The 50,159-nt window shown below is 73.5% G+C and carries 49 protein-coding genes, 4 tRNA genes and 1 pseudogene (1 of these 54 only partly in view); 28 read left to right on the forward strand and 26 right to left on the reverse strand.

What is annotated here, in order from left to right; translation table 11 throughout:
• From Voc01_RS30555 to Voc01_RS30565, 3 genes are all read right to left on the reverse strand, one after another.
• On the reverse strand, positions 1–317 hold the 5' end (the start) of the coding sequence (locus tag Voc01_RS30555) for a hypothetical protein (protein ID WP_203931065.1). 1,285 nt of this gene lie to the left of the window's left edge; 317 of the gene's 1,602 nt are visible here — the first part of the coding sequence; it begins with the start codon at positions 315–317; its stop codon lies off the left edge, out of view.
• Entirely contained in the window at positions 318–1,478 is a 1,161-nt protein-coding gene (locus Voc01_RS30560; protein ID WP_203931066.1) for an MFS transporter, read from the reverse strand. It lies immediately after the preceding gene.
• Between the two features lie 72 nt (positions 1,479–1,550).
• Complete coding sequence (locus tag Voc01_RS30565) at positions 1,551–3,125, reverse strand: pectate lyase family protein (RefSeq protein ID WP_203931067.1); 1,575 nt, start codon at positions 3,123–3,125, stop codon at positions 1,551–1,553.
• Between the two features lie 173 nt (positions 3,126–3,298).
• On the opposite strand from Voc01_RS30565, the gene Voc01_RS30570 reads away from it, so the two are divergent.
• Positions 3,299–4,303 (forward strand): DUF1295 domain-containing protein, encoded by a 1,005-nt coding sequence (locus tag Voc01_RS30570; RefSeq protein ID WP_203931068.1) that lies wholly within the window; start codon positions 3,299–3,301, stop codon positions 4,301–4,303.
• Here the strand turns inward: Voc01_RS30570 and Voc01_RS30575 are convergent.
• From Voc01_RS30575 to Voc01_RS30590, 4 genes are all read right to left on the reverse strand, one after another.
• Positions 4,229–4,843: a DUF6518 family protein gene (locus tag Voc01_RS30575; protein WP_203931069.1), complete on the reverse strand. Its 615-nt coding sequence runs from the start codon at positions 4,841–4,843 to the stop codon at positions 4,229–4,231. The two genes, Voc01_RS30570 and Voc01_RS30575, sit on opposite strands and share 75 nt — an antisense overlap.
• A gap of 26 nt (positions 4,844–4,869) precedes the next feature.
• A complete protein-coding gene (locus Voc01_RS30580) occupies positions 4,870–5,751 on the reverse strand; it encodes a hypothetical protein (protein ID WP_203931070.1) in 882 nt (293 codons plus the stop codon).
• A 63-nt stretch (positions 5,752–5,814) separates the two neighbouring features.
• The gene (locus Voc01_RS30585; RefSeq protein WP_203931071.1) at positions 5,815–6,639 is read right to left on the reverse strand and encodes an SAM-dependent methyltransferase; all 825 of its coding nucleotides are present in this window, start codon (positions 6,637–6,639) and stop codon (positions 5,815–5,817) included.
• 51 nt (positions 6,640–6,690) lie between these two features.
• Positions 6,691–7,320, reverse strand: coding sequence for a class I SAM-dependent methyltransferase (locus Voc01_RS30590; protein ID WP_203931072.1), 630 nt, complete (start codon positions 7,318–7,320; stop codon positions 6,691–6,693).
• A 121-nt stretch (positions 7,321–7,441) separates the two neighbouring features.
• Between Voc01_RS30590 and Voc01_RS30595 the strand changes: the two genes are divergently transcribed.
• The 5 genes and pseudogenes from Voc01_RS30595 to Voc01_RS53330 all read left to right on the forward strand — a co-directional run.
• Positions 7,442–8,938, forward strand: a complete 1,497-nt coding sequence (locus tag Voc01_RS30595; protein WP_203931073.1) for an alpha/beta fold hydrolase — start codon at positions 7,442–7,444, stop codon at positions 8,936–8,938.
• Positions 8,939–8,998: 60 nt separating this feature from the next.
• Positions 8,999–10,132, forward strand: coding sequence for a monooxygenase (locus Voc01_RS30600; RefSeq protein WP_203931074.1), 1,134 nt, complete (start codon positions 8,999–9,001; stop codon positions 10,130–10,132).
• Between the two features lie 49 nt (positions 10,133–10,181).
• Entirely contained in the window at positions 10,182–10,877 is a 696-nt protein-coding gene (locus Voc01_RS30605) for a response regulator transcription factor (RefSeq protein WP_203931075.1), read from the forward strand.
• Positions 10,874–12,235, forward strand: coding sequence for a sensor histidine kinase (locus tag Voc01_RS30610; RefSeq protein WP_203931076.1), 1,362 nt, complete (start codon positions 10,874–10,876; stop codon positions 12,233–12,235). Before Voc01_RS30605 ends, Voc01_RS30610 begins: the two co-directional genes overlap by 4 nt.
• A 38-nt stretch (positions 12,236–12,273) precedes the next feature.
• Positions 12,274–12,618, forward strand: a pseudogene (locus tag Voc01_RS53330) (histidine phosphatase family protein); the annotation flags it as partial.
• Here Voc01_RS53330 and Voc01_RS30615 read toward each other — a convergent pair.
• Positions 12,586–13,971, reverse strand: a complete 1,386-nt coding sequence (locus Voc01_RS30615) for an MFS transporter (RefSeq protein WP_203931077.1) — start codon at positions 13,969–13,971, stop codon at positions 12,586–12,588. The pseudogene Voc01_RS53330 and the gene Voc01_RS30615 sit on opposite strands and share 33 nt — an antisense overlap.
• A gap of 72 nt (positions 13,972–14,043) precedes the next feature.
• Here Voc01_RS30615 and Voc01_RS30620 point away from each other — a divergent pair, with 72 nt between their 5' ends.
• The 4 genes from Voc01_RS30620 to Voc01_RS30635 all read left to right on the forward strand — a co-directional run bounded on the left by Voc01_RS30620 (position 14,044) and on the right by Voc01_RS30635 (position 16,612).
• Positions 14,044–14,880 (forward strand): LysR family transcriptional regulator, encoded by an 837-nt coding sequence (locus tag Voc01_RS30620; protein WP_203931078.1) that lies wholly within the window; start codon positions 14,044–14,046, stop codon positions 14,878–14,880.
• 13 nt (positions 14,881–14,893) lie between these two features.
• Positions 14,894–15,850, forward strand: a complete 957-nt coding sequence (locus Voc01_RS30625) for an ArsR/SmtB family transcription factor (protein ID WP_203931079.1) — start codon at positions 14,894–14,896, stop codon at positions 15,848–15,850.
• A gap of 92 nt (positions 15,851–15,942) precedes the next feature.
• Positions 15,943–16,320: a DUF1761 domain-containing protein gene (locus Voc01_RS30630; protein ID WP_203931080.1), complete on the forward strand. Its 378-nt coding sequence runs from the start codon at positions 15,943–15,945 to the stop codon at positions 16,318–16,320.
• Positions 16,321–16,333: 13 nt separating this feature from the next.
• Entirely contained in the window at positions 16,334–16,612 is a 279-nt protein-coding gene (locus tag Voc01_RS30635; RefSeq protein ID WP_203931081.1) for a DUF1905 domain-containing protein, read from the forward strand.
• 8 nt (positions 16,613–16,620) lie between these two features.
• On the opposite strand, the gene Voc01_RS30640 is transcribed toward Voc01_RS30635, so the two are convergent.
• A complete protein-coding gene (locus Voc01_RS30640) occupies positions 16,621–17,325 on the reverse strand; it encodes a GntR family transcriptional regulator (RefSeq protein ID WP_203931082.1) in 705 nt (234 codons plus the stop codon).
• Positions 17,326–17,423: 98 nt separating this feature from the next.
• Here Voc01_RS30640 and Voc01_RS30645 point away from each other — a divergent pair, with 98 nt between their 5' ends.
• From Voc01_RS30645 to Voc01_RS30680, 8 genes are read left to right on the forward strand one after another with little or no spacing between them, the layout of a single operon-like run.
• Positions 17,424–18,236 carry an FAD binding domain-containing protein gene (locus Voc01_RS30645; protein ID WP_203931083.1) on the forward strand — a complete coding sequence of 271 codons (813 nt, stop codon included), beginning with the start codon at positions 17,424–17,426 and terminating at the stop codon, positions 18,234–18,236.
• A 19-nt stretch (positions 18,237–18,255) separates the two neighbouring features.
• Positions 18,256–18,732, forward strand: a complete 477-nt coding sequence (locus tag Voc01_RS30650) for a (2Fe-2S)-binding protein (RefSeq protein WP_203931084.1) — start codon at positions 18,256–18,258, stop codon at positions 18,730–18,732.
• On the forward strand, positions 18,729–20,102 hold the full coding sequence (locus Voc01_RS54170; protein ID WP_203931085.1) for a xanthine dehydrogenase family protein molybdopterin-binding subunit: 1,374 nt from the start codon (positions 18,729–18,731) through the stop codon (positions 20,100–20,102). Before Voc01_RS30650 ends, Voc01_RS54170 begins: the two co-directional genes overlap by 4 nt.
• Positions 20,099–21,106 carry a xanthine dehydrogenase family protein molybdopterin-binding subunit gene (locus tag Voc01_RS54175; protein WP_203931086.1) on the forward strand — a complete coding sequence of 336 codons (1,008 nt, stop codon included), beginning with the start codon at positions 20,099–20,101 and terminating at the stop codon, positions 21,104–21,106. The genes Voc01_RS54170 and Voc01_RS54175 overlap by 4 nt, the downstream gene beginning before the upstream one ends.
• 13 nt (positions 21,107–21,119) lie before the next feature.
• Complete coding sequence (locus Voc01_RS30665) at positions 21,120–21,422, forward strand: EthD family reductase (protein WP_203931087.1); 303 nt, start codon at positions 21,120–21,122, stop codon at positions 21,420–21,422.
• 5 nt (positions 21,423–21,427) lie between these two features.
• Entirely contained in the window at positions 21,428–22,288 is an 861-nt protein-coding gene (locus Voc01_RS30670; protein WP_239160587.1) for an AAA family ATPase, read from the forward strand.
• Positions 22,275–23,444, forward strand: a complete 1,170-nt coding sequence (locus Voc01_RS30675) for a vWA domain-containing protein (RefSeq protein ID WP_203931088.1) — start codon at positions 22,275–22,277, stop codon at positions 23,442–23,444. Before Voc01_RS30670 ends, Voc01_RS30675 begins: the two co-directional genes overlap by 14 nt.
• The gene (locus Voc01_RS30680) at positions 23,441–24,325 is read left to right on the forward strand and encodes an amidohydrolase family protein (protein ID WP_203931089.1); all 885 of its coding nucleotides are present in this window, start codon (positions 23,441–23,443) and stop codon (positions 24,323–24,325) included. Before Voc01_RS30675 ends, Voc01_RS30680 begins: the two co-directional genes overlap by 4 nt.
• Here the strand turns inward: Voc01_RS30680 and Voc01_RS30685 are convergent.
• The 4 genes from Voc01_RS30685 to Voc01_RS30700 all read right to left on the reverse strand — a co-directional run bounded on the left by Voc01_RS30685 (position 24,322) and on the right by Voc01_RS30700 (position 27,070).
• On the reverse strand, positions 24,322–25,209 hold the full coding sequence (locus tag Voc01_RS30685; protein ID WP_203931090.1) for an SRPBCC family protein: 888 nt from the start codon (positions 25,207–25,209) through the stop codon (positions 24,322–24,324). The two genes, Voc01_RS30680 and Voc01_RS30685, sit on opposite strands and share 4 nt — an antisense overlap.
• Positions 25,196–25,759, reverse strand: a complete 564-nt coding sequence (locus Voc01_RS30690; RefSeq protein WP_203931091.1) for a winged helix-turn-helix domain-containing protein — start codon at positions 25,757–25,759, stop codon at positions 25,196–25,198. Before Voc01_RS30690 ends, Voc01_RS30685 begins: the two co-directional genes overlap by 14 nt.
• 207 nt (positions 25,760–25,966) lie before the next feature.
• Entirely contained in the window at positions 25,967–26,545 is a 579-nt protein-coding gene (locus Voc01_RS30695; RefSeq protein ID WP_203931092.1) for a YceI family protein, read from the reverse strand.
• A gap of 81 nt (positions 26,546–26,626) precedes the next feature.
• Positions 26,627–27,070, reverse strand: coding sequence for a MarR family winged helix-turn-helix transcriptional regulator (locus Voc01_RS30700; RefSeq protein WP_203931093.1), 444 nt, complete (start codon positions 27,068–27,070; stop codon positions 26,627–26,629).
• A 102-nt stretch (positions 27,071–27,172) separates the two neighbouring features.
• On the opposite strand from Voc01_RS30700, the gene Voc01_RS30705 reads away from it, so the two are divergent.
• Entirely contained in the window at positions 27,173–28,975 is a 1,803-nt protein-coding gene (locus Voc01_RS30705) for a substrate-binding domain-containing protein (RefSeq protein ID WP_203931094.1), read from the forward strand.
• Between the two features lie 28 nt (positions 28,976–29,003).
• Here the strand turns inward: Voc01_RS30705 and Voc01_RS30710 are convergent, their stop codons facing one another.
• On the reverse strand, positions 29,004–30,374 hold the full coding sequence (locus Voc01_RS30710) for an Hsp70 family protein (protein WP_203931095.1): 1,371 nt from the start codon (positions 30,372–30,374) through the stop codon (positions 29,004–29,006).
• An 18-nt stretch (positions 30,375–30,392) separates the two neighbouring features.
• The gene (locus tag Voc01_RS30715) at positions 30,393–31,094 is read right to left on the reverse strand and encodes a TetR/AcrR family transcriptional regulator (protein ID WP_203931096.1); all 702 of its coding nucleotides are present in this window, start codon (positions 31,092–31,094) and stop codon (positions 30,393–30,395) included.
• Between the two features lie 2 nt (positions 31,095–31,096).
• On the opposite strand from Voc01_RS30715, the gene Voc01_RS30720 reads away from it, so the two are divergent.
• Positions 31,097–31,669 (forward strand): hypothetical protein, encoded by a 573-nt coding sequence (locus tag Voc01_RS30720; protein WP_203931097.1) that lies wholly within the window; start codon positions 31,097–31,099, stop codon positions 31,667–31,669.
• On the forward strand, positions 31,666–32,394 hold the full coding sequence (locus Voc01_RS30725) for a hypothetical protein (RefSeq protein ID WP_203931098.1): 729 nt from the start codon (positions 31,666–31,668) through the stop codon (positions 32,392–32,394). The genes Voc01_RS30720 and Voc01_RS30725 overlap by 4 nt, the downstream gene beginning before the upstream one ends.
• On the opposite strand, the gene Voc01_RS30730 is transcribed toward Voc01_RS30725, so the two are convergent.
• The gene (locus Voc01_RS30730; protein ID WP_203931099.1) at positions 32,378–33,250 is read right to left on the reverse strand and encodes a TIGR03619 family F420-dependent LLM class oxidoreductase; all 873 of its coding nucleotides are present in this window, start codon (positions 33,248–33,250) and stop codon (positions 32,378–32,380) included. The genes Voc01_RS30725 and Voc01_RS30730 overlap by 17 nt on opposite strands.
• Before the next feature lie 152 nt (positions 33,251–33,402).
• On the opposite strand from Voc01_RS30730, the gene Voc01_RS30735 reads away from it, so the two are divergent.
• The 3 genes from Voc01_RS30735 to Voc01_RS30745 are packed head-to-tail and all read left to right on the forward strand — an operon-like array spanning position 33,403 to position 36,743.
• Complete coding sequence (locus Voc01_RS30735; RefSeq protein WP_203931100.1) at positions 33,403–34,158, forward strand: pectate lyase; 756 nt, start codon at positions 33,403–33,405, stop codon at positions 34,156–34,158.
• Between the two features lie 54 nt (positions 34,159–34,212).
• Positions 34,213–34,713, forward strand: coding sequence for a (2Fe-2S)-binding protein (locus Voc01_RS30740; RefSeq protein WP_203931101.1), 501 nt, complete (start codon positions 34,213–34,215; stop codon positions 34,711–34,713).
• Entirely contained in the window at positions 34,710–36,743 is a 2,034-nt protein-coding gene (locus Voc01_RS30745) for a molybdopterin cofactor-binding domain-containing protein (protein ID WP_203931102.1), read from the forward strand. Before Voc01_RS30740 ends, Voc01_RS30745 begins: the two co-directional genes overlap by 4 nt.
• On the opposite strand, the gene Voc01_RS30750 is transcribed toward Voc01_RS30745, so the two are convergent.
• Positions 36,722–37,936: an RNA polymerase sigma factor gene (locus tag Voc01_RS30750; RefSeq protein WP_239160588.1), complete on the reverse strand. Its 1,215-nt coding sequence runs from the start codon at positions 37,934–37,936 to the stop codon at positions 36,722–36,724. The genes Voc01_RS30745 and Voc01_RS30750 overlap by 22 nt on opposite strands.
• Positions 37,933–38,304, reverse strand: a complete 372-nt coding sequence (locus tag Voc01_RS53340; RefSeq protein ID WP_239160589.1) for a YciI family protein — start codon at positions 38,302–38,304, stop codon at positions 37,933–37,935. Before Voc01_RS53340 ends, Voc01_RS30750 begins: the two co-directional genes overlap by 4 nt.
• Positions 38,305–38,489: 185 nt before the next feature.
• Between Voc01_RS53340 and Voc01_RS30755 the strand changes: the two genes are divergently transcribed.
• Positions 38,490–38,753, forward strand: coding sequence for an MFS transporter (locus Voc01_RS30755; RefSeq protein WP_239160591.1), 264 nt, complete (start codon positions 38,490–38,492; stop codon positions 38,751–38,753).
• A gap of 5 nt (positions 38,754–38,758) precedes the next feature.
• Positions 38,759–39,463 carry an MFS transporter gene (locus tag Voc01_RS30760; protein ID WP_203931104.1) on the forward strand — a complete coding sequence of 235 codons (705 nt, stop codon included), beginning with the start codon at positions 38,759–38,761 and terminating at the stop codon, positions 39,461–39,463.
• Here Voc01_RS30760 and Voc01_RS30765 read toward each other — a convergent pair.
• The 7 genes from Voc01_RS30765 to Voc01_RS30795 form a co-directional block, all read right to left on the reverse strand.
• Positions 39,415–40,620: a vWA domain-containing protein gene (locus Voc01_RS30765; RefSeq protein ID WP_203931105.1), complete on the reverse strand. Its 1,206-nt coding sequence runs from the start codon at positions 40,618–40,620 to the stop codon at positions 39,415–39,417. The two genes, Voc01_RS30760 and Voc01_RS30765, sit on opposite strands and share 49 nt — an antisense overlap.
• Positions 40,617–41,798 (reverse strand): AAA family ATPase, encoded by a 1,182-nt coding sequence (locus tag Voc01_RS30770; RefSeq protein WP_203931106.1) that lies wholly within the window; start codon positions 41,796–41,798, stop codon positions 40,617–40,619. The genes Voc01_RS30765 and Voc01_RS30770 overlap by 4 nt, the downstream gene beginning before the upstream one ends.
• A gap of 8 nt (positions 41,799–41,806) precedes the next feature.
• On the reverse strand, positions 41,807–43,096 hold the full coding sequence (locus Voc01_RS30775; RefSeq protein WP_203931107.1) for a hypothetical protein: 1,290 nt from the start codon (positions 43,094–43,096) through the stop codon (positions 41,807–41,809).
• Between the two features lie 136 nt (positions 43,097–43,232).
• Positions 43,233–43,304, reverse strand: a tRNA-Val gene (locus Voc01_RS30780).
• Between the two features lie 20 nt (positions 43,305–43,324).
• A tRNA-Ser gene (locus Voc01_RS30785) sits at positions 43,325–43,409 on the reverse strand.
• A gap of 8 nt (positions 43,410–43,417) precedes the next feature.
• Positions 43,418–43,490, reverse strand: a tRNA-Leu gene (locus Voc01_RS30790).
• Positions 43,491–43,495: 5 nt separating this feature from the next.
• Positions 43,496–43,568: transfer RNA gene (locus Voc01_RS30795), tRNA-Phe, on the reverse strand.
• Positions 43,569–43,926: 358 nt separating this feature from the next.
• On the opposite strand from Voc01_RS30795, the gene Voc01_RS30800 reads away from it, so the two are divergent.
• Complete coding sequence (locus Voc01_RS30800; protein WP_239160592.1) at positions 43,927–44,937, forward strand: adenosine deaminase; 1,011 nt, start codon at positions 43,927–43,929, stop codon at positions 44,935–44,937.
• 34 nt (positions 44,938–44,971) lie between these two features.
• Here Voc01_RS30800 and Voc01_RS30805 read toward each other — a convergent pair whose 3' ends face one another.
• Entirely contained in the window at positions 44,972–45,607 is a 636-nt protein-coding gene (locus Voc01_RS30805; protein ID WP_203931115.1) for an acVLRF1 family peptidyl-tRNA hydrolase, read from the reverse strand.
• 226 nt (positions 45,608–45,833) lie between these two features.
• Here Voc01_RS30805 and Voc01_RS30810 point away from each other — a divergent pair.
• Positions 45,834–50,159 (forward strand): ATP-binding protein (locus Voc01_RS30810; RefSeq protein ID WP_203931109.1); only part of this gene is annotated, 4,326 nt, incomplete at its 3' end.

Here is a 50,159-nt window from a genome sequence, read left to right on the forward strand (position 1 = left end):
ATCCCGGGCCGCGAAACGGCCGTGAGCATCTCCCGCGCCGCGGCGCGTACGGCGTCGTCGAAGAGGACCAGCGGGTTCTCGATGCCCCACCGGCCCTGCGCCTCCGCGTAGACGTACTGGTCGAGGGCGACCCCGCGGGCCCGCACGTCGGTGCTGTGCACCAGGGCGCGGAACGCGGCGAGCAGGGCGTGGGGGTCGTGGGTGGCGTACCCGGCCAGCGGCGTCTCCGGGGAGGCCCCGTTCAGCGTGACCAGGGCCCGGCGGTCGTCCGCCGACAGCTCCCCGACGTCCCAGTGGTAGGAGGAGAACCCGAACACTCAACGCTCCACAGTGGACGGTGCCGGTCGCATGACGGTGGCGCTCGCCGCCACGAACAGCGCCAGCACGACGGGGATCAGCAGCGCCGCGGGCAGTCCGACCCACGTGGCGGCGGCGCCGATCGCGATCGGACCCAGCAGGAACCCGAGATAGCCGATGCTGACCACAGTGGACAGAGCACGCCCGGCCCGCTGCGTGTCGCGGTCGCCGGCCGCGGAGAAGATCTGCGGCGCGACGCACGACAGGCCGGCGCCGAGCAGTCCGAACCCGACGACGCCGGCGACCGGATGGTCGACCAGCAGCGCCACGCCGAGACCGGCGGCGGCCAGCACCCCGCTGCCCTGCACCAGCCGTACCGGGCCGACCGCGCGGACGAGCGGGTCGCCGGCGAAGCGGCCCACGGTCATCGCGATGGAGAACGCGGCGTACCCGTAGGCGGCGAAGCCGGCACCGCTGCCGAGGTGGTCGCGCAGGTACACGGCGCTCCAGTCGGCGGCCGCCCCCTCGCCGACGAGCGTGCACAGCACCAGGAAACCCAGGAACAACAGGACGTAGGAACGTGGCCTGGAGAACCGGTCCTGGGAACGTGCGTCCACTGTGGATGTGGAAAGGACCCACAGCGACGCCCAGACGGCCAGGACCACGACGGCGGCCCCGACGGCGAGGAACGTGGCGCCGGCGCTGACGCCGCGGCCGGCGAGGACGCCGCCGGTGATGGCGCCGCAGAAGCCGCCGATGCTGTAGACGGCGTGGAACGACGACATGATGGGGCGGCCGGCGGCGCGCTGCACCTCGATCGCGTTGGCGTTCATCGCGATGTTGAGGGTGCCGTGCGCGGCGCCGAACAGCACCAGCGCCACGCACAGCCCGACGAGCCCGGTCATGTACCCGGGGACGACGAGCAGCACGCCCTCCAGCAACGCCGCCGGCACCAGCACGCGCGAGCTGCCGAAGCGGTCGGTGAGGCGGCCGATCGCCGCCATGCCCACGATGCATCCGGCGGCGAACGCCAGCAACGCGATGCTCAACCGGCCGTCGCTGAGACCGAGGCGCTCCTTGACCGCGGGGATGCGCGCGGTCCACACGCCGAGCGCGGCGCCGAAGAGGAAGAACGTGAGCGAGGTGGCGACGCGCCCGCGCCGGACGCGCCCGGTCATCATGCCGTGATCATAAGCCGTGCAGGGGCGATGGCCCGCCCGAGGCGCCGGTTGCGCTCCGCGGGCCGCCGGTCGTCAGATCCTTCCGGTGCCCGCGTTGGCGGTGACGGAGGCCTTGACCGTGCCGACGTTCTCGGGCGAGTAGCTGTACGGCAGCGCCGCGACGGTGCCGTTCACCTCGCAGGGGCCGGAGTTGGTCAGCGAGTTGTTCCGGGCGACCAGCCGCCCGGGACCCGAGTCGGCGTAGCCGCTCGCCGACCAGCAGGCCTGCTGCACGTTCTCGAACACGTTCGCCTCGACGAGGAGGCCGGCGTTCTCGGTCGACGCGATGGCGTACGAGTCGGCGTTGTTGTTCACGTTCGTGTAGTAGTTGTTGAAGACGTGCACGGTCTCGCCGAAGCGCACCCGCGGGCTGCGCTCGAAGGTCCGGTCGAACCAGTTGTGGTGGTAGGTGATCCGCAGGTGTCCGATGTCCTCGGAGCCGTTGCCGTCGGAGTGGCCCACCAGTGACGTCTTCCAGTGGTTGCGGACGATGTTGTACGACACCGTGATGTAGTCGGCCGCGTGGGTCATGTCGATCATGCCGTCGTAGAAGTCGACGTCGCTTTCGATGGTGCTCTGCATCGTGTTGTGGTCGAGCCAGATGTGCGTCGCGTTCTCGATCTGGATCGCGTCGCCACCCGGGACCCCGCGGATGTTGAGGTTCTGGATGATCACGTTGGCGGGGTGCATGTCCTCGATGTTGAGCGTCGTACCGGACACGCCGGAGTTGGCGCCGACACCGCGGATCGTCTTGTTCGCCGTGACCTCGATCGTGCCCGAGCCGCTGAGCATCCCGTCGACGAGGATCGTCCGGGTGCCCGCGGCCTGCGCCTGCGTGCGCAGGTCGGCCCACGTCGACACGGTGACCGTCGGGCCGCCCGAACCACCGGTGGTGCCGCCGGCCTGGGTCGCCCAGCCGAGGATCCCGGTCGGCGGCTGCGGGTTCTGCGACTGGGACTGGGACTGGGACGGCGGTCCCGATGACGACGGCGAGCCCGGCTGCGACGGCGACTGCGGCTGGCTCGGGCTCGGACCGGCCGCGTCGGTGACGACGACGTCGTCGAAGGAGCCGGCGGTGTAGTTGGCGAGCAGCCCGGCGCGTCCGGTGGAGTAGGAAGCGTCCGAGGCGGTCACGACCGTGCTGCCGTTGACCGAGCCGACCAGCGAACCGCCGGTCGCGCTCAACGACAGCGTGTACCAGGTGCCCGGCGTCGCCGTGAACGACGCCGACGCGAGCGTGGTGGTCGCGCCCTTGCGGAGCTGCACGGCGGTCGGCGTGACGACGAGCGCGTAGAAGCTCGACGTGCTCTGCACGCGGGCCGTGACACCGACCCCGCGCGAGCCGTTGCCGCTGAACGTGTTCGGCCGCACCCGCGCGGACACCGTGGCGGTGGTCCACGAGGTCTGGCCGGCCGAGGCCTTGGCGCTGGCCCCGGTGCCCGACTGCGAGTAGACGCCGGACGACACCGACCAGCTTCCACCCGACGTGCTCCAGCCGCCGGCGTTGCCGTCGTCGAAGTCGTCGGAGAGCAGGGTGGCGGCGTTCGCGGCGGTGGCCACGGTGAAGACGAACGCGGTGGCCAGGACGGTGGCGGCAAGAGCGCTCATGGTGCGGCGGGGATGCTTCGGTGGGTGCACTGGTGGACCTCCATGTCCCACGGCTTCCCGTCGGGCGACGACAGGAAAGCGCTTTCCTCTCACGGTATGAAGAAGAAATTACGTCGGTCAATGGATTGCGTTTGCAGCTTTGTTGCATGGCCGCCGGGGCCTACGCTTCTCGCATGACGATCGGCGGCAGTGAATACCGGGTGGGTCGTGGCCTGGCCACCACGTCGCGGGCGCTCGGGTTCGCGGTGGTCACGGCCGCGTACGTGCTCGCGGGACTGGCGGCGTGGGCCGTCGTCGCGGCCGTGCCCGACCAGCATCCGCTGCTGGTGACGTTCTGGGCCGACCTCGCCGCCACGGTCGTGGTGTTCGGGGTCTCGATGGCGGTCGGGAACTCCAGCCTGTACGACGCGTACTGGAGCGTCGCGCCACCGGTGATCGCGGTCGCCTGGGTGGTGTGGGCCGGCGGGCTCACGGTGCGGCAGGCGGTCGTGCTGCTCCTCGTCCTCGTCTGGGCCGTACGGCTGACCGCGAACTGGGCGGTGTCGTGGCGCGGGCTCAGCCACGAGGACTGGCGGTACGTGCAGATCCGCGGCGGGCTCCCGCGCCGGGTGCCGTGGTGGCTGGTCAGCCTCACCGGCATCCAGGTCATGCCCACGGTCGTCGTATTCCTCGGGATGCTCGCGGTGTGGCCGGCGGTCACGGAGACCGGCCGGTCGTTCGGCGTCCTCGACGTGCTCGCCGTCGTGGTGACGGCCGCCGCGATCGCGACCGAGGCCCTCGCCGACCGGCAGCTGTACCGCTTCGCGGCCGACCCGGCCAACGGCGGCCGCATCATCGACCGGGGACTGTGGCGGTACTCCCGGCACCCGAACTACCTCGGCGAGATCGGCTTCTGGTGGGGCATGTGGCTGTTCGGGCTCGCCGCCGCGCCCGGGTGGTGGTGGACGATCGTCGGACCGGTCGCCATGGTGCTGCTGTTCACGTTCGTCAGCGTGCCCATGATGGACCGGCGCTCGATCGAGCGCCGCCCGGCGTACGAGGAGCACATGCGCCGCGTGCCGGCGATCGTCCCGTCTCTCGTGTGGCGCCGGCCCACACGCGCGTCATCCGAAACCCGCGACGACGAACGCCGCGACCCCGACGACGGCCAGGGGCACGGCGGCGGCCAGGGCCTGTAGACGGCGCCGCCACGGCGCGACGGCCAGCACCACGACGAGCACACCGAGCGCGACGTCGAGCGCCGCCTGCCACGCCGGTTCCGTGCCGTAGCTGGGATCGCCGACGCGGCCGGCGAGCAGAGCCGCCTCCGCGAACAGCACCGCGCCCGGTGCCGCCGCGCCGACCACCTGCCGCCACCCGTCCGTCCGCGCCCACGCGCCGGCGACACCGAACACGACACCGGCGAGAACGCCGAACGCCATCCACAGCAGGGAACTCGGCTGCCCGATGACGGCGAGGTCGTCGTCCTGGACCAGCGTCGCGGCGAGGTAGTAGCTCGGCACCGCGACCACGAGCCCGACCGCCGCACCGCCGGCGGCGACGCGCCACGCCCGGGCCCGGTACCCGTACCAGAACGCGGCGACGGCCCAGACGGCACTGGAGTTCCCGAGGTGCGCGACGGCCGACGGCATGAACCTGATCCAGACGAAGTCGAGGAAGCCCAGCAGAAACCCCCCGGCCACCGCGACGACGGCCATCCACCGATGATCGGGTCGCATCCGGCCGAGCCTACCGGGTGTGCGGCTCAGCGGCCGAGCGTCGCCGCGTCCGCGACCCGCTGCCGCCAGGCGGCGCGGACCGCGTCGAGCTCGGTCCGGTGACGCCGCTCCCAGGCGTCGAGGTTCGCGGCGACGACCCGCATCGCCTCCCGGTACGCGGGAAGCCGGCACTCCACGTCGAGCGCGAACGCCTCGTCGAGGGCCCGCAGGCCGCGCGTCCACTCGGGATCCGGCGGTTGGCCGTCGAGCGGAGCGTGCCCGGCGGGCAGGCGGGCCTGGAACAGGAAGTCGGAGCGGTCCGGGACGTCGTGGCCGAGGCGGGCACGCATGCACGGCCGGTAGCGCTCGAACGCCGCGGTCACGCGCGGGTCCCGGAGGACGGTCTCGAGCAGGTCGACGAAGCCGGCGAGTCGGTACGCGCCGGGCGGCGGGTCGAAGTCGTGGTACGCCCGGTACTCGTAGGGCGCGCGGCACCGGTTCAGCGCCTCGATGTCGGTGGAGCCGACCCAGCCCCGTCCCGTCAGACCCGCGCGGGACAGCCTCGCCCCGGCGATCGTGTTCAGCACCAGCCGCCGGCCGCGCTCGGTGACCGAGTCGAACACGGTGGCGCTCCCGGTGCCGTAGCCCAGGTCGGCGTCGGTGAAGTCGGCGTAGAAGCTCACGAACGGCGCCATGCGGTAGGGACGGCCGGCCGCCGCCATGCAGGCCGCCACCCCACCCTCGACCCGGTGGTAGTTGAGCCGCTCGGACGCCCGCAGCTCCTCGGCGGTCCCGGTGATCGCGACCGCCAGCGCGTCGAGCCGTGCGGCCGTCGGCCCGACGGGTCGCGTGGCGGTGGCCCCGGGTGGCGTCGGTGCCTCCGCGGGAGGCCCGCCGCCGGAGGGACCGAGGATCAGGACCACGGCCACCCACGCGGGGACCGTCAGGAACCGTCGCCACACGCCGGCCCAACGAGCGGGCCCGCCGGGCGGCTACGGCTTGCGGCCGACGCCGCCGATCATCGTGTAGCGGGTGTCGGTCTGCGCCGAGGGGTCCTCGCCGTCGGGGCGCCAGTCGGCCAGCGGGCCCAGACCGGGCTCGACCAGCTCGAAGTCGCCGAAGTAGGCGGCGATCTCCTCCCGCCGGCGCCAGCGGCCGGTGCCCATGGTCTCGTTGAACAGCCGCTCGGCCTCGAGCGCCTTCTCCGAGATGCGCGGGTGCTCCTCGGCGGGGTTCCAGAAGTGGATGATCCCCAGGTAGCTGCCCGACGGCAGCGCGTCGCGCAGGGTTCTGGCGATGCGGGCCGGGTCTTCGGAGTCGTGCACGTGGTGCAGGATCGAGAACAGCAGCAGCCCGACCGGCTCGGTGAAGTCGATGCGCTCGCGCACCTCGGGGTGCTCGAGGATCTCCTCCGGCCGCCGGATGTCGGCCTCGATCACCGTGGTGGTGGACTCGTTCGCGAGCAGCGCCCGGCCGTGCACCAGCACCATCGGGTCGTGGTCGACGTAGACGGTGCGGATCGTCTTGTCGACGTCGTGGGCGACCTGGTGGACGTTGGTGGCGGTGGGAAGCCCCGAACCGATGTCGAGGAACTGCTTGATGCCGGCCTCGGCCGCCAGGAACCGCACCACCCGCCGCAGGAACGCCCGGCAGGCCCGGCCGGCCTCCTTCGCGTCGGGCGCGATCTGCAACGCCCGCTCGGCCGCCATCCGGTCGATCGCGAAGTGGTCCTTGCCGCCGACCATGTAGTCGTAGACCCTGGCCACGTTCGGCCTGGTGACATCGATACCGCGAGGTGCCACCTCGTCGCCGACCACGCGACCCTCCTATGTGGATACTGCGTTGACGGTGAATATACCTGTCCGTCGCTACTCCGTGTGTACCCGGTTCGGGTGGATCGCGTGGATCCGTTCCACGGTGCCGGCCTTCAGCCGCTCGACCTCGACGACCTCGAACCCGGCCGCCTCGACCAGCGGCAGCTGACGCCGGGTGAAGTGCTCCCCCGCCGTGCGGATCGTCACGCGCTCCAGCAGCCACTGCGCCGCCCGCACCGGGGGCCACGTGCTGGCGACGTGGTCGAGCAGCAGCAGCCGCCCACCGGGCACCAGCACCCGGCGCATCTCCGCGACCGCCGCGGCCGGGTCGGGAATCGAGCAGAGCGACAGCGCGCACACCACCGTGTCGAACGACGCGTCGTCGACGGGCAGCCGCTCGGCGTCCCCTTCGACGAGCGCGACGGCGCGACCCTCCTCCGCGGCGCGGCGCCGCGCGATCGCCAGCATCTCCGGGCTGAGGTCGACGCCGGTGAGGTCGACGTCCGCGGGGTAGAACGGCAGGCTCCGCCCGGTTCCGATCGCGACCTCGAGCACCCGCCCCCGCGCGCGGGCGCCGAGCCACTCGCGTCCGCCGGTGAACTGGACGCGTTCGAAGAACGCGATCTGCCGGTCGTAGGTCGGCGCGTACCGGTTCCAGACGCTCCGCTGCCGGTCGGTGTCCATCGCCCGACCGTAACGTGGTCGGGTCTGCGCCACCATCGATACGCCAGCCAGCGTCAGTGACCGCGGGGTCGGGCCTCCCTAGCGTCGGGTGCACCGTCATCGATGTCGAGGGGGAACACCCGTGCGGAGAACACTCGTCCTCGTGGCCGCCGTCGCCGTGACCGCGACCGTGGGCGCCACGCCGGCGCTGGCCCGACCGGGGCCGGCGCTCACCTGGCACGCCTGCGCCACCGGTCCCGACGACCGGGTGGGACAGGAGCTCGACCGGGCCGGGGCGCAGTGCGCCGAGGTCACCGTGCCGCTGGACCACGCACGCCCGGACGGGCGGACCATCACCGTGGCGATCTCGCGGCTGAAGGCCACCGACCCGGCCCGCCGGGTGGGCGCGATGCTGCTCAACAGCGGCGGACCCGGCGGCACCGGCATCGACATGCCGCTGCTCCTCGCGGGCCAGGACGTGGCGCGGTCGCGCTTCGACCTCGTCGGCATGGACCCGCGGTTCGTCGGCCGCAGCACCCCGCTCGACTGCGGGTGGCCGACCGGCACCTGGATCCGGTCGGCCGGACACGACCGCGGGTCCTTCGACCGGACGGCCGCGCTGCAGGCCGACCTCGCGCGACGCTGCGCCGACCGCAGTCCCGACCTGCTCCCCCACGCCAGCACCCGCAACACGGCCCGCGACATGGACGTCATCCGGACCGCGCTCGGCGAACGGAAGCTGTCGTACTTCGGGTACTCGTACGGCACGTACCTCGGCGCGGTCTACACGCAGCTGTTCCCGCACCGGGCCGACCGCGTCGTGCTCGACAGCGCCGTCGATCCCGACACGTTCGGACCGCGGCTGCTGCGGAAGAACGGACCGGCCACCGCCGCGGCCCTGCGCGACTTCGCCGGCTGGGCGGCCGAACGCCACCACGAGTACGGCCTCGGCGCCACGCCGGACCGGGTGGTCGCGACCGTCCTGGCGACCGACCGGGCCGCGGCGCGCACCCCGCTGCGCGTCGGACCGTACACAGCGGACGACACCCTCGTGCCGGCCCTGGTGTTCTCCGGCCTCTACGACGACCGCGACGCCGCCAACGCCGAGCTCGCCGCGACCCTGCGGGTCCTGCGCCGGGCCGCGCTGGACGGGTCGGCCGAGCCGACGCCCGCCCTGGCCGAGCAGCTGGCGTTCATCACCACCGGCGGCGACTCGCACTACGGCAGCGTGCAGGCGGCGATCGTCTGCGCCGACCGGGCCGCGCCCCGCGACCCGGAGACCTACTGGCGCGACATCGAGGCGCACCGGCGCGACGAGCCGCTGTTCGCCCCACTCGTCCGCAACCTCAACCCGTGCGCGTTCTGGCCCACCCCGCCGCGGGAACGGCCGACCGACGTGCGCAACCGGGTGCCCGCGCTGATCGTGCAGTCGACCGGGGACCCGGCCACGACCTACGCCGCCGCGACCGCGATGCACCGGGCGATGGCCGGCTCCCGCATGCTCACGCTCGACGGGGCCCGCATCCACGCCGTCTACGCCAACTACGGCAACGCCTGCGTCGACGGTCACGTGAACGCCTACCTCCGCGACGGGGTGCCGCCGGCACGCGACCTCACCTGCCATCGAACTCTCATCTGACTCTGCGGGTTCTCGCGGGTGCGGCCCCTACGGTGACCGCAACCGACGACGGGAGGACCCATGAAGCGACGTGTGCTCGGGGCGGCTCTGCTCGCCCCGGCCATGCTGCTCACCGCATGCGGATCCGGGGAGCCCGCGGCGGCGCCACGGCCGCACGACGGTCACACCGCGCACGGCAGCGCGCCGCCACCACCGCCGGCGCCGCTGCGCGCGGGTGAACGGTTCGTCGAGCTGAGCATGCCGGAGGCGTACACGCCGAAGGCGCCACGCGGCGGCAACGACGAGTACCGGTGCTTCCTCGTCGACCCGGGCCTGACCGCCGGCGCCTACCTCATGGGCAGCCAGTTCCAGCCGCAGAACGCCGCGATCGTCCACCACGCGATCTTCTTCCGGATCGACCCGGGCGACGCGGGCCAGGCACGCGACGTCGACACCCGCGACGACGGACCGGGCTGGACCTGCTTCGGCAACTCGGGGGTCGGCGAGGAGGCGACGTGGGTGGCGACCTGGGCGCCGGGCGGCACCGAGACGCTGCTCGGCGACCGGCTCGGCTACGCGATGCCGGCCGGCAGCCTCCTGGTCATGCAGGTGCACTACAACCTGCTCGGCGGCGGCGGGTCCGACCGTTCGGGTGTCCGGCTGCGGCTCAGCGACGGCGGCCCCGGGTTCCAGGCGCTGGGCAGCATGCGGCTGGCGGCGCCGGTGGAGCTGCCGTGCGCGGCCGGTGAGACCGGGGACCTGTGCGACCGCGAGCGGGCCGTCGCCGACGTGACGGAGCGCTTCGGCCGCCCCGCCGAGCGCGTGCTCTCCGGGCTCGAACGGTTGTGCGGGCCACCCGATCCGGGCGGCACCCAGCACTGCGACCGCACCGTCACGAGACCGGGCACGGTCCACGCGCTCGGCGGGCACATGCACCTGCTCGGCCGGTCGATCAGGATCGAGCTCAACCCGGGCACACCCGGCGCGCGGACGCTGCTCGACGTTCCCGCCTACGACTTCGACGACCAGGCGCTGCGGCCGCTGGCCGAGCCGCTGCCGCTGAAGGCCGGCGACACGCTCCGGGTCACCTGCACCCACGACGCGTCACTGCGCGCGCAGCTGCCCGCGCTGAAGGACACCCCGCCGCGGTACGTCGTGTGGGGCGAGGGGACCGCCGACGAGATGTGCCTCGGGCTGGTCGTGCTGACCCGGTAGGCCGGTTCTCATGGAACTCCCAAGTTCGCGTGGTGGGATGTCCGGTGCGATGAACGGTCAGACCCGGGTGCTGGTGGTGGACGACCAGCCGAACATCCTCGACATGCTCACGACGGTGCTGCGCTTCCACGGGTTCGCGGTGAGCACCGCGGCCACCGCGGCCGAGGCCGTCGCGGTGGCCACCGGCGTGCGACCCGACCTGGTGGTGCTCGACGTCCGGCTGCCCGACGGCGACGGGATCGACGTGTGCCGCCGGCTCCGGTCCGCCGGCCTCACCGCGGGCATCGTGTTCCTCACCGCCCGCGACGCCCCCCGCGACAAGGTGATGGGGTTGACCCTCGGCGGCGACGACTACGTCACCAAGCCGTTCTCGGTCGACGAACTGGTGGCACGCGTCCGCGCGGTCCTGCGCCGGCTGCGCCCCGACGACGGGGACGGCACCGCCGGCGTGTTGCGCTTCGCCGACATCGAGCTCGACGACGGCGCCTGCCGGGTGCGGCGGGCGGGAACGCCGGTTCCGTTGTCACCGACCGAGTTCCGGCTCCTGCGGTACCTGATGCGCAACCCGGGACGGGTGCTCACGCGCACGCAGATCCTGGCGGAGGTCTGGAGCTGCGACTTCGACGGCGGATCGAACGTCGTCGACACCTACATCGGCTACCTGCGGCGCAAGCTCGCGCCGTACGGTCCGCCGGTCATCACGACCGCGCGGGGCTTCGGTTACGCGCTGCGGACGGGCGGGTGAACCGCCTGCCGCTGCGCCGCGGCCTGGCGCTCGCGATCCTCGGCCTCACCGCGGTGGCGCTCGTCGTGGCCGGGGTCGTCGGGGTGGTCGCGCTCCGGGCGTACCTGATCGAGCGGACCGACAAGCAGCTGCGCGCCGCGGCGACGCTGGCCGGCGACCGGGTCGCGTTCGTCGACACCTCCGACGGGCGCGCGGACGCGCTGCGGGGCGTGATCGCGCCGGCCGGGTACGTCGTGGAGTTCCGGACCGCCGCCGGCCACGTCGGGCGGCTCGCCGGTCCGGAGGACCTGGCACCGGGCACGTTCCTCGCCGACGCGCCCGACGCGCCGCCGGACGGCCGGGTCTCGCCGGCGGTGACCGTCGCCGGCTACCGGATGGTCAGCGTGCGGTCGGGCGGGGCCACGGTGGTGGTGGCGATCCCGCTCGACCCGGTGCGCGACACGGTCCGGCGGCTCGCGACGGTGGAGCTCATCACCGGCGCGGTCGTGCTGGTGCTGCTCGGGCTGTTCGCCCGCGTGCTGCTCGCCCGCGGCCTGCGTCCCCTCGACGAGATCACCGCGACGGCGGGCGCGATCGCGGCCGGCGACCTCGACCGGCGCGTGCCCACCGACGCGCCGCCGGGCACGGAGGTGGGCCGGCTGACCGTCGCGGTCAACGGCATGCTGACGCGCATCCAGCTGGGGCTGGCCGACGCCGAACGGTCGCAGGAGCGGCTGCGCGTGTTCCTCGCCGACGCCTCGCACGAGCTGCGCACGCCGCTGACCGCCGTGCGCGGCTACCTCCAGCTGCTGCGCAAGGGGATGGTGCCGCCCGACGCGCGTCCCGACGTGCTGCGGCGCGCCGACGACGAGGCCGCCCGCATGGCGACGATCGTCGACGACCTGCTGTACCTCGCCCGCCTGGACGCCGAACCGGTGCTCAGGCGGGAGCCGGTGGACCTGGTCGCGGTGGTCCGCGACGCGCTCGTCGACGCCCTCGCCGCGCAGCCGGACCGGCCGACGGACCTGGACGCGCCGGACCGGTGCACGGTGACCGGCGACGAGGAGGCGTTGCGCCGCGTGTTCACCAACCTGTTCGCCAACGTCCGGACGCACACCCCACCCGACGCCGCGGTGCGCGTCTCGCTCGCGCCGGGCCCCCGCGCGGCGACGGTGGCGGTGGCCGACCGGGGACCCGGGATCCCGGACGGCCTGGCCGCGCACGTGTTCGAGCGGTTCGTGCGGGCGGAGTCGAGCACCGGCAGCGGCCTGGGGCTGGCGATCGTGGCCGAGATCGTCCGCGGCCACGGCGGCGACGTCGGCGTCGACAGTGGACCGACGGGCACGACGGTGACGGTCACCCTGCCGTACGACCCGTGAGACGCGTCCTCCGGCAGGTGTTCCTCGTCCGGCACGCGATGCCGGCGGTCGACGCGCAGGTGCCGCCCGACCGGTGGGACCTCGACCCCGCCGGCCGGGCGGCGGCGCGGGCGCTCGCCCTTCCCCCGCACGCCGTGCTGGTGTCGAGCACGGAGCCGAAGGCCCGGCAGACGCTGGAGCCGGCCGGCCCGGTGCGCACCGACCCGCGCTTCGTCGAGGTGACCCGCGACGAGCCGTTCCACGGCGACTACCGCGCCCGCCGACGCTCCTATGTGGACGGTGACGACCACCCCGGCTGGGAGCCGCGGCGGCTCGTGGCGGCCCGGTTCGACGCGGGCGTGTCGTTCTGGCTACGGGAGGCGGGCGCACGTCCCCTCGTGATCGCGACCCACGGCATGGCGATGACCGTGTGGCTGGCCGCGGCCGTCGGCCTCGCCGACCCCGGCGGGTTCTGGGCCGGCCTGCGCCTGCCGGACCTGCTCGAGGTCGACCTCGCGGCCCGGACCTGGCGCCGCGCCTGACGCGACCGGACACGCATGAACATCATCCGCGCCGATGATGTTCATACGTGCCCGGCGGAGCAGCAGGTACCCCACGAGCGCGGCGGCGACGCCGGCCAGCCCGGCGGCCGCGAAGCCGCCCGCGGGTGCGGACAGGTCGATCGCCGCGCCGACGACCGGGGCACCGAGCGCGAAACCGGCGCTCTGCGCCGAGGACTGCAGGCCCGTGGCCTCGCCCCGCACGCGGGCCGGCGCGAGGCGGCTCACCGCGTCGGCCACGGTGGTGAGGGTCGGCGCGGTGAGGAGCCCGGCGGCGACGACGGCGACGCACAGCCAGGCCCAGTGGTGGGCGAGGCCGGCCGGCACGGTCACCAGGCCCAGGGAGCCGAGGAGCAGCCAGGTGGGCAGCGGCCGGGCCAGCGCGCCGTAGACCAGTCCGCCGACGACCGACGCCACCCCGAACACCACGACCACCACGGCCGCCCACGACACCTGGCCGGACTCCCGGAGCACCGCGACGATCGCGAGGTCGACGCCCGCGAGCAGCATCGTGGTGCCGAACCCCATCACGAGGACCGCGACCATCCCGGCACCCAGCCACCCCCGCCGCGCTGCAGGCGCACGCCGCGCGGCCCGCGCCAGCGGCACCGCCAGCTCCTCCCGGGTGCGCACCGGCGGGTTCAGCACCGCCAGCCCCGCTCCGCCGGCCACGATCGCGGCGCCGACGCCCCACACCACCGCGCCGGGGGACGCGCCCGCCGCGCACACGATCACCACCGCCGGGCCGACGATGTAGGACAGCTCGCCCTGCACCGCCTCCAGCGCGAACGCCGCCCGGCGCCGGGCCGGCGGGGTCGACGCGGTGATCGCCTGCCGGGTCACCGACTGGGCCGGCACCATCAGCAGGCCGGCCGCGAACGCGGCGCCCAGCAGCGTCCCGTAGGACAACGCCGGCACGCTGAGCCAGAAGACGGCCTGGACCACGACGGTGGCCACCAGCACGGTCCGCAGCCCGCGCCGGTCGATCAGGCGGCCGAGCAGCGGCCCGCCGATCGCGACGCCGGCGGTCAGGGCCGCGACGACGCCGCCCGCCGCCGCGTAGCTGCGGCCGAGGCCGAGCACGACGTAGAGGGTCAGGGCCATCACGTCGGACGTGATCGCGGTGCGGGCGATCAGCGAGACCCCGAACAGCGACGCCATCCCGGGGAGGGCGAGCACCTGCCGGTATCCGGTCACCCGTCCGACGCTAGGTGCTCCGCGACGCCATAGGAACTGGTTATCTCGTTGTGGATGGCATAATCAATGATTATGGGTAGGGAGCTGGAGATCGGGCTGCTGCGGTCGTTCGTCGCCGCGGTACGGGCGGGCAGCATCAGCCGCGCGGCAACAGCGCTCGGCCAGACCCAGCCGGGGCTCAGCCAGCAGCTGCGCCGGCTCGAGGGCGTGGTCGGCCGGCCGCTGCTGCACCGCTCGCCGTCCGGGGTCTCGCCGACGCGGGCGGGCGAGGAGCTGCTGCCGTACGCCGACCGCATCCTCGCGCTGTCCGCACAGGCGCTCACGGAAACGGGACGCGCGTTGAGCGGCCACTGCGGCGTCGGGCTGCTCGAGGACCTCGCGATGTCGCACCTCCCGCAGGCCCTCGCCGACCTCGCCCGCCTGCACCCGGGCGCGACGCTGGAGGTGCTCAGCGGGTCGCGGGCCGCGGCGCGGGAGGCCTTCGACGCCGGCCGCGTGCACCTCGTGCTCGACGAGGTGCCCGACCTGCCCGGTCCGCCCCGCTGGACGGTGCGCCGCCCGCTCGTCTGGGCCGTCGGGCAGGGCGTCGACGTGTCGGCCGACCCGCTGCCCGTGGTGCTGTTCTCCAACACCTGCGCCTGGCGCACCTCGGCGCTGGAGACGCTGGAACGCAGCGGGCGGCCGTGGCGGGTCGCGTTCGAGAGCAACACCCTCGTCGGCGTGCTCGCCGCGCTGCGGGCCGGCCTCGGCGTCGCCGCGCTGCTGCCCACGAACCTCGAGCCGGCGATGGCGTGCCACGACGCGCTCCCCACGCTGCCCGACGTGGAGCTCGGCCTGGCCCGGCACCCCCGCACCGACGGCGACCCGCTCGTCGACGCCGTGGAAACGGCGCTGCGCCGCACGATCTGACAGACTCGCTATGGTGAGGATCCGCATCCAGCTCCCCGGCGCGGAGCTGGCGCGGGTGCGGTTCGCGATCTCGCCGGTGTACGAGACGGTGATGGCGCTGGCGGCCCTCATCCGCCCGGGCGTGCACGCCGTGCACCTGCCGTGGGTGCGCTGGGCCGGCCCGCGACTGTCCACAGTGGAGCACCTGCCGCTGCTGCGCGCGCTCGTCGGCCGCGACGGGTTCAAGCCCGGCTTCCTCATGCCCGCACCCACCTCACGCCTGCCGGACCTCGACGACGAACTGCGCGCCGTGCGCGCCACGTCACCCGCGGACGCCCGCGACGACACGGCCCGCCTGACCTCGAAGCCGGCCCGACGCTTCCACGACGACCCCCGCGCCGGGCTGCCGCTCGTGGCCGCCGCCCTGCGCCAGTGCCACGACCTGGTCGTCGCACCGCACTGGGACCGCATGGTGCGCCTGCTCGACGCCGACATCGCCTTCCGCGCCCGGGCACTGGCCACGGGTGGCTTCGAGCACCTGTTCACCGACCTCCACGGCGACGTCGCGTGGACCGGCGAGGAGCTGATCGTCCACCCGCGACAGTCGCCGTCGACCACCGTCTCGGTGCGGGGCCACGGGCTGGTGCTGTGCCCGAGCGTGTTCTGCTGGCCGCGGGTCACCGCGTCGACCAACCCGCCGACGGTGGGCACGCTGCGGTATCCGGCCCGCGGGGTCGCCACGCTGTGGGAGTCCGTGGAGCCGGCGCCGCAGGCGCTGGCCAACCTGATCGGACGCACCCGCGCCGCGATCCTGGCGCGGCTGGCCACCCCGCAGACGACGAGCGGGCTGGCGGCGGGGCTGGGCATCACCGCGGGCGCGGTGTCCCAGCACCTGGCGGTGCTCAAGGAGGCGGGCCTGGTCGCCACGCACCGCGAGGGCCGCACCACGCTGCACCTACGCACGGAACGCGCAACCACCCTGCTCGCCTGAATCCCACCCGATTCCGTACTTGACAGTACTCAATTCGGCGTCGTACCGTGGCTGTATTAAGTACGGGTCAGTATCTAATGGGGAGGCGCGCGGTGGTCGCACTGGGCATCGGCATCGCAACCATCGCCGCGTTCATCGTGAGCTCGGTCTACTACGGCGTCATGCCCGCGGCCGGCGGCCCTGCCGGGGCCGCTCCGGGCTCCGGCCGGCCCGAGCCGTGGCAGATCGCGGCCGAGCTCGTCCGCAGCGCGATCACCGCCGGCCTCGTCGCCGGGCTCCTGGTCGCCCTCGACCGGGGCGGAGTCGGCGCGGGCGCGCTGCTCGGCCTCGTACTCTGGGTGCTGCCGTTCGTGCTCCTCAGCGGCTCGGTCGTCTGGGAACGGGTTCCGGTGGCCCGCGCCGCCCTGCACACCGGCGACTGGCTGGTGAAGCTGGTCGTCATCGGCGCCGTGGTCGGCGCCACCGTCTGAAGGAGACCGCACCATGCCCGGCCCGCTCGACATCACGTTCACCGCGACGCTCGGCAAGGTCCAGGAGGGCGACACCTGGACCTGCGTCAAGCTGCCCGACTCCGCCACGATCTTCGGCACCCGCGGCCTGGTCAAGGTCGCCGGCACGGTCGACGGCGTACCGTTCCGCGGCGCGTTCATGGCCCTCGGCGACGGCACCCACAAGCTGCCGGTCAACGCCGCCGTGCGCAAGGCCATCGGCAAGACCGACGGCGACGAGGTCGTCGTCCACCTGACCCAGCGCCTGAACTGAGGCGCCTCTCAACTGACCCGGCGGCGCTCCCGGCCGTGCGCGTCGTGCGGGAGGTCGGCGTAGTGCCACTGGTGGTCGCGGGCCTCGCGGCACGCGGTCTCCAGGTCGCCGGCCTCGATGGTCTTCAGGAGCGCGGCGTGCTCGCGGGCGATGTCCTTCAGCTTCACGTCGGCGGCCACCATCGTCACGGAGGTGCGCGCCTCGATGCGCAGCGCCTCCCACGACAGCTTCAGCAACTCGTTGCGCGCGGCGTCGACCACGTGCCGGTGGAACGCGACGCTCGCCCGCGCCGCGGCGTCGGGGTCACCGGTGCGGGCGGCCACGCGCATGGCCTTCACCTCGGCGCGTAGCGCGGCGACCGGCATCGTGCCGCCCAGCATCGCCAGCCGGGTCGCGGTCTCCTCGAGCGCGGCCCGCACGACGTAGCACTCGCGCAGCGTCTCCTGCACGAAGTGCCGCACGAACGTGCCACGGCGGGGCCGCGTCTCGACCATCCGCATCGCCTCGAGCTCGCGCAGCGCCTCCCGCACGGGCGCCTGGCTGGTGCCGTACACCGACGCGAGCCGGGTCTCGACGAGCCGTTCACCCGGCCGGATCTCCCCCGACACGATGCGCACCACGAGCGACTCGCGGATCTGCTGCGCCAGCGTCATGCGCGACACCGGCGGCGTCACCTGGGGGAACGGCAGCGGCGGGCGCACATCGGAGGTCATGCGGCCATCGTAGTCACATCGACACTATTGACTCGTGCGGGTGGCCGGTCTTAACGTCCCTGTAACCGATTATCGATAATAGGTCGGAAGGCGCGCTCATGATCACGGCGGTACGGACTCCCGACTCGGTCGCGGCGGCGGTCGCCCACGCGTCCGCCGGCGGCCGGCTCATGGCCGGCGGCACCGTCGTCATGGCCCAGGTCAACCAGGGGTCGGCCGCGGCGTCCGAACTGGTCAGCCTCCGCCGGGCCGGTTGCGGCGGTCTGTCTTTCGGGGATACGCACGTGAGGGCCGGCGCCGTGACCACGCTGGCCGAGGTCGAGGAGTGTACGGACCTGGCGTTCCTCCGCGACGCGGTACGGACCATCGCCTCCCCCACCATCCGGAACCAGGCCACCATCGGCGGCAACCTGTTCGTGCCACAGCCGTACGGCGACTTCGCCGTGTGCCTGCTCGCGCTCGACGCCACCGTCGACATCGCCGGCCCGACCGGCGACCGGCAGGCGCACGTGCACACGGTCCTCGACGCCGGGGTCGCACCCGGCGAGGTGGTCACCGCCGTGCGCTTCGCCATCCCCGCGACCGGAACCTGGTTCTACCGCAAGGCGATGCGCCGCCGGCTGAACTCCGCCGCGATCGTCGCGGTGGCCGCGGTGGTGCAGACCGCGGACGGCCCCACCGGCAGAACGGTGACCTCGGCCCGCATCGCGCTGGGCGGGGTCGCGCCGAGGCCGGTGCGCGCGGTGTCGGCCGAACGTGTCCTCATCGGACGGTCGCTCGACGCGCCGACCCTCGACGAGGCGGGACGGGCCGCCCGCGCCGACATCGACCCGTTCGACGACAGCTACGCCAGCGCCTGGTACCGCACCCGGGTCCTCCCCGTGCACCTGCGGAGGGCGTTCCTCAGCTAGCGAGAGAAGGACCCACGACATGCCGTCACGGGTGGTGAACCTCAGGGTCAACGAACGCCCACGCGAGTTCCTGGCCGCGCCGGGGACCTCGCTGCTGGGCAGCCTGCGCGACACGCTCGGCCTCACGGCCGCCAAGCGCGGATGCGCGCAGGGTGGCTGCGGCACCTGCACGGTGCTGCTCGACGGCCGGCCGGTGATGGCGTGTCTGGTCGCCGTGGAGACCGTCGACGGCGCCGAGGTGCGCACGCTGGAGGGCGTGGCCGACGGCGACCGCCTCGACGAGGTGCAGGCCGCCTTCCTCGACGGCTTCGCCACCCAGTGCGGGTTCTGCACCCCGGGCATGATCATGGCCGCCGAGGCGTTGCTCGACCGCAACCCCGACCCGACCCGCGACGACGTCGCGGAGGCCATCTCCGGCAACGTGTGCCGCTGCACCGGGTACGGCCCGATCATCGAGGCGATCCTCGACGCCGCCGACAGGAGGCGGCGCTCATGAGGACCGACCCCATCGACAAGGCCTACTTCACCGACGAGCGCGCCGGCACGTTCGACGTCATCGGCTCGGTGGTGCAGCGGTCGGACGCGCTGGGGCACGTCACCGGGCGCACCGCGTTCTTCGAGGACGTGAACCCGCCGGACCTGCTGCACCTGAAGATGCACCGCTCGACGCGTCACCACGCCCGGCTCGTGGGCGTCGACCTGTCCGCGGCGCTCGCCGTGCCCGGCGTGGTGCGCGTCCTGACCCACGAGGACATCCCGAACAACGTCTTCACGCCGCTGAAGCTCATCGGCGTGCGGCCCGACGACGAACCGGTGCTCGCCGAGGGAACCGTGCGCTACCGGGGAGAGCCGATCTGCGCGGTCGTCGCCGAGACCGAGGCCGCCGCGCTGGAGGGCGCCGCCCGGGTACGCGTCACCTACGAGGACCTGCCGGCGGTCTTCGACGTCGAGGAGGCGCTCGCCGAGGGCGCGCCGATCGTCAACGAGTACCAGGGGAACAACTACTTCACCTACGAGGGTCACCACTGCCGGCGGATCCGGTTCGGCGACGTCGAGCGGGCCTTCGCGACGGCCGACCACGTCTTCGAGTGGCGGTACCAGTCGGCGCCGATCGAGCACGCGCCCACCGAGACCACCGGCTGCATCGTGGTGCCGCAGCCCGACGGTCGGCTGCGCATCCACTCCGACACGCAGGCCTGCTTCTTCACCCTCGACAACACCGCGTTGATCCTGGGCACCCCGTTCAACAAGCTGCGCATCGTCGGCGGCACGGTCGGCGGCGGCTTCGGCGGCAAGGTCGACATCGCGGTGGAGCCGGTCGCCTGCGTCGCGGCGATGCTCACCCACCGGCCGGTCAAGTACGTCTACGGCCGGTACGAGGAGATGCAGGTCTCCTCGCCCCGCGCCGCCGAACGTCTCTACATCAAGGACGCGGTGATGGCCGACGGCCGCATCACGGGCCGGCAGATCACGCTGTACGTCGACGCCGGCGCGTACGCGCGGCACAGCCCGTACGGCACCACGAAGGCGGCGGCGCACATGCCCGGGCCGTACAGCATCCCCAACGTCCGGGCCGACTGCCACTGCGTGTTCACCAACCGCACGCCGTCGAGCGCGATGCGCGGGTTCGGGGTCACGATCGCGGACTTCGCCCTGGAGACCCAGATGGACCGCGTCGCCCGCGCCCTGAACCTGGACCCGTTGCGGCTGCGCCTCATCAACGCCTACCGCGACGGCGACGTGAAGGCGCACCGGAAGGTCGCCGAAGGCACGGCGCTGGTCGAGGTGATCCAGAAGGCCGCCGAGATGGTCGGCCACGACCTGCCCGAGGAGTACCGCCGGATGTCGAGCCTGGAGCGACCATGACGATGCTGCGCGGGCGCGGCTACGCGTCGGTGAACTACCCGACCGGGATGAACCTCGGCGGCGACCCGTCACAGGCGCTCGTCCACGCCACCACCACCGGCACGTTCGTCATCTCGCTGTCCTCCGTGGACCTCGGGCAGGGGCTGAAGACCGTGGTGGCCCAGTGCGCCGCCGAGACCCTGGGCATGCCGATGGAGAACATCCTCGTCGACACCGCCGACACCGACACCGGACCGCACTGCATGGGCACGTTCGCGAGCCGCGGCACCCACCGGGTCGGCAACGCGGTCGTCATGGCGGCGGCCGAGGCGCGCGAGGTGATGCTGTCCGTCGCCGCCGAGGAGCTTGAGGTCGACGCCGCCGACCTGGAGACCGACGGCACCGGGCACATCCGGGTGCTCGGCGCGCCGGACAGGCGGATCCACATCACCGACCTCGCGCTGGCGGCGCACTTCACCCACGGGCGCACCATCTCCGGCCGTGGCATCTTCCTCAAGGAGAAGAACGACCCGGTGCCGGAGACCGGCGCGATGGACCCCGACTCGTGCCAGGCGCACGCCTGCACGGTCGCGGTGGTCGAGGTCGACGACGAGACCGGCGTGGTCGAGGTGCTGGAGATGTACAACGCCTACGAGATCGGGCGGGCGCTCAACCCGGCGATGGTGGCCCAGCAGGTCGAGGGCGGCGCCTGGATGGGCATGTCGCACGCCTTGTTCGAGGCGACCGAGCCGTACTACCCCGACCGCGACCACGGTCCGCGCGACTTCACCGAGTACCTGATGCCCACCGCGGCCGACATTCCGGCCTACCACAACGCGATCCTCGAACGCCCCGCCGCGAGCGGGCCGTTCGGCGCCAAGGGCATCGGCGAGATGACCGCGAACGCGCCGATCGCGGCGATCGGCAACGCCATCTTCGATGCCTGCGGGGTGCGGCTCGACACGATGCCGTTCACCCCGGAACGGGTCCTGCGCGGGCTCGACGAGCTGCGCGCGTACATGTAGGGAGAGAACACGAATGGTCAAGCTCATCTCGCTGCTCAAGCGCGCCGAGGGACTGTCCAGGGAGGACTTCAGGACCTGGATCCTGGAGGAGCACGTCGCGTTCGCGCGCAAGCTGCCGGGGTTGCGGAAGTACACGGTCAACGTCGCGGTGGCCGAGGACGCGCCGTACGACGCGGTCAACGAAATGTGGTTCGACGACGACGAGGCCCGCGCGGCGGCGTTCGCGTCCGACGACGGGAAGGCGGCCGGCGCCGACGCCGGCGCGCACACGTCGAGCCGGGTGCACGTGCTGACCACCGAGCACGAGTTCATCTGATCCCCGTGCCCGATCTCGACGAGGAGCGGCTCGCCGGTCTCCTGACACGCGAGGGCTACTTCGCCGACGAGGGCATGCTCACGGCCGTCCACCTGTCGTTGCGGCTCGGGCGGCCGCTGCTCCTCGAAGGCGAGCCCGGCGTCGGCAAGACCGCGCTGGCGCCGGTGCTCGCACGGGTGCTCGACCGGGAGCTGATCCGGCTGCAGTGCTTCGAGGGCCTCGACTCCGGGCAGGCGCTCTACGAGTGGGACTACCCGAAGCAGCTGCTGCGCGTGCGCACCGCCGAGTCGCGCGGCGAGGACGTCGGCGACCTGTACGCCGAGGAGTTCCTGCTGCGGCGGCCGCTGCTGCGCGCGGTGCGCTCGCCCGGCGCGGTGCTGCTCATCGACGAGATCGACCGCGCCGACAGCGAGTTCGAGGCGTTCCTGCTGGAGTTCCTGAGCGACTTCCAGATCACGGTCCCGGAGCTGGCGACGATCCGCGCCGCGGAGCCTCCCGTCGTGGTCCTCACCTCGAACCGCACGCGGGAGCTGCACGACGCGCTGCGGCGGCGGTGCCTGTACCACTGGATCGCGTTCCCCGACGCCGACCGGGAGCGCGCGATCCTGCACGCACACGTGCCCGGGCTCACCGAGGACGCGGCGACCGCGCTGGTGCGGGCCGTGCAGGGCATCCGGGCGCTGCCGCTGCTGAAGCGGCCCGGCGTCGCGGAGACCGTCGACTGGGCGCGCGGCGCCGCGGCGCTTGTCGACAACGGCTCCGCCTGGCCGCTCGCGCTGCGCCGCGCGCTCGGGCTGCTCATCAAGGACGAGGAGGACACGGCGCTCGTCGACGCCCACCTGAGGGAGGTGGGTGGCCATCACTGACTCTGCCATCCGGCCCCAGGGGGCGGCCGCCGACCACCTGTGGGGCTTCCTCGACGCGCTGCGCCGCAACGGGCTCGGCGCCGGGCCCGCGAAGCAGGCCGACTTCCTGCGCGCGGTCGCCGGCCGGGCACCGCGCGACCTCACGGCGCTGTACTGGTACGCCCGCGTCACGCTGCTCACCGACGTCGCCGACCTCGCCACGTTCGACGAGGTGTTCGACGCCTGGTTCCAGCGGCTGGCCGTCGCGGTGCCGGTCCCACCGCCCCCGGACGCGGAGGGCGAGGTACCCGCGCACGGTGACCGCGGCGGACCCGATCCGTCCACGATGGACACCCGGCCCGGTGCGGGAACGGCCGCCAGCGCGCTCGCCACCGCCGGCCGCCGCGCGTTCGGCCGCACCGACGAGCGGCAACGCGACCTGATGCGGTCGCTGCGCGATGCCTGGCCGCGGTGCCTGCCGACGGTCCCGTCGCGGCGGCGGCGGCCCGCGCCGTCCGGCCGCCGCCTGGACCTGCCCCGCATCTGGCGCCAGGCCCGCCGCGACGGCGGCGAGATCACCCGGCTGCGCTGGACGGCCAGGCCGCGGCGCCCGCGGCGGCTGCTGCTCCTGCTCGACGTTTCCGGCTCGCTGCGGCAGCACACCCCGGACCTGGTGCGGCTGGCGCACACCGCACCGGCGCGCACCGAGGTGTTCACGTTCGGCACCCGGCTGACCCGGATCACCGCCGCGCTCGACGGACCGGAGGTCGACGCGGCGCTGGCGGCCGTCTCGCGCGTGGTGCCCGACGCCGACGGCGGCACGGCGATCGGCGCGTCCCTGCACCGGTTTCTCGGCAACCCGCGGTACCTCGCGCTCGCCCGCGGCGCGCTCGTCGTGGTGATCTCCGACGGGTTGGAGCGCGGCGACTGCGCCGCGATGGTCGGCGCCGCGGCCCGGCTCTCGCGGCTGGGCCACCGGCTGGTCTGGTGGTCGCCGCTGGCCTGTTCCCCCACCTACCGGCCGCTGACCCGCGGCATGGCCGGGCTCCTCCCCCACCTCGACCACCTCGGCGGCGTGCGCGACCTGGCGACCGGGCTGGCCGAGGTCGGCCGCCTCCCCGCGGTCGTGTCGGGCCCGCGCCGGGCCGCCCACCGGACCTGGAGAGACGTCGAATGACCATTGTGGACGCCCACCACCACATCTGGCGGCAGGCCGACCTGCTCTGGCTCGCCGGTACGCCGGTCCCCCGGATCTTCGGCCCGTACGAACCGATCCGGCGCGACTACCCCGCCGCCGAGTACATCGCGGAGGCCACCGCGGCCGGCATCGGGGCCTCGGTCTACGTGCAGACGAACTGGCCGGCCGACCGCTGCGAGGACGAGGTCCGCTGGCTGCGCGACGTGCACGCGGAGACCGGCTGGCCGATGGCCGTGATCGGCGGTGCCGACCTGTTCGACCCCGGCGCCCGCGAGGTGATGCGGCGCCAGGCGGCCGTCACGCCGCTGGTGCGCGGCGTGCGGCTGCAACTGCACTGGCACGACCGGCACGAGTTCCGCTTCGCCTCGGCACCCGACCGGATGCACGACCCCACGTTCCGCCGCAACATCGCCGCGCTGGCCGACCTCGACTGGCTGTTCGAGCTCCAGGTGTTCACACCGCAGATGGTCGACGCGGCCGCGTTCGTGGCCGACTTCCCCGACACCACGTTCGTGCTCGTGCACGCCGGCATGCTCGACGACCTGTCCACTGTGGACGCGTGGACGGCGGGCCTGCGGCGGCTCGCCGACCTGCCCAACGTGGTTGTCAAGCTGACCGGGCAGGGCACGTTCGTGCACCGGGTCGACCAGCCGCTCATCGACCTGGTGACCGCGACGTGCCTGGAGCTGTTCGGCCCGCGGCGGTGCATGTGGGGCAGCAACTTCCCCATCGAGAAGCTCTGGACCGACCTCGACACGCTCGTCTCGGCCTGGCAGCGGGCGCTGGACCCGTACCCGGCCGAGACGAGGCGGGACGTGTTCGCCGACACCGCGAGGCGGGTGTACGGCATCCGTTCCTAACTGTCGAGGGCGAACATGCCCTCGGGCAGCCCGGTGACCTCGATCCTCCGCCAGATCGAGCGCTGCCCCGGCAGCTCGTGGTAGCGCCGCAGCGCGGCGAGGCCGCCCAGCCAGCCGGCCCAGCCCGGGTACGGCGGGTTGGCCGGGTCGAACCCGCTCTGCATCGTGGTGAGCCGGGTCTTCCCGTCGGATCCTTCCAGCTCCCAGCTGTTGACCACGCCGTCGGCGAAGCGCAGCGTCGCCCTGCGGCCCGGCTCGAACTCGACGAACGTGGCGCCGCCGGGGTCCAGCTCGAACCCGCCCATCGCGAAGCGGCCGCCCACCCACGGCTCGATGTCCACCCTGGCGCCGAACCACCGCATGAACTGGTCGGCCTGGACCATCGAGTCGAACACCGCCTCCGGGGCCGCGTCGATGACGATCGAGGCGCTCAGCTCGGTCGACGTGAAGTCGCACTTCGGGGTCTGGTCGCGCCCGGCCAGGTAGTCGGCGAGGTTGGCGATCGCCAGCGTCCAGAACGTCTGCAGCGCGCCGCGGGCGCCGGCCCTGTCGGCGATGACGTCCTCGAAGCTGGGCAGGTCGCTCTGGCTCAGCGTGACGAGCGTGCCGTCGCCGTCGTCGGCCAGCTCGAACTGCGAGATGGTCTCGACCCCGTCGACGGTCCAGGCGAGCCGGAGCGTGCGCTCGTCGACGTGCAGCACGCGCTGGTGCGGCTCGGCGCCGTCGGGCGTGTGGCGGCCCCAGAACTCGTACCGGTGGGGCAGGTCGACCTCGGCGTGCTCGGCCAGCCACACGCGCAGCGCGGCCGGGTCGGTCAACGCCTCGTGGACGACCTTCGGCGCGGCCGGCAGGACCGCGCTGAGACGCAGGTCAAACTCGGTCATCGGGAGCTCCCTTGGGATAGCAGGCGACGGCCAGGCGGAACGCGTCGCCGTCGGCGCCGCCGTAGCGGGTGAACAGGTCCTGCAGCGTGTGCTGCAACTCGTCGAGGAACGCCTTCCGGTGCTCCGGGCGCACCCGGATGTCACCGGACATCCCGACCGACGGCAGGTCCGGCCGGGTCAGGTCGAGCGCGGCGATGTCTGCCTGGACGCCCTCCAGCAGGTCGACCAGGTAGCCGAGGCTCAGCCGGTCGCGGGTCTGCGGCAGCCCGATCCGGCCGATCAGTCCCGGAGACAGCCAGTACGACCGGCCGGTCGCGCGGTAGATCCCCTCGGAGATCCCCCGCACCCGCCGCTCGGCCACCTGGCCGGCCAGGCCGGCGTCCACCAGGCGCTTGACGTGGTAGTAGACCCGCTGCGGGGTCTGGCCGAGCTCGACCGCGACCTCGGTACAGGACCGGGGTTCGGCGAGCTGCCGCAGCACCTCTATGCGCTGTGGCTTGAGCAGGGCCTCGGCCTGCTCGATCCGGTCGAGGTAGACGACGTCTCTCATAACGAAAAGCAGCCTTTACGTAAAAAACTATTTTGTCAATAGGCCACGGAGCTCCCGCCGCCCCACCGTCGTCGAGGCGTGCGGCGCCAGCAAGGCGCGCGCCGATCTTGCAGTTGTGGCCGCCCCTATTTACGGACATGTCGCGTTTTGAGGGAGGCCACAACTGCAAGATCGGCGGAGAAGGGGGTGCCGGGACGGCGCGCAGGCCTAGGGGCGCAGGACGGCCTCGAGGTTGATCTCGAGCTGCACCTCGCGGGAGACGAGGATCCCGCCGGTCTCCAGGGCCATGTTCCAGGTGATGCCGAAGTCCTCGCGGTTGAGGCTCGTCCGGGCCGAGGCGACCGCGCGGTGGGCGCCCCACGGGTCCTTGGCGTAGCCCTCGTAGGTCACGTCGAAGGTGACCCGGCGGGTGACGTCGCGGATGGTCAGGTCGCCGGTCATCGTGCCGGCGGTGCCCTGCCACGCGATCGCGGTGCTGCGGAACGTCGCGGTCGGAAAGGTCGCCACGTCGAAGAGGTCGGCCGATCGCAGGTGCTCGTCGCGGGTGGGGTTGCCGGACTCGACGGTGGCCATGTCGATGGCGACCTCCACCGTCGACGCCTCCGGGTCCTCCGCGACGGTGACCGTGCCGGTGACCCCGGTGAAGTGCCCGCGGACCTTGGTGAGCATGAAGTGCCGGCCGGTGAACGCGACCTCGGTGTGGCCCGGGTCGAGGTCCCAGACCCCGGGGACCGGCAGGATCGTGCCCCGGAAGCCGCGGGTGGCGGTGAGATCGGTAGTGGTCATGACATCCTCCATAAGTGCGTGCGTACGCACATTGTTTCCGCGCGGCGGTCGGCGCGTCAACTGTGTGCGTGCGCACATGAGTTAGACCGGGTGCTCCTCGGTGCCCAGCACGCGCCACAGCGCCGTGGCGATCACCCTGGCCTCGCGGTCGCTGAGGTAGGACAGGAAGTGCTCCTCCACCGCGGCCAGGTACACCGGCGCCGCGGCCCGCAGCCGCCGGCGGCCCTCGGCCGTGATCGCGGCGAACGCCGACCGGCGGTCGTCGGGGTTGGCCTGGCGCTCCACCAGCCCTTCCCGCTCCAGTTCGCCGACAACGCGGCTGACCCGCTCGCGGCTGACCACCGCCTGCTCCCCCAGGTCGGTCATCCGCAGCCGGCGGTGCGGCGCGGCGTTGAGCACCAGCAGCACGTCGTACCACGTGATCGGCAGCCCGGCCCGGGACAGGGCCTTCTCCAGCCTCGGCAGCACGGCCGCGTGCGTGCGCAGCAGCGCCGCCCAGGCGGCGATCTTGTCGTCCTCGCTCACGCCGACAGCGTACCGATGAATGTGCGTGGGCACGCAGTTCGACCGCTGTTGTGCGGCCCGGTTAGGATGCGGGGCTCCATGGGGCGGGAACGGAGTTCACCGATGGGTGTTGGCACGGGGAACCGGGCGCGGTTGCCGCTGGTGGTCGCGGTGGTCGTCGGTCTCGTCGCGGTCGGGGTGACATACGTGGTGCTCCGCCGCGACCCGGAGCCGGCGACCGCCACCGGGCGCGCGGGATGCGAGCCGATCGAGGTCAGCTCGTCCACCGAGAAGGCCGACCTCATGATCGACCTGGCGCGCCGGTACAACGGGTCGAAGACCCTGTACGGCGGCACCCGGTGCGCGTCGGTGACCGTCCACCGGCTCACGTCCGGCGCGGCGATGGAGGCGCTCGTCTCCGGGTGGAACGAGCAACGGGACGGCGCGCCCCGGCCACAGGTGTGGGCGCCGACCTCGTCGCTGTGGCTGCAGCTGGCCCGCCACCGGGAGAGCGGCACCGACCGGCCCGTGCTGCCGCCGGCCGGCGTCAAGGCGCCGTCGATCGCGCAGAGCCCCTTGGTGATCTCGATGCCGAAGCCGATGGCCGAGGCGTTCGGCTGGCCCGGCCGCGAGTTCGGGTGGAGCGACGTGCTGGCCCTCGCGTCGGACCCGCAGGGCTGGGGCCGCTACGGCCACCCCGAGTGGGGCCGCTTCTCCTTCGGCAAGGACAACCCGCACCTGTCCACGTCGGGGCTGGCGGCGACCGTGGCCACCTACTACGCGGCGACCGGGCTGTCGCGCGAGCTCACACCGGCCGACCTCGAACAGCCGAACGTCACCACGTTCGTCCGTGGCGTCGAGTCCGGGGTGCTCCACTACACCGACGACGCGGTGACGTTCCTCGCCAACCTCGCCGAGGCCGACGCCAAGGGCGCCGCGATGTCGTACGTCAGCGCGGTGGTGCACCAGGAGCAGCTGACGTTCCTCTACAACAAGGGAAACACCACGGGGGACCCGAAGGTGGTCGGCCGGGCGCCGAAGGTGCCGCTCGTGCCGATGGTCCCCCGCGACGGCACGCTGATGCTCGACCACCCGTACGTGGTGCTGCCGTCGGCCACCGACGCGCAGAAGGAGGCCGCCGCCGACTTCCTCGCGTTCCTGCAGAAGCCCGAGCAGCAGGCCGCGTTCGCCGCGATGGGCTTCCGCGACCACCTGGGCACCGCCGGCCCCGAGCTGACGCAGACCCTGCAGCTCCCCGCCGGACAGAAGATCAGCGTGGTGCAGCCGCCGGCCGGCGAGATGCTCGACCGCATCCTGTCCGGCTGGGACGACCTGCGGAAGAAGGCGCGCGTCCTGCTCGTGCTCGACGTGTCGGGATCGATGAAGGAGGAGGCGTACGGCGGGATCAGCAAGCTCGAAGCCGCGAAGGCCGCGGCCATCAAGAGCCTGGACCTGCTGCACGCCGACGACGAGGTGGCGCTGTGGACGTTCTCCACCCAGCGCGGCGGCTCCAGACAGCCGTACACCGAGCAGCTGCCGATGTCGCGGCTCGGCACCGCGAAGCAGCAGCTGACCGCGACGATCCGCGGGCTGAACGCCGAGGGCGGAACGGCGCTGTACTACACGACGCGGGCGGCCGACACGTTCATGCGGCAACGGTTGGACGCCGGCCGCATCAACGCCGTGGTGCTGCTGACCGACGGGCACAACGAGTACCCGGCCGACAGCGACAAGGCCCGGCTGCTGCGCGACCTCGACGGCTCGGTGCTGGAGGAGTCGGTGCGCATCTTCGGGATCGCGTTCGGCGCCGACGCCGACCTGGCGACGCTGCAGGAGGTGGCGAAGGTGTCACGCGCGGCGGCCTACGACGCGACCGATCCGTCCAGCGTGGACAAGGTGTTCACCTCGGTACTGAGCAACTTCTAGCGCGGGCACCTTCCGGGGTGAGTGGCCTCTAACGCTCGAGGGCGAGGCCGAGCACCACGCGCACGGCGTACACGAGCACCGCGACCACGGCGGCCGCGAACACCGCCGTGGCCGCGCCGGCGTCGGCCATCGTCGCCACCGCGCCGGCCAGCACTCCGAGCACCAGGGCGGCTGCGATCGCCCAGGGATCACGGAGAATCGGACCTGAGGCGCGGCCCGCACGCGGTCTCCTATGGGTTTTCTCGGCGGACAACGGCGCCGACGCCAGCGGTGCGGCCGCAACCACCGACAAGGCCATCGTGACGCCGGCGGGCGTGCGCTCCTCGCGGGCGTCGAGCAGGCTCAGCGAGCCTTCCGCGACAACGAGTTCGGGTTGTTCGAGGACGGTCGGCGGGAGGTCGAACGCGCGGTGCAGGAGCGTCGCGACGAGCGGGACGCGGCTCGACCCGCCGACGAGGAAGATGCCGCCGACGTCGGGTGGCTGGACGCCCGCGCCGCGCACCGCCGCCCGCGTGACCGTGACCGTGCGGGCGATGACCGGTTCGGCGAGGCGCTCGAACTCCTCCCGGCTCACCGGGACGCTCTCGTCCAGGAAGGGCAGGTGTACCAGGGTCTGCGACCGCCGGCTCAGCGACTCCTTGGCCAGCCGCACGTCCTCCCACAGCTGCCAGCGGGCGCGGCGGTCGGCGACGGTCGCGGGGCGGCGCAGGCGCTCCCAGGCAGCGGGGTCGCGGCGCGCGATGTGCTGGCCGAGGTGCTCGACGAGCGCGGCGTCGAGGTCGAGGCCGCCGAGCTCGGGCAGCCCCTCGCTGGCGAGCACGGTCAGCGCGCCGTCGGGGCCGCGGCGCACGACGCCCGCGTCGAACGTTCCGGCGCCGAGGTCGTACACGACGGCGCACCGGCCCGGCTCGACGGTTCCGGCTGCGCCGAGGAAGTACGCGGCGGCCGCGACCGGTTCGGAGACCAGCTTCGGCGCGGGCAGCCCGGCCCTGCGCACCGCGTCGGTGAGCCGGCCCAGCCGCGACGTGCCCCAGATCTCCGGGTGCGTGACGACGACGCGGTCGGGCACCTGCCCGGTGACCTGGCGCGCCTCGGCCGCGACCCGGCCGAGGACGGCGGCGACGAGGTCGACCACGTCGGTCTCGTGGCCGCCGAGCAGCACGATGCCGTCGGCCATGTGCCGCTTGGGGTTCGGCTCGAAGCGGTCGGGGTGCAGCCGCGCGGACCGGACGGCGTCGGCACCGGACAGGACGTCGCCGGGACCCTCGAGGAGCACGGCCGAGGGCAGGAGCGGCGAGCCGTCGAACAGGAGGGGACGGGGCTCACCGTCGCCGCGCCGGACCATGGCGACGGTGTTGTACGTGCCGAAGTCGATCCCGAGCAGGACACCGATCGCCATCGTTGCAGGGTACGCGTTCTACGGTCGTCCGTAGCGCGCCAGGAAGGTGTCGACGGCGGCGCGTGCTGTCGCATCGAGGACGTCGGCCGCCGGCGGGGTGTCGTCGCCGCGCAGCGTGCGGTCGTTCAGCGGTGCGGCCACGGCCAGCCACGTGAACTGCTGCGCGGCGGTCGACGGGTCGTCGGCGCGGATGCGGCCGCGGCGCGTCAGCTCGGCGAGCGCGTCGCCGAGGGTGGCGATGTTGCGGTCCCAGCTGTCGGCGACGTAACCCGCCGCGACGTCGGGGAACCGGGCCGCCTCGCTGGCGACCAGCCGCCGCATCCGCAGGACGTCGGCGCCGAGGATGCCGGCCTGCAGCGTGCGGGCGAGCGTCAGCAGCGCGGTCGGCACGTCGTCGGTCGCCAGGAAGAGGTCGAGATGGGGACGCATCGCGTCGCGGCCGCGGGCGGCCCAGTCGCGCACGACGGCGGCGAAGAGCGCGTCCTTCGAGGGATGCTCCTGGTACAGCGACGTCTTGGAGATCCTCGCCCGGGCCGCGACCGCGTCCATGGTGGTGCGGGCGAAGCCCTGTTCGAGGAAGACCGCGCGGGCGACCGCCAGCAGTTCGGGGCCCTGGCTGCCGCTGGGACGTCCACGCCGGCGGGTCGTGATCGCGCACCTCCACTTTAGTACGTGCCGGTATCTTAGCGGTCCCTTTATCCGGCCGGCGATAGACAGCACGGATGGCATCACGGCTCGTCTGCGACTACGGCCCGAGCGAACCGCACGGCTGGCCCGCGGCCGGCGGCGTGACCGTCGGCGGACACACGCCCGTCCACCGTGGACGGTCGTGCCGGGTCGAGCTGTGCCCGCCGGAGTACGCGGCGGCGCCGACCGTGGAGTTCGTGCGCACCGTCGAGGCGGCGTTCGGCACCCGTTACTCGTTCCGGTACGCCGGCGGGCTTCCCGCGGGCGGCGGGTTCCGGGTGCGCTCGTACGCCGTGACCGGCTCACGCGTGGACCTGTACGTCGTCTACGACGGCGACCCCGACCCGGCCGTGGCACTGCGCTGGATCCGGGTGTCCGACGGCGCGGTCGACAACGGCGGGCGGGCGAACCCGTTCCTGCCGACGGGCGGCCCGACGTCGGTCGACGGTCGCCGGCTGGTGAACCTGTACTCGACCGCCGACGCCACGACGACCGCGACCGCCGAGGTGTTCCTCGCGCACGACACCGGCGTACGCGACCACTCGGGATCGGCCACCGTCGTCATCATGGGCGGGCTGCGGTACGGCTGGCGGGTGGTCGACGGGTGACCCGGCTCCCGACCCGACCGGCGGCCGACCACCGCCGGCTCGTCGCCGACCACCGGCCCAGCATGCCGACCGGGTGGCCGGGCGCGGCGGCGCGGACGCTGGGCGGGCACGTCACCGCGGTCGAGTTCGTCCACGATGGACGGCCGTACCGGGTCGGCCTGCTCCCGTGCGACCGGCCGGGTGACCCGTTCGCGCCCCGGTACGGGGACCGGCCCGCCGACCCGGACGTCGACTTCGCCGCGGTGCTCGACCGGGAATGCGGCGGGCACTACGCGTTCCGGTACCAGGGCGGCTTTCCCGGCGGCGCGGCGCTGCGGATCCGGTCGCACAGCGTGTTCGTCGCCCAGGAGACCGGTGCGACCGGCGTCGGCGCCGACCTGCACCTGGTGTACGAGCCGGACGTCCGGCACGGTGACCCGCCCGCCGACGACGCGGTGCACTGGATCCAGGTGACCCGGTACGACGGCGTCGCCGCGGTCGACCGGGGCGGCCGGGCGAACCCGTTCCACCCGTACGGCGGCCACACGTCGGTCGACGGGGTGCCGGTGGTGAACCTGCAGGCGTCGGCCCGGGCCGGGGTCGGGTCCGCGCACCGGTTCACGGCGGAGGCGTTCCTCGTCCGCGACACCGGCCGCCGCGACGCCACGGGCCGCGGGATCGTCGAGGTCTTCGGCGGCGTCCGCTGGGGCTGGCGGGCCGGGCCGTGCGTCACACCTTCGCGATGATGTTCTCGGCGTACCACCGCAGGTGTTTGACCTTCGCCTCCAGCGGTTCGGTGTCGGCGCCGTCGATGTAGGGGTCGCGGAACCCGACGATGCAGTCGGTGACACCCTTGTCCGCGAGGCGCCGCACGCCCTCGACGGTGTACGCGTCGAACGAGATGACGTGCACCTCGAAGTCGTCGCGGGTGTCGCCCTCGGCGCGCCGGATCTCGGCGAGCCGGTCGAGCAGCCGGTCGAGCTCCGCGGCGTCGCCGCCGGCGTGCATCCACCCGTCGCCCTTGACGACGGCGCGGCGCAGCGCCGCGTCGGAGTGCCCGCCCACGAGGAGCGGGATCCGCTGAGTGGGCGCGGGGCACTGCTGCAGCGGCTGGAACGAGTAGAACTCCCCGTCGTAGCCGAAGAACCCGCCGCCGGTGAGTCCGCGCAGGATGTCGATGCACTCGTCCATGCGCCGGCCGCGCGCCTCCCACGGCACGCCGAGCGCCGCGAAGTCCTCCGGCCACGGCGACAGCCCCACGCCGAGCCCGAGCCGGTTGCCCGACAGGAACGCCAGCGACGACGCCTGTTTGGCCACGAGCACGGGCGGGCGCACCGGAAGCTTGAGCACGAACGGCGTCAGCCGCAGCGTCGAGGTGACCGCGAACAGCTGCGCGCACAGGACGAACGTCTCGATGAACTCCTTGCCCCGCAGGAACTCCCGGTCGCCGCTGGCGGTGTACGGGTACCTGCTGTCGGACTCCTCCGGGTAGATCAGGCTGTCGGCCACCGTCATGCTCGTGTAGCCGGCCGCCTCGGCGGCCTGCGCCAGCGGCACGTAGTGGGACGCCAGCGTCATCGCCTCGGCATAGGTGAACCGCATGGGACCAGACTAGAACACGTTCTAGTTCCGGGCCAGAGGCGCCGGCCGGACACATTGAGTGATTACGGTCGATTTAAGGCATCTTTGAGACCCGTTCCCCTCCGGCCGGCCGTACGCCTCTACGAAGCCACTCGCGAAGGAGGGCCAACCGGATGAGCCGGAAACTGATCGTGGCGGCCGCGACAGCGGTCGTCCTCGGAGCGGGTGCGGTGGCCGCCACGTACGCGTCGGCCGACGTGCCACCGGCGGCGGGCGAGCAGACCGTCACCGCGACCATCGAGGTCACCGGCGTCTTCGACGGTGGCAACCGGCGCTTCGTCGGTGCCGGCGACCTCGGCGGCGACGGCCAGGCCGAGGGCCAGGACCCGTTGTTCTCGCTGGCACCGGGCGCCACGCTGACGAACGTCATCATCGGGTCGCCGGCCGCGGACGGGGTGCACTGCGCCGGCAGCTGCACGCTGCGCGACGTCTTCTGGGAGGACGTCGGCGAGGACGCCGCCACGTTCCGCGGCACCGACGCCACGGTGGTCGTCGACGGCGGCAGCGCCGCCCGGGCCGACGACAAGGTGTTCCAGGACAACCGCGGCGCCGGCGGCTCGGTGACGATCCGCAACTTCGAGGTGAGCGACTTCGGCAAGCTCTACCGGTCGTGCGGCAACTGCTCCACCCAGGCCGCCCGCACGGTGACGCTGTCGGGAATCGCGGCCACCGCACCCGGCGGCGTGCTCGTCGGCATCAACGTCAACCTCGGCGACACCGCGCTGCTGTCGAACATCACCATCGTCGGCGACGACGACCTGGGCCTGTGCGACCTGTTCGAGGGCAACGACACCGGCGAGGAACCGGAGAAGATCGGCGCGGGACCCGACGGCACGAGCTGTACGGCCACCGGCGTGGTCCGGCGGTAGGTCCGGCGGTAGCGCTGGCCGAACGCCCGATACTTCGCGGCACCATCATCCACAATGATCGATGCACGAAGCGAGGGGGTCGTGGTGTCGCGGTACCGGTTGCACGTCAACGGCAGGCGTCAGGTGGTCGACGTCCCGGGTGACACGCCCCTCCTGTGGGCGCTGCGGGACGAGCTCGGCCTCACGGGTCCGAGGTACGGGTGCGGCATCGGCGCCTGCGGCGCGTGCGTCTCGCTGGTCGACGGCGCGGCGACGCGGCCGTGCGTGCGCACGGTCGCGGAGTCCGAGGGCGACCGGATCACCACGATCGAGGGGCTGTCGGCGCGCGGCGACCATCCCGTGCAGCGCGCCTGGCTCGAGCTCGACGTGGCCCAGTGCGGCTACTGCCAACCGGGCCAAATCATGGCGACCGTGGCTCTGCTCGCCCGCGTGCCCGACCCGACCGACGCGCAGATCGACGAGGCGTTGCGCGACAACGTCTGCCGGTGCGGCACGTACCCGCGCATCCGGGCCGCGGTCCGGCGCGCTGCCGAGCTCGCCAGGGGTGCGCGGTGATCGCGCGTCGGACGCTGCTGAGGTCGGGCGCGCTCGTCGTGGCGGTCCCGGTGGTCCTCCCGCTGGGCGCGGAGGCACCGGCGCTGGCGCCCACGGTGTTCGTGCGGGTGGACGCCCAGGGGCGCGTGGTCGCCACCGTCCCGAAGCCCGACACCGGCCAGGGCGTGCGGACCATGGCCGCGGTCCTCGTCGCCGAGGAGCTGGCCGTCGAGGTCGCCGACGTGACGCTCGAACAGGCGCCCGGCGACACCGCCCGGTACGGCTCGCAGTCCGTGGGCAACTCGATGTCCAGCAGGCACATCACCGGGCCGCTGCGCGCCGCGTCGGCCACGGCGCGGTGCCTGCTCGTGGCCGCGGCGGCGGCCCGCTGGCAGGTGCCGGTCGCGGAGTGCGTCGCGCGCGGCGGCCGGGTCGAGCATCCGCGCCGGCGGGCGCTGCCCTACCGCGCGCTGGTGGCCGACGCCGCCGCGCTCGACCCGGCGACGGTGCCGGTCACGCTGACGCCGCCGGAGCGGTGGCGGCTCATCGGGCGCACCCCGGCAGGGCGGTCCGACGCGCGCGCGGTCGTCACCGGGCGCGCGGCGTACGGGGTGGAGTCGGCGCCGGCGGGCCGCCTCGTCGCGGTCGTCGCGCGTCCACAGTGGATCGGCGCGGTCGTCGACACGGTCGACGACGCCGCCGCGCGGGCGGTGGCCGGGGTGGTCGCGGTCGTCCGGCTGGTTCCGCCCGGGGCGGGGCAGGGCGGGGTCGCGGTGGTCGCCACGTCGACGGCGGCAGCGCTGCGCGGGCGCGACGCGCTGCGGGTCACCTGGACCGGCGGGACCCCGACGGCCGACAGCCGCGCGTGGCTGGCCGACCTGGAGGCGGCGCTGCCGCCGCTCACCGGAACCTTCGACGCGCAACGGGTCTACCGCCTGCCGCTGCTGGCGCACGCGCCGATGGAGCCGATGAACGCCACCGCCGACGTCACCGCCGACGCGGTGCGGGTGTGGGCGCCGGTGCAGAACCCGGGCGGGCTGCGCACCACGCTGGCCGCCCAGCTCGGCCGGCCCGACACCCAGGTCCACGTGACGCCGACGCTCGCCGGTGGCGCGTTCGGCCGGCGCATCGAGATCGACCCGGTGCAGGAGGCGGTCGCGTGTTCGCAGGCCGTCGGGAGACCGGTCACCGTGCGCTGGACCCGCGACGACGACACCCGCCACGACTCGTACCGTCCGATGTCGGCGCACCGGCTCGCCGCGACGCTCGGCCCCGACGGCGTACCGACCACCCGCGTCCACCAGGTGGCGACGTGGCCGCTGACCGTCTCGCCGCCGTTCGCCAACCCGGCCGTGGTGCGGGCGAGCGGCGACCACTTCCCCTACGCGGTGCCCGGCGAGGTGTCGGTGACGCTGCGCCCCGCTCCCCTGCGCACCGGCTTCTGGCGCTCGGTCTACGCGGGCCAGTTCGCCTACGCCGAGGAGTGCTTCCTCGGTGAGCTCGCGCGGCGCGGCGGCCACGACCCGATCGCGGTGCGGCGGCGGCTGCTACCGGAGGGTTCGCGGCTGCGTGCGGTGCTCGACGCCGCCGCGCTCGAGGCCGGCACGCCGGTCGGGTCGAGCCGTTCTCAGCACAGCCGGGCCGCGGCCTGCCACCTCGAGTACGACTCCGCGATCGCGGTGGTCGTCGACGCCGACCCGACCGCCCGGAGGGTGCGCCGGGTGACGGTGGCCGTCGACGTCGGCGTGCCGATCCACCCGTCGGGGGTGGTGGCGCAGGTCGAGGGAGCCGTGCTCGACGCACTGTCCACTGTGCTCGGTGCGCAGATCACCGTGCGGAACGGTGCCGTCGTGCAGTCGTCGTTCCGCGACTACGCGTGGGCCCGCATCACCGACTGCCCGGACATCGACGTCGTGCTGGTGCGCTCGGACGCGCCGATCGGCGGCCTCGGCGAGCTGGCCTACCCGCCGGCCGCCGCCGCGATCGCCACGGCGCTGGCCGGGGGCGGCGGTCCCGTCACCGGAATGCCCTACGGGGTGGAGGTCGGCTGACACGCGGCCGCCCGGCCTTCGAGGTAGCGCTGCTCGGCGACGCTCGCCGTCGCCCTGGCCGCGCGGCGGTAGTGCTCGTACGCCGCGCGGGTGTCGCCGGCCTTCTCCAGCAGATGAGCCCGCACCGACAGCAGCCGGTGGTGTCCGGCGAGCCGCTCGTCGTCGTCCAGTGTGGACAGCAGGGCGAGCCCGGCGACCGGCCCCTCGACCTCGGCGAGCGCGACCGCCCGGTTGAGGATGACCATCGGGTTCGGCGCGATCCGTTGCAGGATCAGGTACAGCGCGTGCACCTGCCGCCAGTCCGTCCCGTCGGCCGACGCGGCGTCGGCGTGCGTGGCGGCGATCGCCGCCTGGAGCTGGTAGGGGCCGAGCGTGGGCCCGCCCAGCGCCGCCCCGGCCAGCGTCGTGCCCTCCTCGATCAGCGCGCGGTTCCAGGTCGAGCGGTCCTGCTCGCGCAGCGGCACCAGGTCGCCGGTGGCGGTCGTGCGCGCGTCGCGCCGGGCGTCGGTGAGCAGCATCAGCGCGAGCAGGCCGGTGACCTCGCTGTCGTCGGGCAGCCGCGCGTGGACCATGCGGGTCAGCCGGATCGCCTCGCGGGCGAGGTCGGCGCGGTGCAGTTCGGCGCCGGACGAGGCGGTGTAGCCCTCGTTGAAGATGAGGTACAGCACGTGCAGCACGGCGCCGAGCCGGTTCTCCCCGGCCGGCACCGGGAACGAGCTTCCGGCCGCCCGGATCCGCTGCTTGGCGCGGCTGATCCGGGCCGCCATCGTGGCCTCCGGCACCAGGAACGCACGGGCGATCTCGGCGGTGGTGAGGCCGCCGACGGCCCGCAGCGTCAGCGCCGTCTGCGAGGCCGGTGTCAGCGCGGGGTGGCAGCACAGGAACAGCAGGTCGAGCGTGTCGTCGGTGTCGGGCACCTCGTCGGGCGGCGGCTCGACCGCGATGGCCGTCTCCCGCTCGCGACGCGCGTGCTCGCTGCGCCACTCGTCGATGAGCCGCCGCGACGCGACGGTCACCAGCCAGCCGCGCGGGTTGACCGGCACCCCGCCGGCCGGCCACTGCGTGGCGGCGGCGAGCACGGCCTCCTGCACCGCGTCCTCGCACGCCTCGAACTGGCGGTACCGGCGCACCAGGACGCCGAGGACCTGCGGCGTGTACTCACGCAGCAGGTCCTCGATCGCGGGTGTCGTCACGGCTCCAGGGAACCGTCGAAGAACATCACCTGGCGCACCTCGATGCCCAGCCCCGGGATCGCGGCGTCGGGGATCTGCGCCGCCAGCTCCAGCGCCCGCTCCTTGGTCTCCACGTCGACGAGGTAGAAGCCGCCGACGTGCTCCTTGGCCTCGAGGAACGGCCCGTCGGTGACCGCCGGCTGGCCGTTGCGCACCGACACCACGGCCGCCTGCGACGGGTCGACGAGCGCCTGCGTGAGGATGAACTCCCCGGACTCCTTCAGCGAGTCCATGAACCGCCCGTGGCCCTCGCCGATCGCCTGCCGCTCCTCCTCCGTCAACGCGTCGAGCACGGCCGGGTTGATGTACATGCTGATGACGAACTTCATCTCGCGCTCCCTCTCGTGGGTCACTGTCACCGGCCGGTCGGAGCCGCCCACGCGTTCTTGACATCCCGCCGGCAACTTTCCCACGGACGCGTGTCAAGCCACGCCGGATCGCTCCGACCGCCGGGTGACGATCACGGAAGGAGCTGAGCGCCGACCTGGGCGCCGGCCCGGTCGAACAGCTGTGGATCAGCGACGCCTACGGCTTCATGGTCGCCGGACTCGTCATCACGATGGGCACGCTCGGTGACCGCATCGGCCGTCGCAGGCTGCTCCTCGCCCGCGGGGCGGCGTTCGGGGTGCTGTCGGTGGCGGGCGCGTTCGCGTCCGGCCCGCTGATGCTCATCGTGGTGCGGGCGCTGATCGGCGTCGCCGGTGCCACGCTCATGCCGTCGACCCTCGCTCTGATCACGAACATGTTCCGCGACGACCCCGACCGCGGACTGGGGTGACGCTCGTGAGCGTGGCTCTGGTGCCGGCGGTGGCTCTGGTGCCGGCGGTGGCTGGTGTCCTGTTCGTGCGGCGGCAGTTGCGGCTGGACCGGCCGTTGCTCGACGTGCGCCTGTTCCGGAGCCGCCCGTTCCGGGCCGTCGTCGTCGCGCTGGTGTTCGCCGGTGTGGCGATGGCGGGCACGGGCCTGTCGGTGACCCAGTACCTGCAGGGTGTGCCCGGCCACCCGCCGTTCGTGGCGGCGGTGCTGTTCGCGCCGATGGGCCTGGGCGTGGCGGTCGGCACGATGACCGCGCCGCTGCTGGCCCGGCGGGTGCCGCCGCCGGTCGCGATCGCCGGTGGGCTGGTCGTGTCGGCGCTCGGCGGCCTGCTGCTGGTCGGGACCGGCCTGCCTCTGGTGGTCGTCGGCGTCACCGTGCTGGCGCTGGGCGCCGCCGTCTACCGCGACCGGATGCACGGTACGTCGGACTCCTTCGCCGGGGCGCTCTCCGCGGCCGCCCGCCTGCCCGCCGCCGACGCCGCTGACCTGCTGCACCGGGCCCGGGAGGCGTTCACCGACGGCCTCCAGCTCACCGGCGTGGTCGCCGCCGTCATCTTCGCCGGCCTGGCCGCGCTGGTCGCGTCGAGCCGGACGCCGTCGCCCCGGGCCCTGCCCCCTCCGGCTCAACCGATGGTGACGACGCGGGCCCACGACGGCGGTGGGTCGTCGTAGTGGTCCTCGTTCTGGACCTTGCGGCGGGGGAACAGTCCGACGACGGTGCGGCACGGTGGCTGCGTGCTCGGCCACGGGGTTTCGCCGTCGGTCAGGACGACGACCACGTCGGGGCGCGGGCGGCGGGACAGCACCGTCGTGAAACCCTCCCGCATGTCGGTGCCCCCTCCCCCGATCAGCGGGATGCCCTCGGCGCGGCACAGCGGGTGGGCGACGCCGGCGGCGGCGTCGCAGGAGAGCACGCTCACCTGGTCCCGCCGACCGCCGACGGCCCGGCCGATCGCCGCGACCTCGAGCAGCGCGCTGCCGAGCTCGGCGTCGCTCACCGAGCCGGAGGTGTCGATGATGACCGACACCCGCGGCGTCCGGTGGCGCAGGGCCGGCAGCACCACCCCGGGCACGGCGGCCGCCCGCCGCGCCGGCCGGCCGTACGCGTAGTCCTGGCCCGCACCGGCGCCCGCCGCGGCCGCCCGCACCGCGGCGATCAGCAGGTCGCGCCACGGCTGCGGCGGGTGGAAGGCCTGCTCCGCCCAGCGCTGCCAGCCCGCCGGGACGCTGCCCCGGTGCCCGTTGATGCCCTCCGCCACCCGGAACCGCACGGCGTCGGCCTCGTGCGGGGCGAGCCCGTGCGCGCCGGCCGGGCCGAGGTCCCACGCCCGGTGGCCGCCGTCGGCGCCGCTGCCGCAGTCGAGCCAGAGCAGGCCGTCGGGCGCCGAGCTCAGCCGGATATTGCGCAGGTAGTCCTCCATCAGCCACTCGTCGGGCAGCCCGAGGAGGTCCGGCGTGACGCAGTCGGCCGGCTTCGTCAGGCCGTCGCCGTACACGTCGTCGTTGATCTCGAAGTCGGCGGCGATGTTCATCCGCAGCCGCTCGCCCGGCCCGCTGGTGCCGTTGCGCTTGGCGTACCGGTCGCTGCGGGCGGGATGGTCGCGCAGCAGGTGCGAGACCTCGTGCACCCAGACCCCGGCCAGCTCCTCGACCGGGGTCCGCGCCACGAAGTGCGGCGAGACGTAGCACCGCCAGTGCCGGTCGACGGCCATCGTCGGCACGCGCGTGGACTCGACCGGGTTCAGCGCGAACAGCGCCGCCGCGAGGTAGGGCCGTGCGCGGGTGGCGAGCAGCCGTGCGGCGAACAGCTTGTCGCGGTCCAGGTTCATGCGGCGACCGTCTCCGGAACGGCCCGCTGCGACATGGTGACGACGCCGGCGAGCCGTTCGATCGTCGGCGGCACCGGCCAGCCGTCCTGGCGCAGGCTCGCGAGCGTCGTCGCGGGCACCACCACGAGGTCCGGCGCGCCGGTCTCCAGGGCGCGTACCAGCAGGTCCCACGCGGCGTCCCACCGCTCGCGGTCGAGGCGGTTGCGCACCGCGGCGACGACGCCGTCGAGCGCCGCCTGGCGCAGGTCGCCGCGATCGGGCAGCACGGCCGTCGCGGGGTCCGCGAGCAGGCTCTCCGGATCGGGCAGCTCCATGCGGTCCATCGCCGCCAGAAGCTCCAGGCCCGGACCGTCACCGACCACCCCGCGCACGAGCAGCGACAGCACGTCGCGCGACGCGCCCGCGGCGGTGCCGAACGCGATCAGGCGCAGGGCCATGTCCCACGTGCGCGGCGAGGCCCACGCGCCGCCCCGCCGTGTCTCGGACTTCGGCAGCTGGTGGACCAGCGTCGGCCGGACCGCGAGCAGCCCGCACACCGCGCGCCGGGCGTAGGCGACCGCGTCCTTCAGCCCGGCCGGGTCGAGCCGCGGCAGCGCCGCCCGCGGCCACGTGCCACCGAGACCGCGGACCACGACGTCGTGCTCGTGTGTCCACTGTAGATGGACGAACCGGTTCGCCAACGGCGCGCTGAGGTCCCACCCGTCGGCGGCCGACGCACGCGGGTTCGCGGCGGCCACGATCCGGATGCCGGGCGGCAGCCGCAACGCACCGACCCGCCGTTCCAGCACCAGCCGCAGCAGTGCGGCCTGCACGGCCGGCGGCGCGGTGGACAGCTCGTCGAGGAACAGCAGCCCCCGGCCCTCGCGGACCAGGCGCACCGCCCAGTCCGGTGGGGCCATCGGCACGCCGTGCACGGCCGGGTCGGCGCCGATGACGGGCAGGCCGGAGAAGTCGGTCGGCTCGTGGACGCTGGCGATCACCGTGGTGAGCGGGAGGCCCAGCGACTCGGCCAGCTGGTGCAGGGCGGCGGTCTTGCCGATGCCCGGCTCGCCCCACAGCAGCACGGGCAGGTCGGCCGCGACCGCGAGGGTGAGCGCCTCGAGCTGGTCGTTCGGACGCGGTTCGGTGTCGGTGTCGGAGAGCAGGCCGAGCAGCTCGGCCGCGATGTCCAGAGTCATATGTGGATTCACCTTGTCGTCTGTCGGTATCTGGTCTGGCGGCCGTTCGGCAGGTACTTCAGCGGTCCGCGGCCGACGAGCCCGGCGCGGTACATGCCGTGCGTGACCCGGCGGGCGGCCGCCTTCTCCAGTTCGTCGCGCAGGGCGCCCGCGCGCAGCAGGGCCGCCGGACCGATCAGGTCCTCGACGACGGCCAGCGCGCCGGCCGTGTCGCCGTGGTCGAGCCGGGAGCGGATGTCGTCGAGGTTCTCCGGTGCGCTGTGGACCCGCGCGACCGCCTGCAGGCACGGCATCGGCGTTCCGCCGAGGGCCGCCAGCAGCTCTTCGCGCCGCACCTCGTCGGGCGGGTGGTCGAACGGCACGAGCACGCCGCCGACCAGCCCGATCCGGTGCCGTGCGCCGTCGCACTCGACCAGCCGCCAGGAACCCGCACGCGGGTCACCCGCCCGCGCCTGCCCCGGCGGACGCCCGCACAACGCGGCCGCGACCAACGGATGCAGCCGGTCGGCGTCAACCAGCCCGGCCCGCAGCAGCTCCAGATCGGGCAGCAGCCAGGTGGCGGCGTACGGCAGCACCGGGAGGGCCGCCGCCGACCGTCGCGCGGGCCGCGGCACCGCCTCGTCACCGTGCAGCGCCAGGCGGCGCCGGCCGATGCGCACCGTCACGGGGACGCCCGGAGCACCGTCGGCCACCCGAAGCAGCGCCGCCTCCGCGGGCCACCGGTGCACGGCGCAGCCGTCCGGCAGCGACGGGTCCGCGCTGTCCGCCGGCCACCGCTCGACACCGGCGCGTTCGCGCAGGTCGCCGGCGTAGCGGGCGTCCCACAGGTGCCGGTGCAGGTCGAGGCGGTACCGCCGGTCGGGGTTCGGTCGGGGATGCGGCAGCCGGCCGACGCGGGAGCCGTCCCACAGCGCGACGCTGATCCGTTGACCGGCGTCGGCCCAGGCCGGCGGGGTCCGCGCGACCAGGTGCACGCCGCCGTACCGGGCCAGCGACATCGTGAGGGCCGGCCGCAGCAGGCCGTCGGGAGCGACCCGGGGCAGGTGCCAGCGCAGCAGGTCGGGAGCGAGTTGACGGAGGTCGGCCCGAACCTCGGCCGCGAGTTCCCGGCCGTGCAGCCGGGCCACCTCACGCAGGTCGACGTCGGCGTCCACGCGCGCGGCCGCGCACGCACCGGCCCAGTCGCCGACAGCGCGACGGGCGGTAGCTGACTCGATCATCGACGGGGGCACGGCGAACTCGCGCACGTGCCGCCACACAGAAAGACGGAGGTCTCGATCCACGATGGTTGAGCGCATCAGCACTCACCGAACGTGGAAACGGCCCCCTCTCGGAACGAGAAGGTCTTCATCGCGAGGAAGCGTACACCGTCGCCGCACGCGCGCAAGCCCACCGGCAGGCCCACCGACAGGGCTGCGTGCGGTGCGCCCGACGTACCCGCGGAGGGACTCGAACCCCCAGCCCGCTGCTTGTAGGGCAGCCGCTCTTCCGTTGAGCTACACGGGCGTGCATTTCTCGATGACACGCGGAGGAGGTGGGATTCGAACCCACGACAGGTGTGAGCCTGTACGCCGATTCCAGCGGCGTGTCCGTAGCCGTGCCGGCTCCTCCATGGAACGTGCCCTCGGCGCGATTCGAACGCGCACGAACCAGCATCTCGGACTGGTGCCTCTGCCGTTGGGCTACGAGGGCGTGCGTGCCTACCCCGGGAGTCGAACCCGGATCCTCCGGAGCTTCACACCGGCGCTCGTCCACGGGAGCTTGGCAGGCTGGATCTGTTTGTCCACAACGAAAACCGCCCGGTCCCGTGGTCCTTTCGACCGATCGACGTGTGGTGTGTTCACGTTCCACGGTAGGCAACCGACCACCCCCGGACAACCCGATTACGTGCCACCGGATCCAGCGTGTATGAGGCCGCGGTCATTGCGACCCGTGGTTACCGGCTGTTAGGGTCTCCGGCAATCATTCGCGCCGAGGACGGCGCGCTGCAGGGCGAGAGGCGCTGCGACGGAACGATTTCCGCCACGCTCGCCCCTGCATGGCTTCATCAAGGGCGCCTCCCCCGAACCTGGAGGGGGCCGGCTCCGGCACGCCCCCTTCGACCTCGCGAAGGGAGAGATCACACGTGATCGAGAGCTTCATCCGCGACCTGCCCAAGGTCGAACTGCACGTGCACCACATCGGCGCGGCGAGCCCCGCCACCGTCGCGCGGCTGGCCGCGCGGCACGCCGGAAGCACCACCGTTCCGGCCGACGTCGAGCAGCTCGCCGCGTACTTCACGTTCCGCGACTTCGCGCACTTCATCGAGGTGTACCTGTCGGTCGTCGACCTCGTGCGCGACCCCGAGGACGTGGTGACGCTCACCTACGACATCGCGTCGGACCTTGCCGCGCAACAGGTCCGGTACGCCGAGGTGACCCTCACCCCGTACTCGTCGATCGTGCGCGGGATGGCCGCCGAGGCCTACTGCGAGGCGGTCGAGGAGGCGCGGGCGCGGGCCGCCCGCGACCACGGCATCGAACTGCGGTGGTGCTTCGACATACCCGGCGAGGCCGGGGTGCCGTCGGCCGACGTGACGCTCGACGTGGCGCTGCGGCTGCGCCCCGACGGGCTGGTGAGCTTCGGGCTCGGCGGTCCCGAGATCGGCGTGCCGCGGGCGCAGTTCGCCGACCACTTCGCGAAGGCGCGGGCGGCGGGGCTGCGCAGCGTGCCGCACGCCGGCGAGTCCACCGGTCCGCAGACGGTGTGGGACGCGCTGGAGCACCTGGGCGCCGAGCGCATCGGCCACGGGATCGCCTCCGCGCGGGACGGGCGGCTCATGGAACACCTGCGGGACAACGACATCCCGCTGGAGGTCTGCCCGACGTCGAACGTGTGCACCCGGTCGGTGCCGTCGCTGGAGCAGCACCCGTTGCCGACGCTGGTCGGTGCCGGCGTGCCGGTGGTCATCAACTCGGACGACCCGCCGATGTTCTCCACGACGCTCACCAACGAGTACGTGGTCGCCGCCGGGCTGCTCGGGCTCGACACCGCGGGGGTCGCGGAGCTGGCGCGGCAGGGCGTGCGCTACTCGTTCCTCGACGACGCCGGCAAGGCCGGGATCCTGGCCGAGATCGACGCGTACGCCGCCAGGGCGTAGAGCCGGTTCGCGGGGAACTCAAGGAACGGGGGACTCAGGGAACCAGGTGGATGCGCACGCGGCGGGCGGCCACCGCCGCGTCGCGCAGGACCTCCAGGCGGGGCTCCGGGGTATCGAGCAGGTGCGGATGGCGCAGCGCCACCAGCGGCTCCAGCCGCCGGTCGACGAGCACCGCGTCGACCATCGACCGGTCGCCGCCGCACACCAGGGCGGCGAGGTCCGGCAGGGCCGGCAGCAGCACGCGGGCCACCAGGTCGGCGGCCTTCTGCGCCGCGGCGGAGGCCTGGTTGTCGCGCCGCCGGGCGTAGCGCTGCTGCGACCAGCCACCCGCCGCGGTGCGGCCCTGCACGTAGAACCGCTCCACTTTGGACGTGCTCACGTGGGTCCCGTCGACGACACCCACGGCGAGCGCGCCCTTGCGCGCGAGCAGTAGCCCGACGCGCGGTGGCCTCGACACGCCGGCGAGCAGCGAGTCGACGTCGGCGACCGCGTCGAGGCCCGGCGGCGGATGGAGGGTGGCGGTGTCGCCGTTGCTCGCGCCGGTGAGCGTGAGGCCGTTCTCGGTGGCGCCGTCGTGACGGCCGTAGAAGCCGTCGAGCCAGCCCTTGAGGCGCTCGGGCGAGATCTCCACCCAGCGCCCGCCCCCGGCGGCCGGCCGGGCGTTCACCACCATTGACGCAGTGTAGTCGGCCTGGCCGCAGGGTGCCGCCGTGCCGGATGCTCGCGAGTTCACGCCGCCGAGGTCAGGGGCGTTCAGGGGTTCCGATAAGGGGACTTGTGGGACTCCCACAAAGCTCAGCCGGCATTATCGTCATGGTGCAAGCCGGCGCTCGTCACCCGGATGGGCGACGATCGAGTGCGTTCCAGGTGTCGATCGGCGGGAAGGGCTCATCCGGATGTTCAGTCGGGTCGCCATCATCAACCGTGGTGAGGCCGCGATGCGGCTCATCAACGCGGTACGCGAGCTCACCGCGGAGACCGGGGCACGGATCGAGACCGTCGCCCTACACACCGACGTCGACCGGAACGCGATGTTCGTTCGCGAAGCCGACATCTCCTACGATCTCGGCCCGGCGTCGGCGCGCCCCTACCTCGATCTCAAGACGCTGGAACGGGCGCTGGTCGACACCGGCGCCGACGCGGCCTGGGTCGGCTGGGGCTTCGTCGCCGAGGACCCGGCGTTCGCCGAGCTGTGCGAGCGGCTCGGCGTCACGTTCGTGGGCCCCAGCCCCGACGCCATGCGCAAGCTCGGCGACAAGATCGGCGCGAAGCTGATCGCCGAGGAGGTCGGCGTGCCGGTCGCGCCGTGGAGCCGCGGCCCGGTCGAGACGCTCGACGCCGCTCTCGAAGCGGCGACCCGGATCGGCTACCCGCTGATGCTCAAGGCGACCGCCGGTGGCGGCGGGCGCGGCATCCGCGTGGTCCACGACGCGAACGAGCTGGAAGACGCCTACGAGCGCACCAGCCAGGAGGCCGCCCGCGCGTTCGGCAGCGGCGTCGTGTTCCTGGAGCGGCTGGTCACCGGCGCCCGCCACGTCGAGGTCCAGGTGATCGCCGACGGGCAGGGCACGGCCTGGGCGCTGGGCGTGCGCGACTGTTCGGTGCAGCGGCGCAACCAGAAGATCATCGAGGAGTCGGCGTCTCCGGTTCTGAGCGCGACGCAGGCCGCCGAGCTCAAGGCTTCGGCGGAGCAGCTCACGATCGCTGTCGGCTACCGGGGTGCGGCCACCGTCGAGTTCCTCTACCACCCGGGCGAGAAGCTGTTCGCGTTCCTCGAGGTCAACACGCGGCTGCAGGTCGAGCACCCGATCACCGAGATCACCAACGGGTTCGACCTGGTCAAGGCGCAGCTGCACGTCGCGAACGGCGGTCGCCTCGAAGGCCCGAAGCCGGTCGAGCGCGGCCACGCCATCGAGGCCCGGCTCAACGCCGAGGACCCCGACCGCGACTTCGCCCCCTCCCCCGGCCGCATCGCGCGGTTCAACGCGCCGACCGGGTCGGGCATCCGCGTCGACACCGGCGTCAGCGAGGGCGACACGATCCCCGCCGACTTCGACTCGATGATCGCGAAGATCATCGCCTACGGCCGCGACCGCGACGAGGCGCTGGGCCGGCTGCGCCGGGCGATGGCGCAGACCACGGTCGTCATCGAGGGCGGCGTCACCAACCGCAGCTTCGTGCTCGACCTGCTCGACCAGCCCGAGGTCATCGACGCCAGCGCCGACACCGGCTGGATCGACCGCGTCCGCGGCGAGGGCCGCCTGGTCTCGCACCGGCACTCCGCGGTCGCGCTCGCCGCCGCCGCGATCGAGGAGTACGAGGAGACCGAGCGCGCCGAGCGGCAGCGACTGCTGGCCACCGCGCACGGCGGCCGGCCACAGGCGCGGCACGAGAGCGGGCAGCCGCTCGACCTGAAGCTGCGCGGGGTCGGCTACCGCGTCCGGGTCGCGCGGGTCGGTCCGCACCGGTTCCGCGTCAGCGTCGAAGCGCAAGGGGACGCGCGGAGCGCCGACATCGTGCTCGACCGCTTCGACCGGCACACCGGGCAGATCCTCGTCAACGGGGTCCGCTTCCGCCTGCTCACCGACACGCACGGGTCGGTGCACCTGGTCGAGGTCGACGGCGTCACCCACCGGGTGCTCCGCGACGAGGGCGGCGTGCTCCGGTCGCCGGCACCGGCGCTGGTGGTCGCCACGCCGGTGGCGGTCGGCGCCGAGGTCGAGGCCGACGCGCCGGTGCTGGTCCTCGAGAGCATGAAGATGGAGACCGTGCTGCGCGCGCCGTTCAAGGCGCGGCTCACCGAGTGCGTGGTGCACGTCGGCAGCCAGGTGGAGACCGGCGCTCCGCTGCTGCGGCTGGAGCCTGTCGGCGACTCCGACGACGTGGTTCCGGTGGCCGCGGGGCCGGCCGTCGAGCTGGACCTTCCCGAGGCGCCGGCCGAGGCGCCGGTACGGGACCGGCTGCGCCGCGGCCAGGAGGACCTGCGCAGTCTCCTGCTGGGCTTCGACGTCGACCCGCACGACGACCGCCGCACGCTCGCAGACTACCTCGCCGCCCGGACCTCGGCCTCCGACCACCGGCCGCTGGGCGAGGAGCTCGAGCTGGTCGAGGTGTTCGCCGACCTCGCGGAGCTGAGCCGCAACCGGCCCACCGGCTCCGACGGCGACGACCAGATCCGCAGCTCGCGCGAGTTCTTCCACGTGTACCTGCAGAGCCTCGACGTCGACCGGGCCGGGCTGCCGACCGCGTTCCAGGGCCGGCTCTCGCGGGCGTTGCGCCACTACGGCGTCACCGAACTGGAGCGCACGCCCGAGCTCGAAGCCGCCGTGTTCCGGATCTTCCTGGCGCTGCAGCGGGCGGTGGCCGACGCCACCGTGGTCACCGCGCTCCTGCGCGCGTGGCTGCAGGAGCCGCCGCCGGACGAGACGCTGCGCGAGCCGGTCGGTCTCGCGCTGGAACGGCTGGTGGCCGCCACGCAGGTCCGCCTGCCGGCCGTCGCCGACCTGGCCCGCGGGGTGGTGTTCGGCTGGTTCGCCCAGCCGCTGCTGCGGCGCACCCGCGCCGAGGTCTACGCCCAGGTCCGCGGCCACCTGCGGCACCTCGACGCCCACCCCGACTCGCCTGACCGGGCCGAGCGCGTCGCCGCGATGGTGCGGGCCACCGAGCCGCTGGTGCGGCTGCTCGGCCAGCGCCTCAACCGGGCCGACCGCGACAACACCGTGCTGCTGGAGGTCCTCACCCGGCGGTACTACGGCAACAAGGGCCTCACCGGCGTGCGCACCGAGGTCGCCGACGGCTGCACGTTCGTGGTCGCCGAGCAGCGCGGCGCGCGGATCGTCTCGGCCGCGGTGGACTTCACCGCGCTCGGTGACGCGCTGCGCGGGCTCGCCGGGCTCGCGACCGGCGACGACGTCATCGACGCCGACATCTACCTCGCCTGGGAGAACCAGCCCGCCGACTCCGACGCGTTGGCCGGCGCGCTGCACGAGGTGATCAGCGCGCACCCGCTGCCGCACCAGGTCCGCCGCCTGACCACCACGGTCGCCGGCCGCGCCGGCGCGGTGATGCACCACCACGTGACGTTCCGCCCGTCGACGCTCGGCATGACCGAGGAGCGGCTGATCCGCGGCCTGCACCCGTTCATCGCGCAGCGGATGCAGCTGGAGCGGCTGAGCCGGTTCGACCTGACCCGCCTGCCCTCGCTGGACGAGGAGGTCTACCTGTTCCGCTGCGTGGCGCGGGAGAACCCGTCCGACGACCGGCTCGTCGCGTTCGCGCAGGTCCGCGACCTCACCGAGCTGCGCGAGCAGGACGGTCGCCTGGTCGCCCTGCCGACCGCCGAGACCACGATCGCCACCTGTGCCGACTCGATCCGCCGCGCGCTGCGGCCGAACCAGCGCTTCAGCACCAACCGGATCATCCTGTACATCTGGCCGCCGAGCGACATCACCCGCGCGGAACTGGAGGCGATGGCCCGCCGGGTGCTGCCCACCACGGCCGGCGCCGGGCTGGAGGAGATCCAGCTGATCGGACGGCTGCGCGACCGCTCCACCGGCGAGCTGGTGAAGACCACGGTGCGCATCTCCTTCGACGCCACCGGCACCCAGATGACGATCGGCGCGCCGGCCGACGAGCCGGTCGAGCCGCTCGACGACTACCGGCTGAAGGTGCTGCGCGCCAGCAGCCGCAACACGGTCTACCCGTACGAGCTCACCGACCGGCTGGGCACGTTCGTCGAGCACGACCTCGACGACTCCTTCGCGCTCGTGCCGGTCGACCGGCCGAAGGGGCGCAACAAGGCGGCGATGGTCGCCGGTGTGGTCACCACGCCGACGCAGCGGCACCCGGACGGCGTCACCCGGGTCGTCCTGCTGGGCGACCCGACGAAGTCGCTCGGCGCGTTGTCGGAGCCGGAGTGCCGGCGGGTCATCGCCGCGCTCGACCTGGCCGAGCGGATGCGGGTGCCGGTCGAGTGGTACGCGTTGTCCTCGGGCGCGCGGATCTCGATGACCTCCGGCACCGAGAACATGGACTGGGTCGCCGCCGCGCTCAAGCGGATCGTCGAGTTCACCCAGGACGGCGGCGAAATCAACATCGTCGTGTCGGGGATCAACGTCGGCGCCCAGCCGTACTGGAACGCCGAGGCGACGATGCTCATGCACACGCGCGGCATCCTCGTGATGACGCCCGACTCGACGATGGTGCTCACCGGCAAGCAGGCG

The organism is Virgisporangium ochraceum (assembly GCF_016863655.1).
GTDB lineage: Bacteria > Actinomycetota > Actinomycetes > Mycobacteriales > Micromonosporaceae > Virgisporangium > Virgisporangium ochraceum.

Excerpts from the sequence above, each read along its gene's own strand:
- Voc01_RS30560 (WP_203931066.1), bottom strand. The coding sequence starts at position 1,478 with ATGATGACCGGGCGCGTCCGGCGCGGGCGCGTCGCCACCTCGCTCACG.
- Voc01_RS30565 (WP_203931067.1), bottom strand. The coding sequence starts at position 3,125 with ATGAGCGCTCTTGCCGCCACCGTCCTGGCCACCGCGTTCGTCTTCACC.
- Voc01_RS30570 (WP_203931068.1), top strand. The coding sequence starts at position 3,299 with ATGACGATCGGCGGCAGTGAATACCGGGTGGGTCGTGGCCTGGCCACC.
- Voc01_RS30575 (WP_203931069.1), bottom strand. The coding sequence starts at position 4,843 with ATGCGACCCGATCATCGGTGGATGGCCGTCGTCGCGGTGGCCGGGGGG.
- Voc01_RS30590 (WP_203931072.1), bottom strand. The coding sequence starts at position 7,320 with ATGGACACCGACCGGCAGCGGAGCGTCTGGAACCGGTACGCGCCGACC.
- Voc01_RS30600 (WP_203931074.1), top strand. The coding sequence starts at position 8,999 with ATGAAGCGACGTGTGCTCGGGGCGGCTCTGCTCGCCCCGGCCATGCTG.
- Voc01_RS30605 (WP_203931075.1), top strand. The coding sequence starts at position 10,182 with ATGAACGGTCAGACCCGGGTGCTGGTGGTGGACGACCAGCCGAACATC.
- Voc01_RS30620 (WP_203931078.1), top strand. The coding sequence starts at position 14,044 with ATGGGTAGGGAGCTGGAGATCGGGCTGCTGCGGTCGTTCGTCGCCGCG.
- Voc01_RS30635 (WP_203931081.1), top strand. The coding sequence starts at position 16,334 with ATGCCCGGCCCGCTCGACATCACGTTCACCGCGACGCTCGGCAAGGTC.
- Voc01_RS30640 (WP_203931082.1), bottom strand. The coding sequence starts at position 17,325 with ATGACCTCCGATGTGCGCCCGCCGCTGCCGTTCCCCCAGGTGACGCCG.
- Voc01_RS30645 (WP_203931083.1), top strand. The coding sequence starts at position 17,424 with ATGATCACGGCGGTACGGACTCCCGACTCGGTCGCGGCGGCGGTCGCC.
- Voc01_RS30650 (WP_203931084.1), top strand. The coding sequence starts at position 18,256 with ATGCCGTCACGGGTGGTGAACCTCAGGGTCAACGAACGCCCACGCGAG.
- Voc01_RS54170 (WP_203931085.1), top strand. The coding sequence starts at position 18,729 with ATGAGGACCGACCCCATCGACAAGGCCTACTTCACCGACGAGCGCGCC.
- Voc01_RS54175 (WP_203931086.1), top strand. The coding sequence starts at position 20,099 with ATGACGATGCTGCGCGGGCGCGGCTACGCGTCGGTGAACTACCCGACC.
- Voc01_RS30665 (WP_203931087.1), top strand. The coding sequence starts at position 21,120 with ATGGTCAAGCTCATCTCGCTGCTCAAGCGCGCCGAGGGACTGTCCAGG.
- Voc01_RS30680 (WP_203931089.1), top strand. The coding sequence starts at position 23,441 with ATGACCATTGTGGACGCCCACCACCACATCTGGCGGCAGGCCGACCTG.
- Voc01_RS30685 (WP_203931090.1), bottom strand. The coding sequence starts at position 25,209 with ATGACCGAGTTTGACCTGCGTCTCAGCGCGGTCCTGCCGGCCGCGCCG.
- Voc01_RS30690 (WP_203931091.1), bottom strand. The coding sequence starts at position 25,759 with ATGAGAGACGTCGTCTACCTCGACCGGATCGAGCAGGCCGAGGCCCTG.
- Voc01_RS30695 (WP_203931092.1), bottom strand. The coding sequence starts at position 26,545 with ATGACCACTACCGATCTCACCGCCACCCGCGGCTTCCGGGGCACGATC.
- Voc01_RS30705 (WP_203931094.1), top strand. The coding sequence starts at position 27,173 with ATGGGTGTTGGCACGGGGAACCGGGCGCGGTTGCCGCTGGTGGTCGCG.
- Voc01_RS30710 (WP_203931095.1), bottom strand. The coding sequence starts at position 30,374 with ATGGCGATCGGTGTCCTGCTCGGGATCGACTTCGGCACGTACAACACC.
- Voc01_RS30720 (WP_203931097.1), top strand. The coding sequence starts at position 31,097 with ATGGCATCACGGCTCGTCTGCGACTACGGCCCGAGCGAACCGCACGGC.
- Voc01_RS30730 (WP_203931099.1), bottom strand. The coding sequence starts at position 33,250 with ATGCGGTTCACCTATGCCGAGGCGATGACGCTGGCGTCCCACTACGTG.
- Voc01_RS30735 (WP_203931100.1), top strand. The coding sequence starts at position 33,403 with ATGAGCCGGAAACTGATCGTGGCGGCCGCGACAGCGGTCGTCCTCGGA.
- Voc01_RS30740 (WP_203931101.1), top strand. The coding sequence starts at position 34,213 with ATGATCGATGCACGAAGCGAGGGGGTCGTGGTGTCGCGGTACCGGTTG.
- Voc01_RS53340 (WP_239160589.1), bottom strand. The coding sequence starts at position 38,304 with ATGAAGTTCGTCATCAGCATGTACATCAACCCGGCCGTGCTCGACGCG.
- Voc01_RS30765 (WP_203931105.1), bottom strand. The coding sequence starts at position 40,620 with ATGAACCTGGACCGCGACAAGCTGTTCGCCGCACGGCTGCTCGCCACC.
- Voc01_RS30770 (WP_203931106.1), bottom strand. The coding sequence starts at position 41,798 with ATGACTCTGGACATCGCGGCCGAGCTGCTCGGCCTGCTCTCCGACACC.
- Voc01_RS30775 (WP_203931107.1), bottom strand. The coding sequence starts at position 43,096 with ATGCGCTCAACCATCGTGGATCGAGACCTCCGTCTTTCTGTGTGGCGG.